At 53.0% G+C, this 55,659-nt stretch carries 62 protein-coding genes (1 of these 62 running past the window's edge); 31 read left to right on the top strand and 31 right to left on the bottom strand.

All coding sequences use genetic code 11. The annotated features are described in order from the left end of the window. The 9 genes from lepB to folK form a co-directional block, all read right to left on the bottom strand. A protein-coding gene (gene lepB / locus RJ38_RS10850) for a signal peptidase I (protein ID WP_039018811.1) crosses the window boundary here: on the bottom strand, window positions 1–370 show its 5' portion. Its footprint begins 413 nt before the window's first position; 370 of the gene's 783 nt are visible here — the first part of the coding sequence; its start codon is at window positions 368–370; its stop codon lies beyond the left edge, outside the window. Window positions 371–472: 102 nt separating this feature from the next. Next, a complete protein-coding gene (acpS, locus tag RJ38_RS10845) occupies window positions 473–877 on the bottom strand; it encodes a holo-ACP synthase (protein WP_039018810.1) in 405 nt (134 codons plus the stop codon). Then, complete coding sequence (locus RJ38_RS10840) at window positions 874–1,500, bottom strand: LysE family translocator (RefSeq protein ID WP_039018809.1); 627 nt, start codon at window positions 1,498–1,500, stop codon at window positions 874–876. The genes acpS and RJ38_RS10840 overlap by 4 nt, the downstream gene beginning before the upstream one ends. Next, entirely contained in the window at window positions 1,487–1,936 is a 450-nt protein-coding gene (locus RJ38_RS10835) for an ABZJ_00895 family protein (RefSeq protein WP_039018808.1), read from the bottom strand. Before RJ38_RS10835 ends, RJ38_RS10840 begins: the two co-directional genes overlap by 14 nt. Beyond that, window positions 1,933–2,688: a pyridoxine 5'-phosphate synthase gene (locus tag RJ38_RS10830; protein WP_039018807.1), complete on the bottom strand. Its 756-nt coding sequence runs from the start codon at window positions 2,686–2,688 to the stop codon at window positions 1,933–1,935. Before RJ38_RS10830 ends, RJ38_RS10835 begins: the two co-directional genes overlap by 4 nt. Window positions 2,689–2,749: 61 nt before the next feature. Next, window positions 2,750–3,538: a DUF2062 domain-containing protein gene (locus tag RJ38_RS10825; protein ID WP_082005707.1), complete on the bottom strand. Its 789-nt coding sequence runs from the start codon at window positions 3,536–3,538 to the stop codon at window positions 2,750–2,752. A 52-nt stretch (window positions 3,539–3,590) separates the two neighbouring features. Further along, window positions 3,591–5,720, bottom strand: a complete 2,130-nt coding sequence (locus RJ38_RS10820) for a RelA/SpoT family protein (RefSeq protein ID WP_039018806.1) — start codon at window positions 5,718–5,720, stop codon at window positions 3,591–3,593. Between the two features lie 42 nt (window positions 5,721–5,762). After that, complete coding sequence (gene rpoZ / locus RJ38_RS10815; RefSeq protein WP_039018805.1) at window positions 5,763–6,116, bottom strand: DNA-directed RNA polymerase subunit omega; 354 nt, start codon at window positions 6,114–6,116, stop codon at window positions 5,763–5,765. 185 nt (window positions 6,117–6,301) lie between these two features. Then, the gene (gene folK / locus RJ38_RS10810) at window positions 6,302–6,883 is read right to left on the bottom strand and encodes a 2-amino-4-hydroxy-6-hydroxymethyldihydropteridine diphosphokinase (protein ID WP_039018804.1); all 582 of its coding nucleotides are present in this window, start codon (window positions 6,881–6,883) and stop codon (window positions 6,302–6,304) included. Between the two features lie 113 nt (window positions 6,884–6,996). Here folK and RJ38_RS10805 point away from each other — a divergent pair, with 113 nt between their 5' ends. From RJ38_RS10805 to rnhA, 4 genes are all read left to right on the top strand, one after another. Next, entirely contained in the window at window positions 6,997–7,566 is a 570-nt protein-coding gene (locus RJ38_RS10805; protein WP_039018803.1) for a LabA-like NYN domain-containing protein, read from the top strand. A 144-nt stretch (window positions 7,567–7,710) separates the two neighbouring features. Further along, the gene (gene ispH, locus RJ38_RS10800) at window positions 7,711–8,664 is read left to right on the top strand and encodes a 4-hydroxy-3-methylbut-2-enyl diphosphate reductase (protein WP_039018802.1); all 954 of its coding nucleotides are present in this window, start codon (window positions 7,711–7,713) and stop codon (window positions 8,662–8,664) included. 72 nt (window positions 8,665–8,736) lie between these two features. Then, window positions 8,737–9,339 carry a class I SAM-dependent DNA methyltransferase gene (locus RJ38_RS10795; RefSeq protein WP_039018801.1) on the top strand — a complete coding sequence of 201 codons (603 nt, stop codon included), beginning with the start codon at window positions 8,737–8,739 and terminating at the stop codon, window positions 9,337–9,339. Next, entirely contained in the window at window positions 9,332–9,790 is a 459-nt protein-coding gene (gene rnhA, locus RJ38_RS10790; RefSeq protein ID WP_039018800.1) for a ribonuclease HI, read from the top strand. The genes RJ38_RS10795 and rnhA overlap by 8 nt, the downstream gene beginning before the upstream one ends. Window positions 9,791–9,834: 44 nt before the next feature. Here rnhA and RJ38_RS10785 read toward each other — a convergent pair whose 3' ends face one another. Genes RJ38_RS10785 through def (RJ38_RS10760) form a run of 6 tightly spaced genes read right to left on the bottom strand, consistent with a single transcriptional unit; the run spans window position 9,835 to window position 12,727 of the window. Continuing rightward, on the bottom strand, window positions 9,835–10,077 hold the full coding sequence (locus RJ38_RS10785) for a GlsB/YeaQ/YmgE family stress response membrane protein (protein WP_039018799.1): 243 nt from the start codon (window positions 10,075–10,077) through the stop codon (window positions 9,835–9,837). Beyond that, the gene (locus RJ38_RS10780; protein ID WP_039018798.1) at window positions 10,077–10,313 is read right to left on the bottom strand and encodes a hypothetical protein; all 237 of its coding nucleotides are present in this window, start codon (window positions 10,311–10,313) and stop codon (window positions 10,077–10,079) included. The genes RJ38_RS10785 and RJ38_RS10780 overlap by 1 nt, the downstream gene beginning before the upstream one ends. A 10-nt stretch (window positions 10,314–10,323) precedes the next feature. Continuing rightward, window positions 10,324–11,229: a methionyl-tRNA formyltransferase gene (gene fmt / locus RJ38_RS10775; protein ID WP_039018797.1), complete on the bottom strand. Its 906-nt coding sequence runs from the start codon at window positions 11,227–11,229 to the stop codon at window positions 10,324–10,326. Then, entirely contained in the window at window positions 11,229–11,744 is a 516-nt protein-coding gene (gene def / locus RJ38_RS10770) for a peptide deformylase (RefSeq protein WP_039018796.1), read from the bottom strand. Before def (RJ38_RS10770) ends, fmt begins: the two co-directional genes overlap by 1 nt. Further along, a complete protein-coding gene (def, locus tag RJ38_RS10765) occupies window positions 11,734–12,201 on the bottom strand; it encodes a peptide deformylase (protein WP_039018795.1) in 468 nt (155 codons plus the stop codon). The genes def (RJ38_RS10770) and def (RJ38_RS10765) overlap by 11 nt, the downstream gene beginning before the upstream one ends. 4 nt (window positions 12,202–12,205) lie before the next feature. Next, window positions 12,206–12,727 carry a peptide deformylase gene (def, locus tag RJ38_RS10760; protein ID WP_039018794.1) on the bottom strand — a complete coding sequence of 174 codons (522 nt, stop codon included), beginning with the start codon at window positions 12,725–12,727 and terminating at the stop codon, window positions 12,206–12,208. A 94-nt stretch (window positions 12,728–12,821) separates the two neighbouring features. Here def (RJ38_RS10760) and RJ38_RS10755 point away from each other — a divergent pair, with 94 nt between their 5' ends. Next, window positions 12,822–13,994: a MalY/PatB family protein gene (locus RJ38_RS10755; RefSeq protein ID WP_039018939.1), complete on the top strand. Its 1,173-nt coding sequence runs from the start codon at window positions 12,822–12,824 to the stop codon at window positions 13,992–13,994. Next, the gene (locus tag RJ38_RS10750; RefSeq protein WP_039018793.1) at window positions 13,991–14,551 is read left to right on the top strand and encodes a L,D-transpeptidase family protein; all 561 of its coding nucleotides are present in this window, start codon (window positions 13,991–13,993) and stop codon (window positions 14,549–14,551) included. Before RJ38_RS10755 ends, RJ38_RS10750 begins: the two co-directional genes overlap by 4 nt. Here RJ38_RS10750 and RJ38_RS10745 read toward each other — a convergent pair. Continuing rightward, window positions 14,548–14,898 carry a hypothetical protein gene (locus tag RJ38_RS10745; protein ID WP_039018792.1) on the bottom strand — a complete coding sequence of 117 codons (351 nt, stop codon included), beginning with the start codon at window positions 14,896–14,898 and terminating at the stop codon, window positions 14,548–14,550. The two genes, RJ38_RS10750 and RJ38_RS10745, sit on opposite strands and share 4 nt — an antisense overlap. Before the next feature lie 203 nt (window positions 14,899–15,101). On the opposite strand from RJ38_RS10745, the gene RJ38_RS10740 reads away from it, so the two are divergent. After that, entirely contained in the window at window positions 15,102–16,091 is a 990-nt protein-coding gene (locus tag RJ38_RS10740; RefSeq protein WP_039018791.1) for a glutathione S-transferase family protein, read from the top strand. Here the strand turns inward: RJ38_RS10740 and RJ38_RS10735 are convergent. After that, window positions 16,073–16,435, bottom strand: coding sequence for a response regulator (locus tag RJ38_RS10735; protein WP_039018790.1), 363 nt, complete (start codon window positions 16,433–16,435; stop codon window positions 16,073–16,075). The genes RJ38_RS10740 and RJ38_RS10735 overlap by 19 nt on opposite strands. A 496-nt stretch (window positions 16,436–16,931) precedes the next feature. Here RJ38_RS10735 and cbiB point away from each other — a divergent pair, with 496 nt between their 5' ends. After that, a complete protein-coding gene (cbiB, locus tag RJ38_RS10730; RefSeq protein WP_039018938.1) occupies window positions 16,932–17,858 on the top strand; it encodes an adenosylcobinamide-phosphate synthase CbiB in 927 nt (308 codons plus the stop codon). 80 nt (window positions 17,859–17,938) lie between these two features. After that, a complete protein-coding gene (locus RJ38_RS10725; protein WP_238321678.1) occupies window positions 17,939–19,126 on the top strand; it encodes a lytic murein transglycosylase in 1,188 nt (395 codons plus the stop codon). A 139-nt stretch (window positions 19,127–19,265) separates the two neighbouring features. Here RJ38_RS10725 and RJ38_RS10720 read toward each other — a convergent pair whose 3' ends face one another. Next, window positions 19,266–22,721, bottom strand: a complete 3,456-nt coding sequence (locus RJ38_RS10720; RefSeq protein ID WP_039018788.1) for a chromosome segregation SMC family protein — start codon at window positions 22,719–22,721, stop codon at window positions 19,266–19,268. Window positions 22,722–22,933: 212 nt separating this feature from the next. Between RJ38_RS10720 and RJ38_RS10715 the strand changes: the two genes are divergently transcribed. Both RJ38_RS10715 and RJ38_RS10705 read left to right on the top strand, forming a co-directional pair. Continuing rightward, window positions 22,934–23,386: a GNAT family N-acetyltransferase gene (locus tag RJ38_RS10715; protein ID WP_039018787.1), complete on the top strand. Its 453-nt coding sequence runs from the start codon at window positions 22,934–22,936 to the stop codon at window positions 23,384–23,386. Window positions 23,387–24,027: 641 nt separating this feature from the next. Then, entirely contained in the window at window positions 24,028–24,567 is a 540-nt protein-coding gene (locus tag RJ38_RS10705; protein WP_039018785.1) for an NADPH-dependent FMN reductase, read from the top strand. A 60-nt stretch (window positions 24,568–24,627) separates the two neighbouring features. Here RJ38_RS10705 and RJ38_RS10700 read toward each other — a convergent pair whose 3' ends face one another. Continuing rightward, window positions 24,628–25,677 (bottom strand): NAD(P)/FAD-dependent oxidoreductase, encoded by a 1,050-nt coding sequence (locus RJ38_RS10700; protein WP_039018784.1) that lies wholly within the window; start codon window positions 25,675–25,677, stop codon window positions 24,628–24,630. Between the two features lie 60 nt (window positions 25,678–25,737). On the opposite strand from RJ38_RS10700, the gene mnmC2 reads away from it, so the two are divergent. After that, a complete protein-coding gene (mnmC2, locus tag RJ38_RS10695; RefSeq protein WP_039018783.1) occupies window positions 25,738–26,421 on the top strand; it encodes a tRNA (5-methylaminomethyl-2-thiouridine)(34)-methyltransferase MnmC2 in 684 nt (227 codons plus the stop codon). Further along, a complete protein-coding gene (locus RJ38_RS10690; RefSeq protein WP_039018782.1) occupies window positions 26,418–27,296 on the top strand; it encodes a DMT family transporter in 879 nt (292 codons plus the stop codon). The genes mnmC2 and RJ38_RS10690 overlap by 4 nt, the downstream gene beginning before the upstream one ends. A 102-nt stretch (window positions 27,297–27,398) precedes the next feature. Here RJ38_RS10690 and RJ38_RS10685 read toward each other — a convergent pair whose 3' ends face one another. Further along, window positions 27,399–29,357, bottom strand: a complete 1,959-nt coding sequence (locus RJ38_RS10685; RefSeq protein WP_156121824.1) for a lytic transglycosylase domain-containing protein — start codon at window positions 29,355–29,357, stop codon at window positions 27,399–27,401. 167 nt (window positions 29,358–29,524) lie between these two features. Here RJ38_RS10685 and dapA point away from each other — a divergent pair, with 167 nt between their 5' ends. From dapA to RJ38_RS10655, 5 genes are all read left to right on the top strand, one after another. After that, complete coding sequence (gene dapA / locus RJ38_RS10680; protein WP_039018781.1) at window positions 29,525–30,400, top strand: 4-hydroxy-tetrahydrodipicolinate synthase; 876 nt, start codon at window positions 29,525–29,527, stop codon at window positions 30,398–30,400. Between the two features lie 163 nt (window positions 30,401–30,563). Then, on the top strand, window positions 30,564–31,046 hold the full coding sequence (gene smpB / locus RJ38_RS10675; RefSeq protein ID WP_039018780.1) for an SsrA-binding protein SmpB: 483 nt from the start codon (window positions 30,564–30,566) through the stop codon (window positions 31,044–31,046). Between the two features lie 574 nt (window positions 31,047–31,620). Then, window positions 31,621–31,911, top strand: coding sequence for a hypothetical protein (locus RJ38_RS10665; protein WP_039018778.1), 291 nt, complete (start codon window positions 31,621–31,623; stop codon window positions 31,909–31,911). A 198-nt stretch (window positions 31,912–32,109) separates the two neighbouring features. Further along, complete coding sequence (gene sseA, locus RJ38_RS10660; RefSeq protein ID WP_039018777.1) at window positions 32,110–32,964, top strand: 3-mercaptopyruvate sulfurtransferase; 855 nt, start codon at window positions 32,110–32,112, stop codon at window positions 32,962–32,964. Window position 32,965: 1 nt separating this feature from the next. Continuing rightward, window positions 32,966–34,150, top strand: a complete 1,185-nt coding sequence (locus RJ38_RS10655; RefSeq protein WP_039018776.1) for an amino acid aminotransferase — start codon at window positions 32,966–32,968, stop codon at window positions 34,148–34,150. Between the two features lie 150 nt (window positions 34,151–34,300). On the opposite strand, the gene RJ38_RS10650 is transcribed toward RJ38_RS10655, so the two are convergent. Further along, on the bottom strand, window positions 34,301–35,629 hold the full coding sequence (locus RJ38_RS10650) for an ammonium transporter (RefSeq protein WP_052245326.1): 1,329 nt from the start codon (window positions 35,627–35,629) through the stop codon (window positions 34,301–34,303). A 256-nt stretch (window positions 35,630–35,885) separates the two neighbouring features. Between RJ38_RS10650 and RJ38_RS10645 the strand changes: the two genes are divergently transcribed. Beyond that, window positions 35,886–38,123: a transglycosylase domain-containing protein gene (locus tag RJ38_RS10645; protein WP_039018775.1), complete on the top strand. Its 2,238-nt coding sequence runs from the start codon at window positions 35,886–35,888 to the stop codon at window positions 38,121–38,123. Window positions 38,124–38,181: 58 nt separating this feature from the next. Here the strand turns inward: RJ38_RS10645 and RJ38_RS10640 are convergent, their stop codons facing one another. From RJ38_RS10640 to RJ38_RS10630, 3 genes are read right to left on the bottom strand one after another with little or no spacing between them, the layout of a single operon-like run. Further along, the gene (locus tag RJ38_RS10640; protein WP_052245325.1) at window positions 38,182–38,631 is read right to left on the bottom strand and encodes a hypothetical protein; all 450 of its coding nucleotides are present in this window, start codon (window positions 38,629–38,631) and stop codon (window positions 38,182–38,184) included. Between the two features lie 3 nt (window positions 38,632–38,634). Beyond that, window positions 38,635–39,249: an MlaC/ttg2D family ABC transporter substrate-binding protein gene (locus RJ38_RS10635; protein ID WP_156121823.1), complete on the bottom strand. Its 615-nt coding sequence runs from the start codon at window positions 39,247–39,249 to the stop codon at window positions 38,635–38,637. Beyond that, window positions 39,239–40,000: an MlaA family lipoprotein gene (locus RJ38_RS10630; protein ID WP_082005706.1), complete on the bottom strand. Its 762-nt coding sequence runs from the start codon at window positions 39,998–40,000 to the stop codon at window positions 39,239–39,241. The genes RJ38_RS10635 and RJ38_RS10630 overlap by 11 nt, the downstream gene beginning before the upstream one ends. 216 nt (window positions 40,001–40,216) lie before the next feature. On the opposite strand from RJ38_RS10630, the gene RJ38_RS10625 reads away from it, so the two are divergent. The 7 genes from RJ38_RS10625 to RJ38_RS10595 all read left to right on the top strand — a co-directional run bounded on the left by RJ38_RS10625 (window position 40,217) and on the right by RJ38_RS10595 (window position 46,528). Beyond that, entirely contained in the window at window positions 40,217–41,968 is a 1,752-nt protein-coding gene (locus RJ38_RS10625) for a type I secretion system permease/ATPase (RefSeq protein WP_039018773.1), read from the top strand. Then, on the top strand, window positions 41,965–43,287 hold the full coding sequence (locus tag RJ38_RS10620; RefSeq protein ID WP_238321677.1) for an HlyD family type I secretion periplasmic adaptor subunit: 1,323 nt from the start codon (window positions 41,965–41,967) through the stop codon (window positions 43,285–43,287). The genes RJ38_RS10625 and RJ38_RS10620 overlap by 4 nt, the downstream gene beginning before the upstream one ends. A gap of 112 nt (window positions 43,288–43,399) precedes the next feature. Continuing rightward, window positions 43,400–43,867 (top strand): RidA family protein, encoded by a 468-nt coding sequence (locus tag RJ38_RS10615; RefSeq protein WP_039018772.1) that lies wholly within the window; start codon window positions 43,400–43,402, stop codon window positions 43,865–43,867. A 9-nt stretch (window positions 43,868–43,876) separates the two neighbouring features. Beyond that, window positions 43,877–44,659, top strand: coding sequence for a glycerophosphodiester phosphodiesterase family protein (locus RJ38_RS10610; RefSeq protein WP_039018771.1), 783 nt, complete (start codon window positions 43,877–43,879; stop codon window positions 44,657–44,659). After that, window positions 44,628–45,836 carry a GNAT family N-acetyltransferase gene (locus tag RJ38_RS10605; protein WP_039018770.1) on the top strand — a complete coding sequence of 403 codons (1,209 nt, stop codon included), beginning with the start codon at window positions 44,628–44,630 and terminating at the stop codon, window positions 45,834–45,836. Before RJ38_RS10610 ends, RJ38_RS10605 begins: the two co-directional genes overlap by 32 nt. Beyond that, the gene (locus RJ38_RS10600) at window positions 45,820–46,110 is read left to right on the top strand and encodes a 4a-hydroxytetrahydrobiopterin dehydratase (protein ID WP_238321676.1); all 291 of its coding nucleotides are present in this window, start codon (window positions 45,820–45,822) and stop codon (window positions 46,108–46,110) included. The genes RJ38_RS10605 and RJ38_RS10600 overlap by 17 nt, the downstream gene beginning before the upstream one ends. A gap of 187 nt (window positions 46,111–46,297) precedes the next feature. Then, on the top strand, window positions 46,298–46,528 hold the full coding sequence (locus RJ38_RS10595) for a hypothetical protein (protein WP_039018768.1): 231 nt from the start codon (window positions 46,298–46,300) through the stop codon (window positions 46,526–46,528). A 70-nt stretch (window positions 46,529–46,598) separates the two neighbouring features. Here RJ38_RS10595 and RJ38_RS10590 read toward each other — a convergent pair whose 3' ends face one another. Next, window positions 46,599–47,087, bottom strand: coding sequence for a peroxiredoxin (locus RJ38_RS10590; RefSeq protein WP_039018767.1), 489 nt, complete (start codon window positions 47,085–47,087; stop codon window positions 46,599–46,601). Window positions 47,088–47,192: 105 nt separating this feature from the next. Between RJ38_RS10590 and RJ38_RS10585 the strand changes: the two genes are divergently transcribed. The 3 genes from RJ38_RS10585 to RJ38_RS10575 are packed head-to-tail and all read left to right on the top strand — an operon-like array spanning window position 47,193 to window position 49,678. Beyond that, window positions 47,193–48,398, top strand: coding sequence for an NAD(P)/FAD-dependent oxidoreductase (locus RJ38_RS10585; RefSeq protein ID WP_039018766.1), 1,206 nt, complete (start codon window positions 47,193–47,195; stop codon window positions 48,396–48,398). Then, entirely contained in the window at window positions 48,395–48,976 is a 582-nt protein-coding gene (gene rsmD / locus RJ38_RS10580) for a 16S rRNA (guanine(966)-N(2))-methyltransferase RsmD (RefSeq protein ID WP_039018765.1), read from the top strand. The genes RJ38_RS10585 and rsmD overlap by 4 nt, the downstream gene beginning before the upstream one ends. Before the next feature lie 48 nt (window positions 48,977–49,024). Beyond that, window positions 49,025–49,678 (top strand): HAD family hydrolase, encoded by a 654-nt coding sequence (locus tag RJ38_RS10575; protein ID WP_039018764.1) that lies wholly within the window; start codon window positions 49,025–49,027, stop codon window positions 49,676–49,678. Between the two features lie 6 nt (window positions 49,679–49,684). Here the strand turns inward: RJ38_RS10575 and RJ38_RS10570 are convergent, their stop codons facing one another. From RJ38_RS10570 to fdhD, 4 genes are read right to left on the bottom strand one after another with little or no spacing between them, the layout of a single operon-like run. After that, the gene (locus RJ38_RS10570) at window positions 49,685–51,457 is read right to left on the bottom strand and encodes a bifunctional molybdopterin-guanine dinucleotide biosynthesis adaptor protein MobB/molybdopterin molybdotransferase MoeA (RefSeq protein ID WP_082005705.1); all 1,773 of its coding nucleotides are present in this window, start codon (window positions 51,455–51,457) and stop codon (window positions 49,685–49,687) included. Window positions 51,458–51,463: 6 nt separating this feature from the next. After that, entirely contained in the window at window positions 51,464–52,096 is a 633-nt protein-coding gene (gene mobA / locus RJ38_RS10565) for a molybdenum cofactor guanylyltransferase MobA (RefSeq protein WP_039018763.1), read from the bottom strand. Further along, a complete protein-coding gene (locus tag RJ38_RS10560; protein WP_039018762.1) occupies window positions 52,093–52,653 on the bottom strand; it encodes a hypothetical protein in 561 nt (186 codons plus the stop codon). The genes mobA and RJ38_RS10560 overlap by 4 nt, the downstream gene beginning before the upstream one ends. Beyond that, window positions 52,650–53,540 carry a formate dehydrogenase accessory sulfurtransferase FdhD gene (gene fdhD / locus RJ38_RS10555; RefSeq protein WP_082005704.1) on the bottom strand — a complete coding sequence of 297 codons (891 nt, stop codon included), beginning with the start codon at window positions 53,538–53,540 and terminating at the stop codon, window positions 52,650–52,652. Before fdhD ends, RJ38_RS10560 begins: the two co-directional genes overlap by 4 nt. A 50-nt stretch (window positions 53,541–53,590) precedes the next feature. Here fdhD and RJ38_RS10550 point away from each other — a divergent pair, with 50 nt between their 5' ends. Next, window positions 53,591–54,307 (top strand): AzlC family ABC transporter permease, encoded by a 717-nt coding sequence (locus RJ38_RS10550; RefSeq protein WP_039018760.1) that lies wholly within the window; start codon window positions 53,591–53,593, stop codon window positions 54,305–54,307. 4 nt (window positions 54,308–54,311) lie between these two features. Next, a complete protein-coding gene (locus tag RJ38_RS10545; RefSeq protein ID WP_039018759.1) occupies window positions 54,312–54,641 on the top strand; it encodes an AzlD domain-containing protein in 330 nt (109 codons plus the stop codon). A gap of 24 nt (window positions 54,642–54,665) precedes the next feature. On the opposite strand, the gene RJ38_RS10540 is transcribed toward RJ38_RS10545, so the two are convergent. Together RJ38_RS10540 and RJ38_RS10535 are read right to left on the bottom strand one after the other, a co-directional pair. After that, the gene (locus RJ38_RS10540) at window positions 54,666–54,992 is read right to left on the bottom strand and encodes a hypothetical protein (protein ID WP_156121822.1); all 327 of its coding nucleotides are present in this window, start codon (window positions 54,990–54,992) and stop codon (window positions 54,666–54,668) included. 28 nt (window positions 54,993–55,020) lie between these two features. Further along, entirely contained in the window at window positions 55,021–55,620 is a 600-nt protein-coding gene (locus RJ38_RS10535; protein ID WP_052245324.1) for a hypothetical protein, read from the bottom strand. Window positions 55,621–55,659 lie beyond the last annotated feature (39 nt).

The following is a 55,659-nucleotide window of genomic DNA, read 5'->3' as shown; positions in this document are numbered from 1 at the left end:
TGTAGATAATGCTGTCTTTGACCTGTACGCGATCGCCTGGAAGGCCGATCAAACGTTTGATGTAATCTTGTTCATTGGTTGGGTGGCGAAACACCACCACATCACCACGTTCCGGCATTGATCCAAAAATCCGGCCCGAGATCGGACATGCTGAAAATGGGCAGGAATATTGCGAATACCCATAGGCCATTTTATTCACAAACAGGAAATCACCGACCAAAAGCGTGTCTTTCATCGACCCGGATGGGATGAAAAACGGTTGGAAAAACAGGGTGCGAAACACGCCAGCGATCAGCAGCGCCCAAAAGACGGTTTTGAACGTTTCAACAATGCCGCCTTCGGCTTTTTCTTCCAGTTCTTCACTGCGCATCAGGTCTGTCCTGTTCTCAAACTGACATCACATCAGTGGGGCAAAAATCTATCTTGCCGGATATGAGGGTCACAGCCCTCGGAGTCAACCGGATCACGGGTATTACCCGATGGCAGGTCGCGCCTCGATCACCACAAAAGCTTGGGCCCAAGGATGATCATCCGTCAAGGTCACATGGATAATTGCTTCATGTCCCTCTGGGGTCATCTCATTAAGACGTTCAAGCGCCCAGCCTGTGACCTCCATCACGGGTTGGCCAGTTTTAAGATTGCTCACCGCCATATCTTTCCACGTAATGCCCATCGCAAGCCCCGTGCCAAGCGCTTTTGAACACGCTTCCTTCGCAGCCCAACGTTTGGCGTAAGTGCCCGCGATATCCTTACGCCGCTCCGCCTTCGCCTGTTCCGTCTCCGTGAAAACCCGGTTTTTGAATCGATCCCCAAACCGATCAAGTGTACCTGAAATGCGTTCAATATTCGCGAGATCCGTCCCAATACCCAATATCATCCGACCAACCTCGCTGTGAAAATCTTCAAGGCAGCCGCGCCAAACATAAACGCGAAGGCAAATTCAAATCCGCGACGCATTTTCATATATGCGCGCACCATGGCGGGGGATGAAAACAAGAACGCATAGCCAATAAAAACCAAAGCCGATCCCGTCAGCAAAAACCCCCAAAGCGCCAATGCCCCCATAATCCCGGCATCCCCAGGGATTACAACCGCATAGACCGCCCCCCAAGACAGGATCGCTTTGGGATTTGTCAGGTGCAACAACATGCCTTTGCCGTATATCTGTAAGGGCGTGCCGTGATGTGCGCTCCCTGCCCCGGCATGTGACGCATTCAGCGCCGAACGCAATGATTTGATCGCTAGGTACAGCAAATATGCCGCGCCCAAATATCGCAACACTTCAAAGACCCAAACATGGGCAAGCATCAATGCCCCCATGCCCAATGCCGCCATCAAGCCCCAAAACATGCTGCCCGAAAGAACGCCAACAGCGAAACATAACCCCGCCTTGCGCCCCACGTTCATTGAGGTCCCCGCAATCGCAAGGTTCGCGGGGCCAGGACTGCCCCCAGCAACGATCCACGCGACCCAGAGGAACGATAACTCAGCTAAAGTCATCTTCTAACTTCTTATCAATTGCCTTTCGATGACCGTTGTATCCCAGCGTCAAAAAGAACCGGTTGCACAACAAATACACGATGCCAAGCACAACAAGCACCACCATCCAAACAGAGACCGGAAGACCTTGGAACGTGTCGGCAAAGGCTGGGGCGACAGCGAGTGCGGCCAATGTTACAATCCCAATTGCCAGCGCAACAAGCGTCATCCATATCGCAGCGCTCCAAGCTTCGCTGTTGGAATAGGCGTTGGTGTTGATCTCGGCGCGCTTTCTTCCCTCATGCATGGCCGCAGCCATGGCGGGTAAAACTGTGGTACCGGTGCTGTTCAAATCAACCCCCGCCAGGCGCCATAACACTTCAATCCCAACCGTAATGCCGATCACCGTCGCCACATAGACAAGCGCGTAGCGTTTCAGGTTTACCAAAGATGTCATGCGCGTGCTTCATTCATCAATCGGCGCATTTCGTGAATGGCCGGGGTAAGGCCGCGGAAGATCGCTTCACCGATCAAGAAATGCCCGATGTTAAGTTCAAGCACTTCCGGGAAGGCCGCGACGGGCTGTACCGTTTCATAGGTGAAACCATGGCCCGCATGCACTTCAAGCCCAAGCGAATGTGCATAAGCAGACATTTCGCGCAGACGTTCCAGTTCCCCTTGGCTTTCGTCAAACTTACCCTCTGAAAACAAATCACAATACGGGCCCGCATGCAGTTCAACAATATTGGCACCAATACGCGCGGCCGCTTCAATTTGGCGCTGTTCAGACGCGACAAAAAGGGACACGCGACAGCCCGCATCACGAATGGGGGCGATGAAATGGGCCAAGCGATTTTCTTCGCGTGCCACTTCCAACCCGCCTTCGGTGGTTTTTTCTTCGCGCTTTTCAGGGACAATACACACGGCATGGGGTTTATGGCGCAACGCAATTGTTTGCATCTCTTCGGTCGCGGCCATTTCAAAGTTCAATGGTACATCCAACACGTCCATCAAGCGATCAATGTCAGGGTCGGTAATGTGGCGGCGATCTTCGCGCAGGTGCGCGGTGATGCCGTCTGCGCCAGCTTCTTCTGCCAGTTTCGCAGCACGCACGGGATCAGGATATTCACCACCGCGTGCGTTGCGCACCGTGGCGACATGGTCGATGTTTACACCAAGTCTGAGCTTTCCAGCAAAATTCACGCTCATGGCACACTCCTGTCCGTTCTGCGGGCCCCATCAAACAGGCCCACGTGATTCTCACAGAAGCCTACTCTCCTCTTTCAGGAAGGTCAGCCGCTTTTTGCGCCATTTCTTCTTGCACACGCGCCGATTCCTCTGCGGCCATTTCAGCAGCGTCCCGGGCATCTTCCCATTTAGCACGAGCTTTCTCAGCTTTTTGTGCCGCAGCGACGGCCGCGTCTTCGGCCGCTTTCGCAGCTTTCTTCGCGCGCAATTCTTCGAATTTCTGCATCAAACGCCCTTTGCGGCGCTTCTGATACAGATCAATCACCGGAACGGTCATGTAGTAACACACAACCCCTGAAATCAAGCCAGGGATCAACCCGCCCACCAAGTAAGGCAAGAAAACCGAGTTGTAAAAATCCCAAAGGAAGCTCCAATTTGCGTCCTGTTCAGTGAAAATCGCAAGGAAATTATGCCACAGCGTGACCCCAACCCCAACGTCATGCGCCTGCCCATCTGAAGATGCATCTCGCCCCAATAGACTAAGGATATATTGGCCAAGCTTAAGACTCGAGGCCGCGATAAACGGGAAAGTCAACGGGTTGCCAAAGAACGTCGCAAGCAAAGCGGCCAGGATATTTCCGCGCATCATTTTCGCGATGAACATCGCTACAAAAAAATGCAGTCCAAAAAACGGCGTGAAGCTTGTGAAGACCCCAGCAAAAACGCCGCGCGCAATGCGATGCGGCGGATCAGGCAAGCGGTGCAAACGAAGCTTCACATATTGATACGCACGTTTCCAGCCAGACCTAGGCCAGAGAAAATTTCGTACAACGACCAAATTTGGTCTTTTGTCTCGTCTTTTAAAGACCACCCTAAGCCCCTTGCCTAAGCTTTGTGCAGCACAACAGCGCGGCAATATTCATTCATGGTTTGCGTTCATAATCCCGGTGACGTTCGATTGAAGCAACATCGCTGTCAGCTTCAAGCCCCATCATTACCGTATGCAAATGTTCCGCATCCCGCAGATCCACATCTATCAACAGGCGGTAAAAGTCCGGTTTACGTTCCACAAATTTCAAATCCGAGATATTGGCCTTTTGTTCGCCAATCAATGTGCAAATACGACCCAACACACCAGAATCGTTACTAATCGCAACATTTAATGTGACCGTATGCACAGGACCATGACGACCAGAATGCCAATGCAAATCTACCCAGCGCTCTGGGTTATCCGCCAAATCCGATAGGACCGGGCAATCGATGCCATGTACAACCACGCCTTGACCACGATAGGTGATTCCAACGATTCTTTCGCCCGGCACAGGCTGACAACACAATCCACGCTTTGAATCTTGCCCTTGGGACAACCCCAAAACCGCGCGATCCGTCGCCACTTCGTCCCCAGCACCATCGGCCAGTTCAGGATACAGTGTTTCAACCACGTCACGCGCGGTCAGTTCCGCGCTACCGAGACGGGCCAACAGGGACTCACTGTCGCGCAAGCCAAGATGGCGCGCGGCCGTCGAGAGCGCTTTGTCACTGGCAACTTTGCCGATATGTTCAAAGGCTACGCGCGCCAGCTCGCGCCCGAGCTTCACAAATCGTTCGCGATCATCTTCGCGTAAACTGCGACGAATCGCGGCCTTCGCCTTGCCGGTTGCCACAATATCAAGCCAGGTTGCTTGCGGGCGCTGACCTTCCGCAGTCGTGATTTCGACCGATTGACCGTTACGAATGCGCGTCCACAGCGGCACGCGAATGCCATCAATGCGTGCACCGACACAACTGTCGCCAATGCGCGTGTGAATGGCATAAGCGAAATCAAGCGGCGTTGCACCACGAGGCAGCTTGATCACTTCGCCTTTGGGCGTGAAGCCAAAAACCTGATCGGTGTACATCTCAAGTTTGACATGTTCGAGAAACTCGTCGTGGTCATCAGCCGTGTCAAAACGCTCATTCAGGGTCGCAACCCATTTGGCGGGGTCAACAGCAAAAGGATTTTCACTTTGTACACCGTCTTTATAAGACCAATGCGCCGCAACACCGACCTCGGCCACGTCATGCATCTGGTTGGTGCGAATCTGCACTTCAACCCGCTTGCCGTCGCGCCCAGAAACCGTCGTGTGAATCGATCGATACCCGTTGGATTTTGGCTGTGAAATATAGTCTTTAAAGCGCCCTGGAACAGCGCGCCATCTTTCGTGGATTGCACCTAAGACTCGGTAACAATCAGCATTGCTGTCAACGATCACACGGAACCCATAAATATCAGATAGACGAGAGAAACCTTGATCTTTCTCTTCCATCTTTCGCCACACGGAATATGGACGCTTCGCCCGACCATAGACTTCGGCTGTGATCCCTGCTTTTTCAAGCTCACTTTCGATGTCATTGGTAATCTTTTCAATGACATCCCCGCTTTCGTCGCGCAGATGCACGAACCGACGCATGATCGATGTCCGCCCCTCTGGGTTCAACACACCAAAGGTTAGATCTTCAAGCTCTTCGCGCATCCACTGCATGCCCATACGCCCAGCCAGTGGCGCAAATATGTCGACAGTTTCGCGTGCTTTTTGGATCTGCTTTTCTGGGCGCATTGATTTGATCGTGCGCATATTGTGCAATCGATCGGCCAGCTTCACCAAAATCACGCGCATATCCTTGGCCATGGCCATGAACAGTTTACGGAAGTTTTCCGCTTGTTTCGTCTCTGAGGATGACAACTGCAGATTGGTCAACTTGGTCACACCATCGACAAGTTCAGCCACCTCCCGGCCAAACATCTCGGCAACTTCACCCCAAGTGGATCCAGTATCTTCAATTGTATCATGCAAAAGCGCGGTGATGATCGTTGCATCGTCCAGCTTTTGGTCTGCGACAATCATTGCCACCGCAACGGGATGGGTGAAATAGGGTTCACCTGAATGACGGAACTGCCCGTCGTGCATACGCGCGCCGTAATCAAACGCCGCGCGGATCAAGTTTTCGTTGCATTTAGGGTTATAGGCGCGGACGCGTCCGATAAGGTCGTCGACAGTTGTTTCTGCTGCCATCCTGGCCGTTCTCTTCCGGGCCCGCTGCTGGGCCCTACTAGGTTAACCCTGGCCTTGCGCTTCCATAAGTTGACGCAGAAGGCGCTCTTCGCTCATGTCATCATCCGCAGGCTTGTCCGCTTCAGCCCCCATCAAAAGCGCCATTGCGTCTTCTTCTGGCTCATCAACTTCAATCTGGGTTTGGTTGCTTTCGATGGCGCGCTCGCGCAGCTCGTCAGCAGTCTGTGTCTCTTCAGCGATTTCACGCAATGCAACAACAGGGTTTTTATCTTTATCACGATCAACTGTGATTTCCGCACCCGCAGAAATTTCACGAGCCCGATGAGAGGCAAGCATTACCAGTTCAAACCGGTTCTGTACTTTGTCGACGCAATCTTCAACCGTAACGCGGGCCATGGGAGCTCCAATTTATAGCGGATGTCTGAAACCGATGATTTACGCTGCGGCGCAACAGAATTCAAGCGCGAATTGAAAACCTTACTATGAAAGCTAGATTGATTTGTAGAGATCAAACGCCAATTCCCCCAGTATTACACCCCTGCCCTCGCCCTGACCCTTAGTTTCACGCCAAATCGCTGCCTTCAAAGGTCAATTGGCACCACACCATCAATCGCCTCAGGCGGAAGGGCACCAATAAGTTCATCCACGGTTTCACCGGACACCGGGTGTACCCAATCTGGGGCCACATCACGCAACGGCAGCAAAACGAATCCACGGTCAGTGATTCGCGGATGCGGCAAGATAATTTCATCCGGAGCGCGCTCCATTTGTGTCGATAAAGACAGGTTGCGCCAATGGTTATAGGTTTCGGCGTCGGGAATGATATTTTTTTCTATGGCCAGCAAGTCGAGATCCAGAGGACGCGTTCCCCATCGCAAAATGCGAATTCTCCCGGATTTATCCTCTACATTATGCAAGTGCTGCAGCAGGTCATTTGGTGTCATATTGACCTCAAGAAGGGCCACCGCATTCACAAAATCATTGCCTATCCCCGCAGGAAAACAAGGGGATTCATAAAAACGGCTCACCTCAATGACACGCAATTTCTCGCAGGCCATTTCCAGAAGTGCATTTTGCAATCGTTCCACCATAAGGGGTGATTCCAATGCATCGTTCGCCCCGAGAGCAATCAAGGCTTTGTGATAGGTATTGTGACTTTTCAAGCTCTTCCCCCATGCGTATAGCGATTAGATGTGTTAAGTTTCGAGAACGAGGTCGCCAGGCCTCATATAATTAGTAATTCGGGACGAAACGATAAAATACCGAAAGGGATTTCATGTTTTATAAAGACGAACGGCTGGCGCTGTTCATTGATGGCTCTAACCTATACGCTGCTGCAAAGTCACTGGGTTTTGACATCGACTACAAATTGTTGCGACATGAGTTCATGCGCCGCGGTCGAATGCTGCGGGCGTTTTACTATACTGCACTTTTGGAAAATGACGAATATTCCCCGATCCGACCTCTGGTCGACTGGTTGAACTATAATGGGTTCACAATGGTCACCAAGCCGGCACGAGAATATACAGATTCCATGGGTCGCCGTAAGGTAAAGGGCAATATGGACATTGAACTTGCCGTAGATGCCATGGAGCTCGCGCCCCATGTCGATCACATTGTGTTGTTCTCTGGGGATGGAGACTTCAGACCGCTGATCGAAAGCATTCAACGCAAGGGCGTTCGCGTATCTGTTGTTTCAACAATTCGCTCGCAACCTCCAATGATTTCAGATGAACTTCGTCGCCAGGCGGATAACTTCATTGAATTGCAGGATCTTAAAGATGTGATCGGGCGGCCTCCGCGCGAACATTTCGACCCTGCGGTTCCTGAAACTGCAGACGAGTAAGCACAGCTTTTAACAAGTGTGATCGCGGCAGACCACGGCGTCGCGATCACACACTTCCCATTTACGCGCCCCCTATCTGGGCGCTAGGTCTGGACCTTCACCACCTCTGCGCCTAAACCATGTGGGCAATTACAGGATGGCGACATGACCAATCTTTCCCCTCTGACAATTTATCTTGCAGCGCCTCGCGGCTTTTGCGCCGGCGTCGTTCGCGCCATTCGCGTCGTGGAAATGGCAATCGAGAAGTGGGGCGCGCCCGTCTATGTGCGTCACGAGATCGTGCATAATAAATTCGTGGTGGATGGGTTGAAGGCCAAAGGCGCGGTTTTCGTAGAAGAACTTACAGATTGCCCCGATGACCGTCCTGTTATTTTCTCCGCTCATGGTGTGCCCAAATCTGTACCCGAGGCCGCAACAGCGCGTCAAATGATCTGGGTGGATGCGACTTGCCCGCTCGTGTCAAAAGTTCACATCGAGGCTGAGCGCCATTCAGAAAACGGTTTGCAGATGGTGATGATCGGGCACGATGGGCACCCGGAAACCATTGGCACCATGGGCCAACTGCCGAAAGGCGAAGTTCTACTGGTTGAAACACCAGCCGATGTCGCAAAACTCGACGTGCGCGATCCAGAACAATTGGCCTACATCACCCAAACAACCCTGTCGATTGATGACACAGCCGACATTGTTGCCGCGCTCCAATCTCGCTTTCCGTTGATCAAGGGACCACACAAAGAAGACATCTGCTATGCAACAACCAACCGCCAGCACGCGGTCAAAGCCATGGCACCAAAGGTTGACGCAATCCTGGTGATTGGCGCGCCAAATTCTTCAAACTCGCGCCGCTTGGTAGAGGTCGGAGCCGCAGCTGGATGCAATTATTCCCAACTGGTGGAACGCGCGACAAACATCGACTGGCGTGCCCTTGACGGTATTAAATCTGTCGGCCTTACCGCCGGTGCCTCGGCCCCAGAGGTCTTGATGGACGAAGTGATCGAAGCGTTTAAAGCGCGTCATGATATCACCATTAAACTGATTGAAACTGCCGAAGAAAACATCGAATTTAAAGTGCCGCGCATCCTACGTCAAACTGCGTAGGAAGGGCCGTGTACCTATCCCATTTCTTCTGAACGCAGTCCCCTATGGCTTTAGTATTAGAGACCAAATAAGATGACCACAGATGCCGAAACGATCGCAGTCTACAACGCACGAAGCGAAGATTATGCCGAAACCAACAGCGGTGAAGCCAAGCTTCCCGAGTTGTTAAGCTTTATCGGTCAACTTGACCCGAAGGCCCATGTCTTGGATTTAGGTTGTGGTCCTGGGCATATGGCAAAAACCATGATGGACGCAGGCCATATCGTAGATGCGGTAGATGCGTCATCCGAAATGGTCGCGCTTGCCCAAAAATCCGGCATTCCTGCTCGTGTGGCGCGCTTTGAAGACATCGACACCCACCATGAATATGATGCGATCTGGGCCAGCTTCAGCCTGCTGCACGCCCCACGCGATCTCTTCCCCAGTCTGATTTTGCGTCTTGTCAGCGCTCTCAAACCTGGCGGTCTGTTTTACATCGGAATGAAGCTTGGTACGGGCGAACACCGTGACAAAATTGGCCGTCTCTATTCCTATTTCTCGGAAGTTGAGCTTCTGGCGCATCTTACCGATACCGGGCTTATACACCCTGAAGTCACCCGAGGCACCTCAAACGGTCTTAGCGGTGAAGAAGCCCAACACATTACAATCACTCTACGAAAGCCTGCAAATGCCTGATCTCAACGCTTGGACCGATGGTGCATGTTCTGGAAACCCCGGCCCCGGAGGGTGGGGCGTATTGCTGCGCGCAATGGACGGCGACGCCGTCATCAAGGAACGTACTTTGAAGGGGGGCGAACCCGAAACCACCAACAACCGCATGGAATTGATGGCCGCAATTTCTGCGCTTGAGATTTTGGAACGGCCATCAGAATTGACGATCACAACCGACAGTTCCTATGTGAAAGACGGTGTGACCAAATGGATTTTCGGATGGAAGAAAAACGGTTGGAAAACCGCGGCGAAAAAGCCCGTAAAGAATGAAGACCTTTGGAAGCGCCTAGACGCCGCGCAAGCCCGCCATCAAGTGATCTGGAAGTGGATCAAAGGTCACGCAGGTCATGCCGAGAACGAACGTGCGGATGAACTCGCCCGCGAAGGCATGGCCCCCTTTAAGAAGAAACGCTAGCAGTATTTAGTCAACGGGTTAAAGTGTTTGAAAAGCAATATATTTCAGCGCTTTGGCCCATATCTCTTCCAAACCCAGATCAATAGGACCGCTCCAAGAACTGCTCCGACGAAGCCTCCCAGCCAACCAGCTGCGACGGCCAAAAAGCGCAGCAAAACCCCACCAATGACGGCCCCTAACACGCCGATGGCAACTGTGGAAACAAGGTCCAACTCAAGATCCATCATGCGTGTTGCAATAAACCCTGCGGCCGTACCGACCACCAGTAAAAATATAATAAGACCCATCATTTCCTCCAATGGAAGGGGACGATTACCAACGCCCCAACTGACGACACAATTGCATTCGTACCGGGGGATGCGAAGCCAACACCAAACATGATGCGCACAAAATAGAACAAGAACGCCCCGCCGACACAAATGATGATCGACGAGAGATATCCATTCTCAGTAAATCCAGATTTTTCAGATGCATAGCCAATTATTCCGGCAATCACCACAGTTCCCATCAACACCAAAAGCATCAGATTTCCCTTACAAAATCGTCCCGATTTCAATCGGCTTACCCCGTTGAAACACATCCGCATCTTGCGCAGCTTTTCCCGCCCGTTGCAATCGGCTCAAACGAATTGCCCTCGATCCACATGCGACACGCAAGTGATCATCAAGCACCTCACCCGGCGTTCCAACACCATCTGCCAATTCACAGCCCAGCAACTTCAAGCGTTCCCCATTCAGCAAACACCAGGCCCCCGGAAAGGGTGAAAGACCGCGAATTTGACGCGAAACCTGTTCTGCAGGCTGTGACCAATCAATCTTGGATTCAGATTTATCAATTTTATGCGCATAACATACGCCATCTTCTGGCTGCGGCACTGGCGTTAGATCATCATATGTATCAACGGCTTGCACGATCAGATCTCCGCCCAATAGGGCCAATCGGTCATGCAGTTCTGCAGTTGTCTCGTCCGCGCCAATGTCCAACGCTTCACGTAAAAGCACGCCCCCTGTATCAAGCCCCGCATCCATCTGCATGATGCAAACGCCGCTTTGCGCGTCGCCAGCCATAATGGCGCGGTGAATTGGGGCAGCACCCCGCCAACGTGGCAAAAGCGATGCATGAATATTCAGACATCCCTTTGAAGGCGCGTCCAAAATATCCTGCGGCAAGATCAAACCATATGCGACAACGACCGCGATATCGGCATTCAAATCAGCGAAATCGGCAACGTCAGCGGGATCCTTAAAATTCACAGGATGACGCACAGGAAATCCCAGTTTTTCCGCGCGCGCTTGAACGGCTGTCGGGCGGTCCTTTTTTCCACGCCCAGCCGGTCGCGGCGGCTGACAATATACACAAACAATTTCATGCCCTGCGCCAACCAATGCATCCAAAGCCGAGACCGAAAAAACAGGCGAGCCCATAAAGATAACACGCATCACTTGCCCCCGGATTTCATGAATTTTTGGGCTTTCTTCACAAGCATCTGGCGCTTCACGGATTTCAAATGGTCAAAATACATTTTGCCCGCGAGATGATCGATTTGATGCTGTGCAGAGGTCGCCCAAATGCCCACAAAATCGCGATCTTCCATCTCACCATCGGCGTTCATGAAGCGTACAGTCACCGCACGAGGGCGGCTGATCACGGCAGACACGCCGGGCAAATTTGGGCTGGCTTCCTCATGTTCGCGCAACTGCGCTGAGGCATGCAAAATCTCAGGATTGGCCATCAGCACAGCTTTCCCGCGCTCGTCTGAGGCATCAACGACGGCCAAACGCTTCATGACACCAATTTGCACAGCCGCCAAACCAACACCTGGCATAGCGTCCATTGTCGCGACCATATCCGCCCAAATTTGGTGGGTTTCATCCGTGATTTCAGTCACATCTTGGGCAGTGCTGCGCAAGCGTTTGTCTGGCCAAGCCACGTAAGCAAGCGAATTACCCTGCATGGTCTTCCTTCCGATAATCGATACATAAAATCCCATTTAGGTGGTCAAGTTCATGCTGAACACAAGCCGCCGCGAACCCCGAGAAATCCCCGGTCTGCTCGGCACCCCGAAGATCCTGCCAAGCCATTTTCACAACAGACGGCCGTGTCACCCGCGTCAATTCATTGGGGATAGACAAGCACCCTTCATCCAAACTTGTTTGATCTTCAGATGTGCCCACCACCTTAGGATTCACAAACACCATCGGCGTGCGCGGCCCGTCTTTCCAAGTCGCATCCATCACAAAGATCCGCCGTGTGATGCCCACTTGTGGCGCCGCAAGGCCACGACCCGGCGCGTCATACATTGTCTGCAACATATCATAGGCCAGCGCGTCCAACATATCGTCAAACTGTGCGACCGGTTCACAGATTTGCCGTAAAACCGGGTCTGGATGTTTGACGATATTGCGGATCATACGCTCACCCTCGCGCCAGTTCGCGCTTTAACTTCTGCATCTTACGCGTGATCATCTGACGTTTCAGCGGCTTCAGATGGTCGATAAACAACACCCCGTTCAAATGGTCAATCTCATGCTGAACACATGTCGCCCAAAGACCGTCAAACTCTGCCTCACGAATTGCACCATCACGGTCCATCCAACGCACAGCAACTTCGGCAGGGCGCTCAACTTCGGCATATTGATCAGGAATCGACAGGCATCCTTCGTCATAGGTGCTGCGGCTGTCGCTTTCTTGAATAATCTCAGGGTTGAACATCACAATCGGATCGGGCTCAACGCCTTCGTCCTTGTCACAATCCAACACGATCAACCGTTGCAAAATACCAACCTGCGGCGCGGCAAGGCCAATGCCAGGCGCGTCATACATGGTTGACAGCATGTCATCGGCAAGCTTCTTCAGCTCGTCATCAATGGATGCGATGGGGGCACATGCCTTTTTCAGGCGCGGGTCGGGGTGGATCAAGATCGGGCGTATGGTCATGGGCCTGATTTAAGACATGCGCGCCCGCGTTGCAACGCCTCTTGCACCTGTGAATAAAGCCTGTACCTTGCCTTCCAACAAAAAGGAAACCACCATGAATTTCGACGAGATCATCGACCGCCGCAACACACATTCCGCCAAATGGGATGCAATGGAACCCGTCTATGGCGTGCCGCGCGATGAAGGCATCGCGATGTGGGTGGCAGACATGGATTTTCGCCCGCCACAATCTGTCCAGGATGCGCTGGAAACCATGAAGGATCAGGGCGTCTACGGCTATTATGCCGACGAGAAATCCTATAAAGATTCAATATGTTGGTGGATGAAGACCCGTCACAACTGGACGGTCGATCCAGCCGCGATCTTCACGACCCATGGCCTTGTCAACGGAACATCCATGTGTGTCGATAGCTTCACCAAGCCAGGCGATGGCGTGGTTCTATTCACCCCCGTGTATCACGCTTTTGCCCGCGTGATCGAGGCGTCTGACCGCCAAGTTGTTGAATGCCCATTGGTTGTCGAAGATGGCAAATATAAAATGGATTTCGCCGCTTATGACGCACAAATGACAGGCAATGAAACCATGTTGGTGTTCTGTTCGCCGCATAATCCGGGCGGGCGTGTTTGGTCACGGGAAGAATTGCAAGGCGTCATTGACTTCGCAAAGCGTCACGATCTGATCTTGGTTTCTGACGAAATCCACCACGATCTGGTGTTTCCGGGGGCCACCCATATTCCAATGGCGAATGTCGATGAAACCGTCGCGGAACGCCTTGTTATGATGACCGCGACGACAAAAACCTTCAACATTGCAGGCAGCCATTCTGGCAACGTCATTATCCATGATCTAGACCTGCGCGCACGTTTTCAAAAACGCATGAATGCAATGGGCATTTCCGCGAATTCTTTCGGCATCTACATGGCCGAGGCGGCATATTCCGAAGCTGGCGCTGCTTGGCTTGACGCGCTTGTTGCCTATCTCAATGAAAATCGCCGCATTCTGGATGAAGGTCTCAATGCCATCCCCGGCGTTAAATCCATGCACATGGAAGCGACCTATCTAAGCTGGGCGGATTTCTCTGGTACCGGCATGAGCAGCGACGAGTTTATCAAACGTGTTCAAGAGGATGCAAAGATTGCCGCGAACCATGGCATCACATTTGGCAAAGGTGGTGAACAGTATTTGCGCTTCAATTTCGCAACCCCACGCGCCAATATCGTCGAAGCCGTGAAGCGACTGCAGAAAGCATTTGAAGATCTTCAGTGAAGCGTTTTCTGAAAAACCTATTCTTGGCGATTATTGCAATCATCGCGATAATCGCCGGGGCTGTTTATTGGCAAATCCATTTTGCCCCGACGCCCGCCACAACACCGCCAGTTGTCGCGCCTCTTGCCCCTTTAACTGGGCAAATTGACCATATCTTGATCGAAAAATCGGCACGTCGCATGACCGTGTTTCGTGCGGGCGAGGCTTTACGCAGTTATGATATGTTTTTAGGTTTTGAACCCGTTGGTGATAAGTTCCAAGAAGGGGATGGAAAGACACCGGAAGGCATTTTCACCGTCAATCGACGCAACCCAAAAAGCGCGTTTCATCTATCGCTGGGCATTGATTACCCCCAAGCAAGCGACCGGGCGCAGGCCGCGCAAGCCGGTGTTTCGCCAGGCGGGGATATTTTCATTCACGGCCAACCGAATGATAGATTCGGCATGGCCACGATTCTTTGGGATTGGACAGCAGGTTGCATCGCCATTTCCAACGACGCCATCGAAGAACTGTGGCGCGTCACCCCAGTAGGCACCACGGTCGAGATCCGGCCTTAGGACGAACCAAGCAATGCGATTGGGGCGTTTTCATCACGCACAAAATCCAATGGTGCTTTGTCCAGCACAGCCGTGTTGCGTTTGAAATCGTATTTCATGCGACCGAATTCCGCTTCTGAAGCAACGATCAAACACTGATACAGGTGACGTCCGCCATCATATAAATCAACCAAACCACGTAAATTCGGCGCGTCCGCGGCATCTAGGGAAAACCCAGTATCCCATAATTTTAGCACTGGATAGAATTTCTCATCCACCTGTACACGCAAGCGACTGTTGCGTTTCTCGGCCTTCAGACGTGCTTGATCCAAGCCAGCCTGAACTTCATCTGAAATATACGTAGACATTTTGAACCTCTTCATCACCCGCCTTTATCATGCCCTAGACAAGGTGAAGGTCAAGTTAACCTTTTTGGCAGTTTCCGGAATTCGCAGGGATTCAGTCTTCACAGACTTCTCAAGGATGCACAGTTTCTGCGCGCCAATAGACAATGGCCTACCGCCAGAATCCGCATAAATTATGGGCTGTAAATTGGATTTAGGAACGCGAAATGGGACTTTTGGTCAACGGAAAATGGCAAGACAGCTGGTATGATACAAAATCAAATCAGGGCAGCTTCAAACGCCAAGACGCAGGATTTCGCAATTGGGTCACCAAAGACGGACGCCCCGGACCAAGTGGGCGTGGTGGTTATAAAGCGCAAAGTGGGCGATACCATCTGTATGTCTCTTATGCCTGCCCATGGGCCCACCGCGCATTGATCTTTCGCACGCTCAAAGGTCTGCAAGATCATATCGACATTTCTGTCGTTCACCCTGATATGCTGGGCGACGGTTGGACCTTTCAAAACAATTTTCCAGGGGCCACGGGCGATATTTTGCAAGGGCATGACTTCATGCGCGAGGTATACCTAGCCGACACGCCCAACGTCACAACCCGTGTCACAGTGCCTGTGTTGTGGGACAAAGAAACCAACACAATCGTGTCCAACGAAAGCTCAGAGATCATTCGTATGTTCAACAGCGCGTTTGATCACATCACAGACAACAGCTTAGATTTTTGGCCTCTCGGCAAGCGTGATCAAATCGAAGCATTCAACGACCGAATTTATGCGCAAATCAACAATGGTGTTTATCGTGCAGGATTTGCGACCACCCAAACCGCGTATGATGATGCTGTCATGACGTTGTTCGACGCGCTGGATTGGCTAGAAGAGCATCTATCCGACCATCGATACCTTCTTGGGCAAATTCAAACCGAGGCCGACTGGCGACTGTTTACAACTTTAGTGCGCTTTGACCCAGTTTATCATTTGCACTTCAAATGTAACAAAAAACGCCTCATCGATTATCCAAATCTTTGGGCATTCACCCGAGAGTTATATCAAATTCCGGGCGTCGCCGATACCGTCGCAATGGACCATATCGTGCGTCATTACCATTACAGCCACGACACGATTAACCCAACTAGGATCATTCCAATTAACCCGGATCAAGATTTCCTTGCACCCCACACGCGAGATCAGCTGTCGTTGGCGTAATAACGGACCATCTCGGTCAAATCAGACGGAGGGGTTTCACGCTGCACCACAGCCCGCACATTTGGGATATGTTGGAAGATCGATCCGTCTGAGAAAAATGATGTGTTGGTGACGAAAACCACCTGTGCATCAGGCAGACGAAAACTTGCATAATCCGCCACAGCCAACGCGCTGCCGCCCTCAAGCGCCAAATCTAAAATGATGACGGCGAAGTTTGCTGTGGTTAAGATATCAGTTGCGCTTTCTTGATCGTGAACCAAGGTAACTTCGCAATCCGCACGTTCAAGATATCTTTGCCATATTTGACCAAGCTCTTTTGATGATTCAACGATCAAAACGCGCACATTTTTCTCCAAGTTAAGCTTTGCAATCGCTAGGTGTTAACTGTTCAAGGACAGCTTTTCTACCTAGACAAAAGTTCAAAAGCGCTTCAAAAACCCATCCGTTTTTCCTCGCCTCTTATTTTTGGTGATTTTTCATTTTTTGGGTAGGGGAAAAGAAATCTTGTCAGCTCATTTTCGCCTGGTTTGCAATTTGAAACGGTATTTATATGCAAATCTGCGAATCCCGCCTCCAAATTCACAACATGCTATGTTTTGTTGCTGAGACATTCGCCTCGATACTGGGACAGGCTGATTCAATTTGTCACATCTGACAATCCGCGTGGCGCAATATAAAATTTCGAAGCGAATCATCTAATCGGCACAAAACCGCAGCCAAGGTCATCAAATGATTATGCGGTTTCGTTTTATTGCAGACCGCCTTAGAAATGCGTTGCGAAACAGGATCGACATAACCTTCCACCTGATCGCCCAAATTCAATATGATGGAACCACCCGTATGATACCTGTCTTTGCTTTGCTACTCGATGCCCTCATCGGTGATCCAAAATCCCTTTGGTCCAAAATTCCGCATCCCGCCGTGATGATGGGAAAGCTGATCGATTGGGCAGACCAACGGTTCAATGACGACGATGACGATGAGGCAACACGCAAGGTGAATGGCATTCTCGTCTGTCTAGGTCTGGTCGCAAGCATGTTCGCCCTTGCGCTGATCATATGCAGCCTCCCTCTCGGTTGGTATATTTCGGTTTTTGTCGGCGCGTTTCTTTTGGCGCAGCGCAGCCTTATTCAACATGTCCAGGCGGTCGCTGATGCTTTACGCATGTCCACCGCAGACGCGCGCATCATGGTCGGGCGCATCGTCGGGCGTGATACAAATGGCATGTCCCGTGAAGGTGTTGCACGCAGCGCAATTGAAAGCGCCGCTGAAAACTTTTCGGACGGCTTGGTCGCGCCGCTTTTCTGGTTTGTCGTTGCAGGTCTGCCTGGGCTTTTGATCTATAAGATCGTCAATACGGCGGATTCCATGATCGGCTATCGCACCCCACGCCACAACAGTTTTGGTTGGGCCTGTGCACGTCTCGATGATGTTTTGAACTGGATCCCTGCGCGTTTGACTGCACTGATCATCCTATTGGCCGCACGTGTCACCGCGAAATTCACCGACATTCGTACAGATGCTATAAAACACCGATCCCCCAATGCAGGCTGGCCGGAAGCCGCAATGGCCCGTGCACTTGGTGTCGCATTGGCAGGCCCACGGTCTTATGAGGGCGAGATGCGTGACTTCCCTTGGGTGAATGAACAAGGCCGACAAAACGCGAATGAGGCAGACATCGAAGCGGCCTGCCTTGTCTTGTGGAAAAGCTGGGCAATCGTCCTTGCCGGCGCGCTGGTTGTGGCGATGATCCGCGCAATTTGCTAGGCAATCCCATCTGATCCTGCGCACGCGTTGCCACAAGGCAGCGCGCGATCTATCTTGGCCAAAATATTCAGGAGCACATGATGCGAGTTTCTTCTTTTTTTGCAGGCGCCGCCCTGCTAATTTCCACCGCCTTTGTTCAGCCTGTTTTGGCACAAAGCTGCGGCGGTGGGTTTAATAATTTTGTCAGCGGTCTCAAACGCGAAGCGCGTAACAGCGGTCACGATCGAGTCACCGTTGATCGTTTTTTTGCCAACGTCCGCCAAGATCCGGCCACACTACGCGCTGACCGCTCACAAGGGGTCTTTCAAAAAGACTTCCTAGATTTTTCTCAACGGCTGATTTCGCAAGGGCGCATCGACAACGGCCGCCGCAACGCCCAGCGTTATGATGCAGTCTTCGACCGGATGGAACGCGAATACGGCGTATCGCGTGGCGTTCTTCTTGCTTTCTGGGCGTTTGAAACCGATTTCGGCGCAGTCCAAGGTGACTTCAACACATTAAATTCTTTGGTGACTTTGGCTCATGATTGCCGCCGCCCTGAATTGTTCCGCCCTCAGGTTTTCGCAGCACTTGAACTTTATGAAACCGGAAATTTTGATCCACAACGCACCAAGGGTGCCTGGGCCGGTGAAATCGGCATGGTTCAGATGCTGCCTGAAGACATCATTCGCAATGGTATTGATGGTGACGGCGACGGCCAAGTCAGCCTGAAAACATCTGCCCCGGATGCCTTGCTGTCCGGCGCAAACATGCTGCGCAGCCTTGGCTGGCGCGCGGGCGAACCATGGTTGCAAGAAATCATAGTTCCATCCGATTTGGATTGGGCCAAAACTGGCCTGAACCACACATTTTCCGTGCGCGATTGGGCGCGCATGGGGGTACAGCCCCGCGAAGGCAATCTGGGCGCGACTAACTTGCAAGCCTCTGTTTTGCTACCCATGGGACGCAACGGCCCTGCCTTCCTCGCCTACCCAAATTTTCACGTTTATTTTGAGTGGAACAAAAGCTTTGTTTACGTGACCACCGCGGCCTATTTCGCCAACCGCCTGGAAGGTGCCACCCGTTACAATGCAGGCAATCCAACACGCGCCCTATCAGGAAATCAGATGGAAAACCTACAACGCGCGTTGCAAAACCGAGGCCATGATGTGGGCGGTGTCGACGGTATTTTGGGTGCCAAGACCCGCGCGGCCGTCCAAGCGGAACAGATCCGCCTTGGCTTACCAGCAGACGCTTGGCCGACTGTGGATCTGTTAAACCGTCTGTAAGTTTCGATGAAATCAAGAAGGGGGGCGAACTGGAAAACGTTCGCCCTTTTGCGTTATAAGAACCAAACGACCACCATTTTGCACCATCAGATCGCAGCGCTCAAAGCATGCAATCGGCCAGTCACATTCAAGTGAAGCGCTAAGCCACCAGTGTCGTCGCCTTTTTTAGATCAACAGAAACCAGTTGGCTGACCCCTTGTTCCGCCATGGTCACCCCAAATAAGCGATCCATCCGGGCCATGGTGACCGCGTGGTGAGTGATGATCAGAAAACGTGTCTTCGTGCGTCGACACATCTCATCCAAGAGATCACAAAAGCGCGTCACATTGGCGTCATCCAAAGGTGCGTCGACCTCGTCCAAGACGCAAATGGGCGCGGGGTTCACCAGAAACACCGCAAATATCAATGCCATAGCGGTTAGGGTTTGTTCGCCCCCCGACAGCAACGAAAGGGTCGACAGTTTCTTCCCAGGAGGCTGACACATGATCTCAAGTCCAGCTTCAAGCGGATCGTCGCTTTCCACCAATACAAGCTTCGCTTCGCCGCCGCCAAACAGATGGGTGAATAAAACCGAGAAATTCGAATTCACTTGATCAAACGCCTTCAAAAGGCGTTCGCGCCCTTCTTTGTTCAAGCTCGCAATACCAGACCGCAGGGCCTTAATCGCATCTTCAAGGTCGGTCTTTTCCGCCACCAGCGTAACGTGTTCCTCGCGCACTTCTTTACTGTCTTCTTCCGCACGCAAATTGACAGCACCCAATGCCTCTCGTTGACGCTTCAAACGGGCAACATCAGCCTCAATTGTCTCCATGACAGGCATTCTATCTGGATCAATATCCAATGTTTCCAGCAATTCTGCCGCGGTGCATTCCTGTTCTTCATCAATGCGCTCTTCCGCATGTGCAACGGCCTCGCGTGCAGCTTCAGAACGCGCTTCACCTCTGGCACGCACTTCTCGTGCTTCCGATAATGTGCGTTCTGCTGCGCGCTCTGCTGCACTGGCATCGCGCAAAGTCGTTTCCCCTTGGGACAATTTATCAGCCGCCAAACGTCGGCGTTCTTCAGCTTCGGCAATGGCATCGGAAAGTTCATCTCGTTTGGCAGCCAATTCAGCGGGTGCTGTTGAAGCTTCCTTCAATTCGGCTTCGGATTGCAAGCGACGTTCGTCAATTTCTGATAGCTGCTGTTCTGCGGTTTGCAATCGCAACCGCCATCCCGAAATTTCCTTGGTGATTTCCTGGCGACGCCTTAAACGCGCCTCGCCTTCTCGGCGCAATTCATCATAGCTAGACCGCTTAGACATCATCGTCATCCGCGCGGCTTCAACCGTCAATTTGATATCGTCAACAGAGGCACGTGCGGCATCCAGATCCTCCAGACCCGCAACCTGTGCTTCGACTTCTTCAACCGTTCTGCGTGCGCCCAGCGCCTCTTCCTCAAAACGTTCAACGGCCAGGCCTAAGCTTTCCATTTTGCCAGCAGCGATGGACAGTTCGGCTTCGGATGAGGACATCGCGCGCGTGGCATCTGCCAAAGATCGATCCGCCAATTTGCGCGCTTCACGTGCGGCACGATCGGCTTCGGTGCGTTGTACAAGTTGACGCGTTAAGTCTTCATGCGTTTGCACGGCTGTGGCTGCGCGCTTGGTTGCGGCATTCAGTGATCGGGTCAATTCGGCAAGTCGGTTCAACTGTTGCAAGCGCATCGCGGCCGCAGAAGGCGCATCCCCCGCCGCCAAACGGAACCCGTCCCAGCGCCACAGATCCCCTTCACGACTGACCAAACGTTGTCCAGGCTTCAAGGCAGATTGCAACTTGGGGCCTGCCTCACGCGGCACAAGCCCGACTTGCCCCATACGGCGAGACAGAACGCCCGGAACCGAAACATGTAACGCCAAAGGCATTGCCCCATCGGGAAGACCCTGGTCGTCTTCATAGTCAGGCAACGCTGCCCACCCCGAGGCCACATCCGGTGCAACTTCAGGGGCTTTCAGATCATCTGCCAAAGCAGCACCTAGGGCTTGTTCATAGCCGTCAACCACTTTCACTTCGTCCAAAAGTTGCCCATGTTCACCGGTATCGCGTTCCACCAATCGCGTCAAAGCCGCGGTCTCGGCCCGCAAGGCGTTCGCCTCTCCTTCGGCTTCGGATCGCTCAGCACGCGCGTCTGATTCCAGTTCCTGCGCGGCTTCACGGGCCAAATCTGCGGTATTCAATGCAATGTCTGTTTCTTCCGCTTTGGTTTGCGCGACATCCCGTGCAACGGTGGAAACGTTTAGACAATCCTGCGCTTGTGCGCGTGCCTCCCGAGATCGAAGCACTTCCTGACGGGCCCGGTCAGCGTCACTTTCGTTCTTTAACAAAATCTTGCGTGTGTCATCCAGCAAGCGATGCGCTGATTGATGGCGGGCTGCAAGACGCGCTACATCTTCCGTTAACTGAGACAAGGCATCTTCGCGTTCCTGCAAGATCGACGCACCACCCCGGCTTTCGGCTTCGGCAATAGACAGCTTTTCCTCATAACCATCTGCGGCTTTTGACAGCTGCTCTTGCTCCCATTCCAAACGTCCGATTGTTTCCTGCGCGTCATGATTCAACCCGTTCTCGCGGGTCTTATCGCGTGTCAGTTGCTCAATGCGACTTTCCAGACGCGCAATCATTTGACGTGCATTTTTTTCCTGATCAGTCAGCGTATCACGTTGCACCTGCAAGCGTTGCAGCACTGCGGCACCAATGGCCTCTTCTTCACGTAAAGCAGGCAATTTACCTTCTTCAAGTTCGCGTTGCTTCGTTTTTTCACGCACCTGGCTGTCAGCCTTTGACGCCAAAACCGTTGCTTCACGCAATTGATTGTCCGCCAAAAGGCGCCCTTCTTCTGCCTCTTTCCAGCGGCGGAACAATAGAATTCCTTCCGCCTTCCGCAGATCAGCTCCAATCGTGCGATAACGTTCGGCTTGACGGGCCTGACGGGCCAATTGCGCAAGCTGTGCAGCCAATTGTTCAATCACATCATCGACACGCGTCAGATTGTTTTCGGCACCCTTCAACTTCAACTCGGCCTCGTGACGGCGTTGATACAAACCAGAAATGCCCGCAGCCTCTTCCAAGATCCGGCGTCGGGCCTTGGGTTTGGAATTGATCAGCTCAGAGATCTGACCTTGGCGTACCAATGCGGGCGAATGTGAACCGGTCGATGCGTCCGCAAACAACATCTGAATATCGCGCGCGCGCACATCCTTGGTGTTGGCCTTATAGGCACTGCCCGCGTCGCGCGTGATGCGGCGCGTGACCTCAAGTGTGTCTTCATCATTAAAACCCGCTGGGGCCAACCGTTCAGAGTTATCAATTTGCAAAACAACTTCGGCAAAATTGCGGGCCGGGCGTGTGGATGCGCCAGCAAAGATTACATCTTCCATACCCCCGCCACGCATCGCCGATGGTCGGTTTTCCCCCATCACCCAACGCAAAGCTTCCAACAGGTTCGACTTCCCACAGCCATTAGGCCCCACGACACCGGACAGCCCCTCTTGAATGACCAAGTCGGTCGGATCAACGAAGCTTTTAAAGCCGTTCAACTTAAGCCGTGAAAATTGCAAAATTTGCCTGTTTTGATTCTAATGGTACGCTAGCTTGTGAGACTGGTCGCATTGTGTCAACGGGGATCCCACATCCCATCTATTTCGGCGACGATACAGTGTCTTTCATTCCACAAAAGGCTGTGCAAGAATTTTAAGCACCTCAAATATTCGCGCTTGCGTCAAAGCCCCGCCAAACGCCAACCTATCGTAGTCAAGAAAAGGGAAATCAGATGTCAGTTGTCATAGAAAAAGGTGATCCTCGGGACCCCGCTGCGACCAGTCTCTTGCAGCAGAGCCATGCCCTGATGCAGGAAAAATTTCCCGCAGAGAGCAACCACTACTTGTCGATCGACGATCTATGCACGCCCGACATTCATTTTTTCGTAGCACGCGTTGACGGCGAAATCTTAGGCTGCGCGGCTTTGGCGATTAAAGCAGGCTACGCCGAGCTAAAGTCAATGTTTGTCGATCCAGCAGCCCGGGGAAACAATCTTGGAAAAAGATTGTTGGATCACATTGATGATGTCGCATGCAGCCTAGATCAAACCGTGATCCGTTTGGAAACCGGCGACACCCTGAAGGCCGCCCATAGGCTGTATGAAAATCATGGGTATGTCTATCGCGGTGCGTTTGGGAGTTACCCTGAAGACCCGATCAGCCTGTTCATGGAAAAAACTCTGTAGATCTAATCACTATCTAATCTCTGGCACAGTTCAGTTTGGCTGTGATCAGGGCGGCATCGCCGGACATGGCATTCTCACGGATAGGACAACCCGATGCCTGTTCGATAGCGATGCGCGCCCTGGGGAAAATTGTGCCGGTCCGTGCAGGGAACTCAAAATTCGTTCGCACAGCTTGTGCCACATTACCTTTCACATACACTTCGAACACTGAACCCTCTACGGTTACGCGCGTACTTGAAACGCCCATCATGCGAACACCAGGTCCGCCACATGACGCGACCAACATGACCAAAGTCAAAACCCTGCCAAACTGACCCCATCTAAGCATGCTTTTTCCGAACGTTACCTGTACATATTTAGGATAATCCATCGTGGGTTAACAATTCGTCAATTTCAACAAGAACACGATAAACAGTAAGTTCATAGAAACTTTGTGAATGACAAAACACCCAGCGCCTTATTTCCAAATCACAAACAGATCGTAATATTTATCGACATATGACACACATGGAACGCGCAACTTTCTTCCTATTTCTCGCCCTTCCTTCCATTACATTCGCTCAAGCTTATAATGAAATGGTTTACCTAGGTGCGACGACCCGCCATGTTCAGGCATGTAATACAAATCGGGGTAAATCATCATGACTGACTTTTCACTTCTTGGCATTTCCGGAGCACTGCGCGCCGAATCTCTCAATCGCAAACTGATCCGGGAAGCGGGCCGCCTGTCAGGGGCTGTTTTCACCGAAGCCAATCTGAACGTACCGCTCTACGATGGCGACGATGAGGAAAACGAAGGCATTCCAACCAGTGTGCAAACCCTGTCTGATCAAATTGCTGCGGCAGATGCTGTTGTCATCTCGACCCCTGAATATAATCAAGCGCTTTCGGGAGTACTGAAAAACGCACTGGATTGGGTCAGCCGCACCGAAGGCAATCCCTGGCAAGACAAACCCGTTGCCATCCTGTGCGCAGCGGCAGGTCGAACGGGTGGCGCACGCGCAACTTACAGCCTTCGCCTCGCCATGACGCCATTTCAACCCCATCTACTGACCGGACCCGAGGTTGGGATCGCCAGTGCATTTTCAGAATTTGACGAGCAAGGTCAATTGACCAACCCACGTTATGTCAAAGCGCTGTCTGGGCTGATGGATGGATTGAAGGCAAGTGCCGCGCGCTAAATCCATCCGTATGGCCGGGGCTATCCCGGCCGCCAAGCAACAAATTACTGGCTGGCTCCGCTACAGGCTAGCCTCGACCCGAAAATCATCTGGAATTGTATCAATACCATCCAAGATCAAGTCCGCCATAATCGTTGCAACTTTTGGCGCCATGCCAAAGCCGATCTTGAAGCCACCGTTGCTGATGAATACGTCTTTTGTATCTGGCACGGGGCCAATCATCGGCGCCCGTGTTTTCGCACGCGGGCGCACACCGGCCCAACGATCCACCACTTCTGCGCCTTGCAAAACGGGCACCACTTGCATGGCTTTTTCAATCACAGCATCTAGTTGTTCATCCACGACGTCCGGTGTGTCGTAATAACGTTCACTGGTTGATCCAACAGCAACGGTCCCATTGGAATGCGGCACCACATGCACGCCTTCGGCAAACAGTTGTGGCGCGTTGCCTGCGTCATACTTCAGCAAGGCACCCTGCCCTTTCACGCCATTTCCGACTTCTCGGCCCATGGCTTCGGAAAACTCTAACAGGCCTTCATACCCCGTGGCGTAAACGATTTTGCCTTCCAAATCTGGTGGTGTATTTCCGGTCAGGATCTGTCCGCCTTCAGATTCAATGGCTGCCACCAAAGCAGCGCATGCCAGACGGGGGTTCAATCGCGCAGTCAGCGTGTCGTGCACAAGCCAGCCGCTTTCGCTGCGCGGTGCCCATGACCCGACTTGAGCAGCCTGAACCACATCCCAACGCGCCTTCCCTTCCCAAAGAACTTTCGCGTTTTCATGCCGCGACCGCGCCAGCAACAACCCCGCGCCATCCGCGATCGCCTGCAAACGGCCAGATCGGCTGTATCCTGGATCTTTCCCAGCAGCCCCGCCAATTTCAGTCCAGAAAGGTTCCGCCATCAAAAGGCTTTCCAATTGAAACGCTTTCTTCGGAATCCACTGTTCCGGCACATGCGGCGCAAGCGCCCCCACCAATCCACCGCTGGCCCCGGCCCCGGGGGCGCGTTTGTCCCAGATCTGCACCTTGGCACCACGTTGCAAACACGTCCAAGCCAAGGTCATCCCTGCAATGCCCGCGCCAAAGATCGTCACATCTGCCATTGCCATTTCTGCGTGCTTTCGTAATGGTGAATTCTGCACCTTCCCTGTGCACCTTTAGGAAAGCTTATGCAAGACACTCACGACCCACTTCTGGTCTGGCGCGATGATGGCGTGCCCGTTTCAGATCGCTTTGATGATCCATATTTTTCCGTGGTGAACGGGCTGGAAGAAACCCGCCACGTGTTTTTGGCAGGCAATGATCTGCCCGCCCGGTTTTGCGATGGGTTTCATGTGGCCGAACTTGGCTTTGGCACCGGGTTAAACATGTTGGCCAGCCTTCTGGCTTGGCGCGAGAATGGGCAAGTTGGCACGTTATATTTCACATCCTTTGAGGCCTTTCCCATGCAGGCCAGCGAAATGGATCAAGCCCTTGCCCATTTTCCAGAAGCCCACGCAATTGCCGCGCCTTTCCTAGAGCAATGGGCAGCAGGTGCGCGTCGGATCGAGATGCCCGGCCTCGTCGCAAACATCCATATTGGCGACGCACGCGAAACCTTACCCACATTAGATTTGCGCGCAAACGCTTGGTTTCTTGATGGTTTTTCACCCGCAAAGAACCCAGAGCTTTGGTCCGAAAATATTTTACATGAGGTCGCAAACCACACAGCCAAAGACGGCAGTTTTGCGACATACACAGCAGCAGGATTTGTGCGCCGCACATTGGACGAAGCCGGCTTTGACGTGACCCGCGCGCCCGGTTTTGGTCGCAAGCGCCACATGAGCATCGGAACATTAAGGACCGCGACATGAGTGAGAATAACACCCGTCTGGGCATCTGGCTGATGTTCGCCACGACCTTGGTTTTCGCGGTACAAGACGGGCTATCACGGCATTTGGCGGAAGAATACAACGTGTTGATGGTGGTGATGATCCGCTATTGGTTTTTCGCGGCATTCGTGATCTTTCTGGCAAAACAACAAGGCATTCTAAGCCAAGCATTGAAGACAGAACAGCTGGGCCTACAAGTGTTTCGTGGCGTGCTTCTGGCCGCAGAAATTTGCGTCACAGTGATTGCTTTTGTCTGGTTGGGCCTAATTGAATCCCACGCTGTATTTGCCTGTTACCCGCTTATTGTCGCCCTGCTTTCCGGCCCTGTCCTAGGGGAACAGGTGGGTTGGAAACGGATGGCAGCGATTGTCATTGGATTTTTTGGTATTTTGATCATTTTACAACCAAGTGGCGGCGTGTTCTCTGTTGCGGCGTTGGTCCCATTATTGGGGGCTGCAATGTTCGCGCTATACGGACTATTGACGCGTTATGCTTCGCGCAAAGACAGTGCAATGGTTAGCTTTTTCTGGACCGGGATTGCGGGATCCGCAGCCATGACATTGGTTGGCATTTGGTTCTGGAAGCCAATGGCACCCAACGATTGGGTCTGGATGATCACCCTGTGTTTCTCAGGGGTTCTGGGGCATTGGTTGTTGATCAAATGCTACGCCGTGGCCGAAGCCAGCGCCGTACAGCCCTTCGCGTATTTGCAGCTGGTCTGGGTCAGCATCATCGGCGTGACCCTGCTTGGGGAAACTCTGCGCACTAACGTGATGATCGGTGCGGTTGTGGTAGTCGGCGCAGGCGTCTTTGCCCTTTGGCGCGAAAGGGTCGCCACAAAACAGGCGACACGTTAAATAGCAAGAAAAACGGGGGCCAGCCCCCGCACCCCCGGGATATTTCTGCTGAAAAGAAAGCAAACACCCGAAGGGCAATCTGTTGCGGTGAGTGATCGAACACTAGCGAGTCCGACGGAGTTCCTCTGAAAGACGAATGGGGCTGGTCTGACCCGATAAGCGCGCCCGATAAACCACCATACTTTCCATCACACGCATCACATAGTTGCGAGTTTCACGGAAGGGGATGTGTTCGATCCAATCTATGGGATCCGTGCGTTCGCGCCTTGGATCACCATAGCGTTCCATCCAACGAATAGGCCGGGACGGTCCAGCGTTATACCCAGCGGCAACCAGTGGGTAGGCCGTACCAAATTCTTCAACCAAGCCCGCGAGATAGGTAGAGCCAAGGCGTGCGTTATATTCGGGATCTGCGGTCAGACCCTGAAGGTTATAACGAATGCCCAATTCCCCCGCGACCTGTTGCGCTGTGCGCGGCATAAGTTGCATCAAGCCGCGTGCACCCGCCCCCGAGATCACCACCGGATCGAATTCACTTTCGCGTCGGGCAATCGACAGCGCAAGTTCTGGCACCACTGGCAGACTGCCTTCCGCCAGACGGTGCAACGGGTAGTAGGCTGCATGTAGGGTCAAACCCCGTGAGGCTGCGCGCTTACCAATCATCACCGCCAAATGAGGTTCTTCCAACGCGATGGCAAGGTTTCCAAGTTGCCCAATTTCTGCGCGAGGTAGGCCTTCGGTGAGATGGGTCAGGAAACGTTCGGACAGGGACAAATCCCCCGCTTGTTGCAAAAGAAATCCAGCTTGAAACACGGTGCTTTTGAGAAAGGGTGCATTGCGCCAATTGGCGAAATCTTCGCCGCCTGTCATGCGTGCATCCATCGCAACACCCACGCGTTCCGCCGCAAGTTGGCCATAAAAACTTGTTTGATACCGCGCACCTTCCCGGTAGAATTCGGCGGCGCGAACGTCATTGCCCAATTTTTCCTGCGCACGGCCCTGCCAATATCCCGCACGACCAAGGCTGATGGGGCTGAAAACTGCACCCTTAAAACGCGCAAAATGGCTGGCGGCAGTTTCGGCGTCATTGAGTTTACGCAGCGCAATATATCCCGCAAGCCATTCCAGATCTGCAAAATTGCTGCCTGATGTCATCCCATGATTTGCCGCCAAACGATAAGCGGCGCGGTTTTTGCCGTCGCGCATCAACTGGCGGGCAATGGCGCGCTGCCAATGGCCCCAGCGGTTGGCATCCCCAGTGCCTGCATCGCTGCGTGCCTGTGAAATCGCAAGGTCAGCCGCGCTGTCATACCGGCCCTTGCGCGCGCGCCAGGTGAAGCGTTCCCAAGCAAGGCCGGGGTCATTCTGCAGGCGGGCGGGCACAGCTTCAATTAAGCCATCGACACCGTCTTCATCGCGGCGCAATCCCATGCGGGCGCGGGCCAACGCTTGCCAACCCTCAGACACCAACGGCATCATTTTCGCAATTTCCGCACGATCCGCACGCCACAGGAAATGATCCATCCGGGCATTGTGGTGATCGGCCAGAAGATTGGCATAGCGGCCAAGATAGATCTCTCGGTCTTCGTCTTTCTTCACGGCAAGTGTTTGCCACGCCAGCACAATCTGGGCACGTGAGGCATTGGGGTTGCCGGTTTCGCGCAGCGCACGGGCGTAATACAGCGCGCCATGGCCGGTCTGTGGTTTCTGATCCGCGAAATAGGCCACGACCTGACGCAGCGGGGTATTTTCATCAATGCTTGCTTCGCCCCGACGACGCATAAGTTTCAATCCAGGCCAGTCGGCATTTCGCGAAAGAAAATCGCGATACTCAGAGAAATCTCCTTCTGGAGAACGCAGGCGAAGCCACTGAACCACATCTCTACCAACCGCACCTGACCCGCGAGCAGCAGATAGCGCAGCAGACCAGTTTTTCGCAGTGGCGGCTTCCAAAGCGCGAGACAAAGCGGCAGCTTCCTGACGCGACTGAGCCTGGACCGCAGACAGCGACAGAATCGCCGCACAACACAGCGTAAAGATGAATTGAAAACCTGTTCGCACCACTATATTCCTCGTTTTGCGCAGAATCACGCTGTTTTGGGCGCAAATCTAACCGATCTCCCCCTTCCAACAAGTCACAATCCCGGATAGAGAGGCGCGGTGGCGCTGATCCGCCGCGAAATATTTCCCCTGGCGACAAATCGCCCGCAACACGAAGGAAGCGTATCATGTTTACTGGCTCATTGCCCGCATTGGTTACGCCGTTGAAAGACGGCCAGGTGGATTTTGTCGCGCTGAAGAAGCTTGTTGAGTGGCATATTGCACAGGGATCTGATGGTCTGGTGCCAGTGGGCACAACTGGCGAAAGCCCAACCCTGTCTCATGAAGAACATGAAGCGGTGATCGAAGCTGTGGTGGAAGTTGTTGCTGGGCGTATCCCGGTGATTGCTGGAGCTGGATCCAACAACACCGTTGAAACCATTCGCTTTCTTCAGCATGCGGAGCGTGTTGGTGCGACGGCAGGTTTGGTTGTAACGCCTTATTATAACAAACCAACCCAACGCGGACTTTACGCACATTTCAAAGCTGCACATGATGCTTGTGAACTTCCGATTGTGATTTACAACATTCCGGGCCGCTCCGTTGTGGATATGACACCGGAGACCATGGGTGAGTTGGCAAAACTACCGCGCATAGTGGCTGTGAAAGATGCGACCGGCGATATCGCACGCGTCAGCCAACAGCGTGCAAGCTGCGGTGCTGATTTTGTGCAGCTGTCTGGCGAAGATGCCTCTGCCCTTGGGTTTAATGCCCATGGCGGTGTTGGCTGCATTTCGGTGACTGCAAACGTAGCGCCGCGTCTTTGTGCAGAATTCCAAGCGGCGACGCTTGCAGGTGATTACGCCAAAGCTCTGGAATACCAAGACAAATTGATGCCCCTGCATGAGGCAATTTTTATTGAACCCGGCCTGACTGGCGCGAAATATGGTTTGTCGAAACTGGGCCTGTGTTCGGAAGAGGTGCGTTCACCTTTGACAGGTCTGTTGGATGAGACGAAAGCGCAGATTGATGCCGCTATGCGTCACGCTGGCCTGATCAACTGATCCCGACCAAGAACACAGCGTGGGGGCTGGCCCCCACACACAACATTCAGTGGGGGCCAGCCCCCACACCCCCGGGATATTTCCGCTAATAAGAAAGACGAGGGGTGCCCATCTCTGACGGGTGCCACTTTACACCTGTGGCCTGAGCGCATAGATCACCTTTATGGCTAAGAAACCCAAATCCGCAGAAGACCGTAATTACAAAGTGATCGCTGAGAACCGGCGCGCGCGCTATGACTATGCCATCGAAGATGACATAGAATGTGGTGTCGTGCTTGAAGGGTCCGAAGTGAAATCAATGCGGGTGGGTCAGACCAATATCGCCGAAAGTTATGCAGCGGTTGAGGAGGGCGAACTTTGGCTCGTGAACAGTTATGTTGCGCCTTATAAGCAGGCGGTGATGTTTGGTCACGAAGAGAAGCGACGTCGCAAATTGATGGTGTCACGCAAAGAACTGTCGCGGCTTTGGCAGGCGACGTCACGCAAGGGCATGACCCTTGTGCCGCTGGTGATGTATTTCAACCATGTTGGCCGGGTTAAGATTAAGCTTGGCATCGCCAAAGGCAAACAGAACCACGACAAACGCGCGACAGAAGCCAAACGCGATTGGGGCCGTCAGAAACAGCGGCTGCTGAAAGAAGGCTGATCTCCGACTATTGGCAATTGGTTCTGATCTCTTGCTGCAGAGAGCGAAACTGCCGCCTAACACGTCCCTGGCGCGGTAACTCAGCTACGCGCTGCATATTGTCGGTCCCGTGGTACCATGAGTCAAACAAAAGCGCTTTGATGTCATTGTCCAGAACAGCGTCTGCAGTGCGATAATAGCACAGGCAGTCTTCCTGACTCTGACCATTACCGCGACCCTCGGATATCATCTGATTGCACACCTGCCCCGGACTCGGTGCCGCGTTTGCCAGATTCGACAGGGAAATTGACGCAATACAAAACATGATGTTAGAAAATTTTCGCATAAGATACGCTCCGTATCATTGATAGAACTACCTGATAGAATGCGTACTCCGCAGTAACTACACAAGCCGCAATAAAACAAAAGATTCGTTTGCTTTGTTTCTTGCGGGAAAACCGCTCCCCTTTTCCCCTGAAATTTATGCCCGTCGTAACCTAACTATATTCCACAACCGGTAAAACACCGGGGTGCAGATGGGCAGTCAGGGAATGGGCTTACATCTGTTTTTATAAAAAGCGGTAAGGGGTACAACATGTTGGGAACTATTATCAGTCTGGTTGCAGGTGCTGTCGGTGGTAACGTCGCAGGTGGCGCACTGAAAGATCTGAACCAAGGTACGTTGATCAACTCTATCGCGGGCATTGTCGGTGGTGGGCTTGGCGGTACAATCCCAAGCATGGTCGGTGCAGGTGGACTTGCCGATGCAGCCGCAGGTGGTGGCATGGACATTGGTGCAATTGTTGGTCAACTCGCCTCTGGTGGTGTTGGCGGTGGTGTTGTTTTGGCCATTGTTGCGGTCGTACGGAAAGCCTTGGCCAAGTAATCGGTGACAGGTTCAAGTTCTTAATGAGTGCTTTGTTAACCTAAGGTGCATGAAAGACGCAGGGGTCACGTTGATCTCTGCGTCTTTTTCTGTCTGAAACTCTTTAAAATTCGTGTTTTTCTTGCGCCTCGGTTTTCATAAGGGTAGGCAGGGAAAAGAGCGCCCAAATTGGGTGACGCATGCTGAACGGGGGCGAATATGGCTGTAGATGATCCTAAAACACTGGTTTCCACCGAATGGTTGGCACAGCACATAAAAGATCCGGATCTGCGCATTCTTGATGCAAGTTGGTATATGCCCGCTGAGGAACGTAGCGGGCTTGAGGAATATCAAGATTGCCATATTCCCGGCGCGCGTTTCTTTGACATCGACGCGATTTCTGATCCGCGTTCTGACTTGCCCCATATGGCGCCGCCGGTTGAATTGTTCATGTCTCGTATGCGCAAAATGGGTGTGGGCGATGGCCATCAGATTGTGGTTTATGACGGATCCGGCCTGTTTTCTGCGGCGCGCGTTTGGTGGTTGTTCCGCCTGATGGGCAAGATGGATATTGCCGTGCTTGATGGTGGATTGCCAAAATGGGTTGCCGAAGGGCGCCCCACCGAAGACCTGCCCCCTATTGTGCGTGATCGCCACATGACCGTGCAGCGCCAGGCCCATATGATCAAAGACGTGACCCAGGTTGCGGCGGCATCAAAGCTTCAGGATTACACGATTATTGATGCGCGCGGCGCAGGTCGTTTTTCTGGCCTTGAGGCCGAGCCACGCGAAGGTTTGCGCGCAGGCCGCATCCCGAATTCCAAGAATGTTCCGTTCGCGACTGTGCTGAACGATGACAAAACAATGAAATCCCCTGCTGAATTGAAAGCGGTGTTTGACGCGTCGGGTGCCGACTTAAGCAAACCTGTGATCACCAGCTGTGGTTCAGGTGTGACGGCAGCTGTGCTGTGCCTTGCGCTGGAACGGATGGGGAAACGTGATCATGCGCTCTATGACGGGTCTTGGACCGAATGGGGCATGTATTCTGACCTGAAAGTGGAAAGCGACGCATAAGATGCTGACGAACCTAAAAGACCAGCCCGCCGATAAAATCCTCGCCCTGATTGCGATGTATCGTGAAGACCCGCGCACGGATAAAATTGATCTGGGCGTCGGCGTTTATAAAGACGCAAGCGGCAATACACCTGTAATGCGTGCGGTAAAAGCTGCGGAAAAGAAGATCTGGGAAACCCAGGACAGCAAAGCTTACACGGGCCTTGCCGGCGACCCAGCTTACGGCGACGCGATGGTTGAACTGGTTCTGGGGTCCGCCGTTGCGCGCGATAATGTTGCAGCTGTGGCGACGCCTGGTGGCACTGGCGCGATCCGCCAAGGTCTTGAGCTGATCAAAATGGCCGCCCCTGAGGCAACCGTTTGGCTGTCCGCGCCAACTTGGCCAAACCACCCCTCCATCGTGAAATACCTTGGCATGCCTGTCGCTGAATATCGTTACCTGAACGATGATGCGCCAACCGTGAATTTCGATGGCATGATGGAAGACCTGCAAAGCGCAAAAGCGGGCGATGTGATCTTGCTGCATGGCTGCTGTCACAACCCAACCGGCGCAAACCTGACCTTGGCACAATGGGCCGAAGTCATTTCCCTGATGCAGGACAAAGACCTGACGCCTTTCGTTGACATCGCCTACCAGGGCTTTGGTGACGGTCTGGAAGATGACGCGGCTGCTGTGCGCATGGTGGCCTCTGAAATGCCCGAAACCATCATCGCGGCAAGCTGTTCCAAGAACTTCGGGATTTATCGCGAACGCACGGGTCTTTTGATGGCCGTAGCACAAGATGCGGGCCTGAAAGCACGCAGCCAAGCGAACCTCGCATTCTTGAACCGTCAGAACTATTCCTTCCCACCGGATCATGGTGCACGCATTGTCAGCACAATTTTGACAGATGACGCCTTGAAAGCCGATTGGAAGGCCGAGCTGGAAGAAACCCGTCTCGGCATGCTGGAGCTGCGCAAACAGCTGGCAGCGGAACTGAAACGTCTGTCCAACTCAGATCGCTTCGCGTTTCTTGCGGAACACCGTGGCATGTTCTCACGCCTGGGTGCGACTCCTGAACAAGTCGAGAAACTGCGCGTAGATTATGGCATCTATATGGTTGGTGACAGTCGCCTGAATATTGCTGGCTTGAATGAAAAAACCATTCCCATCCTTGCAAAAGCTATCATTGATTGCGGGGTCTGATCCCAAAGGGATCAGATTGCGACTGACCTTTGGTTAGTCGCCCCGGGCGGTGGCGCGGACGGGCTTAAGCCCATCCGCGCCACCGCCACCCCCGTTGGGGCAAAACACCCGTCGTTTCCCGGCGGGTGTTTTTCATTGCAAACCTCAAGTTCAACCTTTTGCGAATTCCGGCCAGCTTTCCATACCCAGCTCACTGATATCCAGACCGTTGATTTCGGCCTCTTCATCCACACGCAGGCCCACAGTTGCCTTGAGCAGAAACCACAGCCCTGTGGATGTTACCGTCACAAACAAGCCAATAACAATAATCCCAGTCAGCTGAGCCACCAGCGTTGCCCCCGGATTGGTAAACACAACTGCCAGCGTTCCCCAAATGCCTGCGAACAAATGTACAGGCACCGCACCAACCACATCATCGATCTGCATCCGATCCAACAAGGGCACCGTGAAAACAACAATCACACCGCCAACCGCGCCGATCAAAGTCGCCTGCCCCAAACCTGGCATCAAGGGTTCAGCCGTAATCGACACAAGCCCCGCCAAAGCACCATTCAAGATCATCGTCAGGTCCGGTTTTTTATACATCAATTGTGTCAACAACAGCACTGCCACCGCACCACCAGCAGCCGCAGCATTGGTGTTGGCGAAAATGCGACCGATGTCCGATACATTCGCAGCTGTATCCATCGCAAGCTGAGATCCACCATTAAAGCCAAACCACCCCATCCACAGAATGAACGTCCCAAGTGCGGCCAACGCAAGGGCAGACCCAGGCATCGGGTTCACCCGGCCTGCTTTATATTTCCCAATGCGCGGACCAAGAATGATCACACCCGTCAAAGCCGCCCAGCCCCCCGCAGAATGCACCAATGTCGAACCCGCAAAATCTTGAAAGCCCCAGCCTTCCAAGAAACCTCCGCCCCATTTCCAACTGGCCTCAATCGGGTAGATCAGCGCCACGAGAACCACGACAAACCCCAGAAAAGGCCAAAGCTTTACACGCTCAGCCATCGCACCCGAAACAATGGATGCCGTCGTCGCGCAGAACATCAATTGAAAGAAAAAGTCAGACCCAACAGACGCATACCCCAAATCAGGTGTTACACCTTCAAGTCCAACAGGTTCCAATACAGCGGGCTTAAAGCCCCCCAGAACGCTGTCAATCAACCAGCCATCCCCCGGGTACATGACGCCATACCCCACAAGATAATAAGCAATGGCCGCGATTGAAAATAACGAGATGTTTTTGGTCAACTGCATCGTCACGTTTTTGGAACGCACGAGGCCCGCCTCTAGCATCGCGAAACCGGCGGCCATCCAAAACACCAACATCCCAGAGACTAGGAACATGAATGTTGTGAAGATAAACCCAGTGTCTAAAACCTGATCTGGCATAGAGTTGCTGGTTTGGGCACTTAGGGCGGTCGGGCCGATGATCGCAAGCAGGGTGAAAAACTGGGCGGGGCGTATTCTGTACATTGATCTTCCTCTGATAACGATTGTGCAGGTGCAGCATGGCCATCAAGGCCCTGCCAAAAACAGGATTTACTGTGCTTTGTGGGTCTCGTTTCACCCGTTTGCGCGCAAATTATTCGGCTGTGCCTGAAAATAGGGCGACACGCGGAAATACCGTGCAAACGCAAAATCGCCTGTGGACTGACGGATTCGTGATATGACGTGCACTCTGCTGCGTTGGACGTTAAACTGGCAAAAACGCATAAGCGGGCAGAGTATTATGAGCGGTAAAAACACAGGAAACAGCGGCAAGCGGATCGTGGCAGAGCGACGTTATCCTGCAGCAGGCACAACGAAACCAACCGCTAAAAAGCGTGCCGTAAAAAAGCCCAAACCAGCGGCCCGTAAAACCGCGCGCAGGAAATCTAACACACCACGCGGCCCCATTCGTCGGCTGCTCGGATGGGTGATGATGCCGTTCATTTGGCTGTTTCGTCTGATCTGGAAAATCACATGGCGGGCGTCTCTGGTGGGGGCATTGATCCTCGCCGCGGCGGTGTTTTATGTATCCTCCACCTTGCCGGAAGATTACCGCGTGTTGGTGGATCAGCGGGCGCGTGGGTCTGTCACTCTTCTTGACCGTGAGGGGCAAGTGTTTGCTTGGCGTGGTGATCAATTCGGCGGGATGATCACAGCCGGCACAGTTTCACAACATCTGCACAATGCCGTTGTCGCGACCGAGGATAAGCGCTTTTATCGCCATTTCGGCGTTTCACCGCGTGGGATTGCATCTGCGATCAAAATCAATCTGCGGTCTGGGCGCAGCGCCTTATCGGGCAACGGTGGCTCAACCATCACGCAGCAAACCGCAAAACTGCTGTGTTTGGGCGTACCCTTTGATCCGTCTGCGTGGGAAAGCGAACGCGCCTATGAGGCAGACTGCCGTCGCGGTTCCCTGTGGCGAAAGGCAAAGGAAGCAATTTTCGCTTTGGCCCTGGAAGCCAAATACAGCAAGGAAGAAGTCCTTACCATTTATATGAACCGCGCCTTTTTGGGTGCGGGTTCACGTGGGTTTGAAGCTGCGTCTCAAAGGTATTTTGGAAAATCTGCCAATGAAGTTAACCCCGCAGAAGGCGCGATGTTGGCGGGGCTTCTTAAGGCGCCGTCACGTTATGCACCGACGAACAACCTGCAACGGGCGCGTGATCGTGGCGAAACGGTTCTAAAGTTGATGAACGACCAAGGCTATTTAACCGACAATCAACATGCTTCGGCTGTTGCCAATCCTGCGACGCTATCAAGCGCCGCTGCCGCCGAAGCAGGTGGGGCTTTTGCCGATTGGGTCATGCGGTCTGGGCCTGAAATCTTCACGCGCAACACCACCGAAGATGTGATCATTCGCACAAGCTTTGATCAACGCATTCAACGCGCCACCGAAGAGGCGATGCAGTTGGTGTTTCATGAACGCGTGAGCGCGGGATCAACCGCCCAAGCCGCGATTGTCGTCATGAGTGCCGATGGCGCTGTGCGCGCCATGGTTGGCGGACGTGACGTGCGCGCCAGTGGTGCATTCAACCGTGCTGTTCAAGCCCAACGCCAAACCGGGTCGGCATTCAAACCTTTCGTTTATGCCGCCGCAATGGAATTGGGCTATACGCCGAATGACTATGTTGTAGATGCGGAATTGTGTTTGGACGTGCCAGGATCTGGCCGCTATTGCCCGCGCAATTATACCAACCGGTTTTATGGCAATGTAACCATCACAGAAGCTTTGGCAAAATCTCTGAACACCGCCGCCGTGCGCATATCAGAGGCAATGGGCCGTGAAAATGTGCGCCAGATTGCAAATGATTTCGGGCTGGAAAGTGACCTGGCCCTTGGTCCAGCATTGGCGCTTGGCGCATCCGAAAGCACATTGCTTGAAATGACAGGCGCCTATGCGGGCATCTTGAACGGTGGATCGGCCGTGATCCCCTATGGCCTGGTCGAGCTAAGCCTACAAGGCGACAGCGAACCTGTGATCACCCAAGACGGCGGCATCGGGGAACGTGTGATTTCGCGCCGCGCGGCCCAACACCTAACCTATATGATGAGCCGCGTTGTCGCCGAAGGCACCGGCGCGCGCGCGCAACTGGATGGCTGGCAGGTGGCGGGCAAAACAGGCACGACACAGGGCGCCAAAGATGCGTGGTTCATCGGCTTCACCGCCGACTATGTTGTCGGGGTCTGGATGGGCAATGATGACAACAAACCACTGCGAGGCGTCACCGGTGGCGGCCTGCCAGCAACCATTTGGCATGAGGTCATGCTGCGCGTGACAGCGGGCATGACGCCAACCCCCCTGCCCATGCTTAACCCCGGCCCGGCACGTCCGCTTGTGAGCGAAGCTGATCGTCAACGCCAAGCTGAAGAAGAAGCACGTCGCCAGCAACGTGAAGAACGACAGCAACAAAGGCACAACAACACCGATGGTGTAATTGAAAACCTGCTAAATGGGCTGTTTGGTGGGGGAAACTGATAATTCTATGGTGTGCGTAACATGTGCACCATAGATATTTCGGGCAGATTGGCTTAAATTAATCTGTCCCCGCCGTGTCGACTTCTTCAATCGATACGGGATCTTCGGGCTGCTCACCAATCAAAGCTTCCACGGCCTCTTCGGCGGTGCAACGTTGGAATTGGAACGCATAACCGTCCCACACCATATAAAGCCCACCATCGACACCGCGCATCATCAGCATGCGCGCTTCCCACGGAGCTGGGGGTTGGCCATTTTCCCCGAGATAACCTTCGCAATACATATCATAAAGCGTGGCATTCATGTTGCGCACTTCAACAGGCTGGCGCATCTGGCAAACGGCTTCGTTGCCAAAGAACGTACTGTCATGAATACGCACAGCCCCGCCTTCGACCCCAACACGCGCGCAATCTGCATCTGACCCTTGACGATAGACGCCATCCCAAGGGCCAGCGAATGCGAGGCCCGGAGAGAGGATCAGAAGCAAAGCTGCGCGCGCAAAAGACATGACTTACCCTGCGGAACGCAGATCAGAGATCAAACGATCCAAATCGCCGCCGCGGCTGTCAAGCATCGCGCCAATTTCTTCGCGTTCCACACGTGTCAGGCTGATGCCTTCGATCAACATGTCGAAAAACAGGTTACGCCCGCCACCTTCTTTCACAAGGAAATCCACGCTGAAGGGCGCGCTGCCTTGCAGTTGGGTGCGTGCGTTCACCTCAAACCAGCTTTTAACTTGGCGCACGTTTTGCACGTCAATACGGCCGCCAATAAATTCACGGAAACGACGCCCATATTTGCGCGCAATGTAACCTTCAAAGGCTTGCACGAAAGCACGTTTCTGGGAATTTGACGCACGACGTGCATCTGCCCCCAAACAACGGAAGGCAATCACTGTGGTGTTCGCATAACGTTTAAAAACACGCTCAAAACGGTTCAACATCCGGCTTTCGGATTGCCCCGAATTAATGATGGAAGTGATTTCAGCAACCACTTCAGCAACCAAGCTGGACGCCTGTTGGGCCGTTAAAGCCATTGCACCGGTTGGTGCCAATGCAACGACAGATGTAGTGGCCAAAAGACCTGTGGTAAAACCACGGCGGGAAATGCTTGAACTATTCACCATAGAGCTCCTCAAACAATGCATCAATTTCATCAGTTTCTTCTACAGAGACATCAACACCAAGCTCATATCGGCGTTGTTGCAGATATAGGTTGCGTGCCTGCGCATAACTGTCTTCGCTTTCATACAGTAACGCATCGATCGTTGCTGCATATTCATAGCGGCTGCCAACTTTGGCAAGAACTTGCGAGGTTGGGCTCAGCAGATTTTCAGGCGCATCCAACGCATAGCCCAACGGGTTGGTAAACAAGTCAACAACGCGCCCAACCGTGTGGCGTTCGGTGGATGGACCAACAAATGGCAGCTCTACGTAACGGCCTTCGCCAAAGCCCCATTTATACAGCGTTTCGCCAAAATCTGTGGTTTCTTCTTCCAACCCAAAATCATTGCCCGCCGGATCACCAAGACCACCAAACCCGAGGGTTGAGTTGATCAAAAAGCGGAAAGAATTGCGTGCTGCACCTTCAAGATCAAGTTGCAGAAGATTGTTCACAACGCGGCCAGGCAACGCGAAATTGGACGCAGCACGCCCGATCCCGCGACGGGTATTGCGTGATAGGCCCTTGCCATAAGCATTAGACGCAGGCGCATACAGATTGCGATCGACAGCAACATTAAACGCATGCGTACGACGGTTCACATCTTCATTCGGATCGCGATGTCCAGAACCGTCCCCCTGTTGGCTACAGGCAGAAAGAAAGCCCACGGCCATAAGCGTCGCAAAGAACTTCATTACGCGAGGGGAATTTGTCATGCCGGGCACCGTTTTACATTTGTGTCTGAAAGCCTCTAGGCCGCCAGTTTGTTAACATGTGAGTATTAGAGGCCCGATAAACAAGTATTTGCCCCAAATGTCGATAGATCCCTGCTTGCATCACCCCAAGAATGTAGCAAGAATACGCCAGTGGATTAACTCGCCATTCAAGTAATTCGTTTAATCATTTAAAAACAAAGAAGGTTACCGCCCACAATGGCCGATATTCAAAAAAGACTGACCGCAAATGGGTCAGCAGAATTACGCTCAACTCTTGGACAAAGTTACCCGATTCTTGGGTTTATCGCATTGCTCAGTGTCTTCGTGAACCTTCTGATGCTGACAGGTCCAATCTTTATGCTTCAAATCTATGGGAACGTGCTGACCAGCCGATCTGAAGCAACCCTATTCGCGTTGATCACCCTTGTTGCGTTTCTTTACTTGATGATGGGCATATTGGATCACACCCGAGGACGGCTCCTTAGCCGCGTCGGGGCACGCTTTCAGTCCCGCTTAGACAGTCGTGCATTTTCCGCCACCCTTCAAGCGAACATGCGCCCCGCAACAGCCTTGAATTCAAGTAAGGCAACCGGCGTGCAAGATTTGGAAAGTGTGCAACGTTTGCTGGCGTCCCCCATACTTTCAAGTTGTTTCGACGTCCCATTCACCCCGATTTTCCTTGCCGGCCTCTGGCTTTTTCACCCCTACCTTGGCATCTTGGCGATGGCTGGTGGTGGCTTTCTAATTGTGCTTACGCTCATCAGTGGTAAGCTAACGCGACGCCCGGCAATTGAAGCCCAAAGCGCAACTTACGGCGCAAATAAGTTATCGCACCAACTGCAAGACAACCCAGAAATGGTGCAAAGCTTGGGCATGCAAGGGGCCGCGTTTGAACGTTGGAATATCCTACGCCGCGATTCTCTTTATAAGGCTCTAACCTCAGGGGATCTGGTCGCAAAGTTCACATCCTCAACAAAGGCAATACGGTTGTTCCTTCAGTCTGCCATGCTGGCAATGGGGGCTTGGCTGGTTCTACGGGGTGAACTTTCACCTGGTGCAATGATCGCCGGTTCGATCCTGATGGGGCGTGCCCTTGCGCCGATTGAGCAAACCATTGGCAATTGGACGGTTGTACAACACGGCCGCAAAGGCTGGGATAACCTTGCCCTCCTTTTAAGCCAGGTTCCTGAAGAAAAAGACAAAATGCCACTTCCAAAGCCTGCGGCCCACATACATGTGAAACAACTGACAGCGCTTCCTCCGGGGCAAAGCCAAGCGACCCTAAAGCAGATCAACTTTGAACTCAAACCGGGACAAGCTATGGGTGTGATCGGGCCAAGTGGCGCGGGTAAATCATCACTTGCCAGAGTGTTATCTGGGGTGTGGCTTCCAGCTGCGGGCCAAGTGCGCCTAGGTGGCGCCACTTTGGATCAGTATGAGGCGGATGTATTGGGGCAACACGTTGGATATCTGCCACAACGTGTTGAATTATTTGAAGGAACCATTGGCGAAAACATTGCTGGCTTAATCCAGAACCCCGATGCAAACAATATAGTCGCCGCCGCCAAAAAAGCAGGGGCCCACAATATGATCCTGAATCTGGCGAATGGCTATGACACAAAAGTAAGCGCCAGCAGCGACCATCTTTCCGGTGGTCAGGTGCAGCGTATTGGTCTGGCGCGTGCCCTATTTGGTGATCCGGTCCTCGTGATTCTGGACGAACCCAATTCCAACCTAGACAACGAAGGATCACAGGCTGTGAACCAGGCGATAAAAACCCTTAAAGCTGAAGGAAAGGCGATCATGATCATGGCGCATCGCCCCGCAGCGATTGAGGAATGTGATGTTCTTCTCATGTTGGAAAACGGTCAGGTTCGTGCGTTTGGACCAAAGAAAGAAGTCTTAGAATCCGTGCTGCAAAACCATAAAACACTTTCCAAACAATCGGGCCCTGGAGGTGTATCATGAACATGCTCAAACAGACGCAAACGACCGATGAATTTCCCGTCCGAACGAAAATGATTACAGGGTTTGTCGCGCTCGCCCTGCTGGTTATAGGCGGTGGTTGGTGGTCGGTCACCACGCAAATCGCGGGTGCGGTTGTCGGGCAAGGACGTGTCCGCGTTGAACAACAACGCCAGCCGATCCAACATCCAGATGGTGGGGTGGTTCAGGATGTGATTGTGCAAGAAGGCGATCAAGTGGAACGCAACGCACTGCTCATTCGTCTTGATCCCACCTTCTTAAACGCCGAGCTGGACGGATTAACTGAACAGCGCCATGAGCTTGTCGCAAGACAAGCCCGTCTTGAAGCTGAACGTGATGGCAATGAAGTCGTTCAATTCCCCGAAGACTTTATAAGCCTGTCAGAAACTGACAAAACCGTAGGAAGCTTGATTATCAGTCAAACGCGCCTATTCGAGACGCGCAAGATCACCCTCGCCAACACCATTGCGCAAATGCAAAACCGTAAACTACAGGTGGAAATTCAGCTCAACGGGCTAGACGCACAACAGACGTCTATCGAACGTCAGCTTGAACTTCTTGGACAAGAGCTTGAAACACAACAGGGCTTGTTGGATCGGGGACTTGCCCAGGCTGGCACAGTACTTGCGTTGCAACGCGAAGAAGCGCGTTTGTGGGGCTCAGTTGGGGAATTGAATGCAACCGCTTCAAAATCACGCGAACAAATCGCCGAACTTGATCTCGAAGTGTTGCGCTTGACCAACCAGCATCGTGAAGATGCCATTTCAGAGCGAAGCCAGGTGCGTTACGACTTGATCTTACTTAATTCACAGATCCTGAATGTCACTGAACGGCTGCAACGCCTGAACCTGCATGCGCCTGTGTCAGGCATCGTGCATGGTTTGACTGTATTCGCCCCACGTACGGTCATTCGCCCCGCAGACGAGGTCATGGCGTTGATTCCACAAGACCGCCCCTTGGTGTTCGAAGTCGACATCGAACCGATCCACATCGATCAGGTCTATTTTGGCCAAGAAGCAACACTGCGCTTCCCAGCATTCAATGCCAACGACAGCCCAGAACTATTCGGAACGGTTTCTAAAATCTCTGCCGACTCATTTACGCATGAATCCACTGGAGCAAGTTTTTACCGTGCTGAAGTTGCCCTAAATCCAGGCGAAGCCAGCCGTTTGCCAGAAGGTATCGTGTTGTTACCAGGCATGCCGGTCGAAACCTATATTCGAACCAGTGATCGCACCCCTTTTGTCTATTTGACCAAACCACTTGCGGATTATTTCAACCGCGCCTTCCGCGAGGATTAGGACCTTCCCGTTTGCCGGGTGCGGCACCGGATCGAATTAACGTGAAATTCTCTTTTCTTTCGCGGAAATCCGGTCCAGTGTCGCGCCTGAAAACGTAACTGATAGGTGCATCATGACAAATCCAATCGAATCCCGCCTCGCCGACATGGGCATCACTTTGGCAGCGGGCCCGGCCCCAGCCGCGAACTATGTTCCCTTCGTTCAAGTGGGTGACATGCTGTATGTATCAGGTCAGATCTCTCAGAATGCGGATGGGTCGTTCCTGACGGGCAAGTTGGGCGAAAACATGGAAGCCGAAGCAGGCGCAAAGGCGGCACAATCCTGTGCGAAAAGCTTGTTGTCACAGGTAAAAACTGCTCTCGATGGTGACCTCACACGCTTGGTGAAGGTTGTGAAGCTGACAGGCTTTGTGAATTCCACAGCGGATTTTGGCGATCAACCGAAGGTGATCAACGGCGCATCTGACTTCTTCGTCGAAGTTTTGGGCGACATGGGCCGTCATTCCCGTTCTGCGGTTTCTGCGGCGTCTTTGCCATTTGGCGTTGCTGTTGAAATCGAAGGTATTTTCCAGGTTAAATAAGGCCCTGACATGACACGTCCTGTTCTGCCTGACACATTTCTAAAGGCACCTTTCACCCACCGAGGTTATCACGATATCTCGGCAGGTATCCCAGAAAATTCAATCGCAGCATTTAAAGCGGCGATTGATGCGGGCTATGGAATTGAGCTGGACGTGCAGGCCACCAAGGATGCCGACGCGATGGTGTTTCATGACTATGATATGAAGCGCCTGACTGGCACGCAAGGCCCCATCCAGCTGTGTAATTTGGATGAGGTCTGCGCACGCCCTTTGCTGGGAAATAACGAACAAATCCCAACGCTGTCCAACGTCTTGGATTTGGTTGCTGGGCGTGTTCCCCTTCTCATCGAAATCAAGGATCAGCACGGTGCAATGGGTCCGGTAGATGGGCGTTTGGAACATGCTGTTGCCCGTGCCTTACACGGATATGTTGGGCCCGTTGCCCTGATGTCTTTCAACCCACATTCGGTTGCCGTTTTGGCCGAGGCGATGCCGGATATTCCGCGCGGGATCACCACTGAAAATTGGCTGGGCGAAGAGGAACAATTGATCCCAGCCGCCCGGCGTGCTGAGCTTGTTGAGATCCAAGATTACGACCGTGTCCAAGCTTGTTTTATTTCCCACCAGGCCAGTGATTTACATTCCCCACAGGTCGCACGGCTCAAGGCCTTAGGGGCGAATGTTCTGTGCTGGACGATCCGCAACAAAGCCGAGGAAACTCAAGCCCGAAAAGTCGCGCAAAACGTAACCTTTGAAGGCTATGCAGCCGCGTTATGCCCCGTTGAACGGTAATATCGAAATCCGGATACTGCACAGCCTTGCGGACGTTTCTCCACAAGATTGGGATGCTTGCGCCAACCCCGAAGGGCTGTATCCCGCCATTGATCCCTTTGTGACTTGGCGATTTTTACATGCACTTGAAGTGTCGGGATCTGTGGGGGATGGCACCGGCTGGCACCCGCATTATTTGCTGCTTCTTGAGAATGATGCCTTGATCGCAGCTGCGCCCATGTATTTGAAAACGCACAGCCAAGGCGAATATATTTTTGATTTCAATTGGGCCCAAGCCTACGAACAAGCCGGTGGCAATTACTATCCAAAGCTTCAGATTGCGGTGCCTTTCACACCAGCAACGGGCCGCCGTTTTTTGTGCCGGTCGGGATATGAAGCCATGGGGCAAAGCGCTTTGCGCGAAGCAATGATAAAAATCGCAGCCGACAATGGAATTTCATCAGGACATGTGACCTTTTGCACAGAGGCCGAGGCCATTGCCGGGGCGAAAGCCGGTTTTCTTCACCGCAAATCGTCACAGTTCCACTGGCTGAATGATGAGTACAAAACATTCTCTGATTTCCTAGGTGCATTATCCGCACGCAAACGCAAAAACATTCGGCGGGAACGTCGCCAAGCTTTGGAAGCCGACATTGAAATCCAACATGTGACGGGCAAGGATATCCGACCGGAACATTGGGATGCGTTCTGGATGTTTTACCAAGACACCGGGGCGCGCAAATGGGGAACACCTTACCTCACACGCGCATTTTTTGAGGAAGCTCAATCCCACCTGCGAGATGACATATTGCTCATCTTGGCGACCCGCGATGGGAAATATATTGCAGGTGCGATGAATGTCATTGGTCGGGAAACCCTGTTTGGGCGATATTGGGGATGTGTCGAAGATCACCCATCTCTGCATTTTGAACTGTGTTACTATCAAGCTATTGAATGGGCGATAGCGCATGGATTGCAACGGGTTGAAGCTGGCGCACAGGGGGATCACAAGCTTGCCAGGGGGTATTTACCCGTGGAATGTCATTCGCTTCATTGGATCGCTGATCCAGGATTCTCACAAGCGGTCGAACGATTTATCACCGCCGAAGCGAAAGCCGTGGGGCAAGATATTTCTGTTTTAAGCAGCTATGGTCCGTATAAGATCCGTGAAGGGGAAAATGATGAAACTGACGAATGAAGAACGTGCAAATGACTTGACACCATTGTTGCAAAACGGCTGGGCACATGACCCTGACCGTGATGCGATTTCAAAAACCTACGAATTCAAAAACTTCATTGAAGCCTTTGGTTTCATGACACGTACGGCGATCTGGGCTGAGAAATACAAACACCACCCTGAATGGTCTAACGTATGGAACAAGGTGGATGTGACCCTGACAACGCATGACCATGACGGGTTGACCGAATTGGACATAAAGATGGGGCGTAAGATGGATAGCTTGGCTGGGTAGACCTGGCAATTCAGGCATCAGATCCGCAAGCCAGCCCCCGCATCAACGCTTTTCCGGGCCATCCAAGGGGAGTGCCACTTTACAATTCCCCCCACCCCACAAGAGATTGCGTCTTTCAATTGCATCAGTTTGCTGGCAGGTTCGCCGCGTAATAAAACACACTGTATGATTGATGAGGACGTACAATATGGGACTGAGTGACCTACTTGGACAAGCGATTAACGCATTTGGTGGCACCGATGAAATCGTGTCAAAAATTTCTGAAAGCGGCGTCGACCTATCCGCGCTTGTGGACATCGATATCGCTGAAGTTCCAGCGATGCTGTCTGAATATGGGATCGATATGTCTCTGCTCGAGAACCTAGGGATCTCTACTGAAGATGTAATCGAGAAAGTTAAAGAACATCTAATCGGGTGATCTAACAAAAACGAAGGGTGCCCGCTTTGACGGCTTGGGCACCCTTCGATCTGTCAAGAAACGTGCGAAATCAAATCGCTTCTAGGATCGCTTCTCCACCAGAAACGCCACAAACGCCGGGGTTCTCTTCGGCCTGAAGCACAGTAATTTTCCCGTCATCCACCACCATAGCATAACGCAAAGACCGGCCCATGAGGCCGAAATCCGGGGCGTCAAAGTCAAATCCGATGGCTTTGGTAAAAGCAGACAGTGGATCGCCCAGCATTTTCAAGCCCGCTTTGTCAGCGCCGGTGTCTTTTGCCCAAGCTTGCATCACGAATGCATCATTCACCGACACGCAAATGATATCCTCAATGCCCTTCACGGCGAGGGCATCGAAATTGCGCATGAAACTTGGCACATGTTCTGTGCTGCAGGTTCCGGTAAACGCGCCGGGCAGGCCAAAGATCACAACTTTGCGCCCCTTCGTTAAGCTAGAAAGCGAAATGCTTTCGGGACCTGCTTCACCCATTTGCATGAGGCTCGCCTCAGGTAATTTGTCATTTGATTTCACTTTCATGTCGCATTTCCTCTGGATCAATTTTGGCAATTGCCGTTATCTGTGAGCAACTATAGAGCCACAACGCAAAACCGCAAAGCCGGGAACCATCGGAGACATCAGAACATGAGCCACATTATTGTGATCGGGGCCGGCCAAGCCGGAAGTTCTTTGACAGCGAAGCTACGCAATCTTGGGTTTGACGGCAACATCACGTTGATTGGCGAAGAAACTGCCCCACCCTATCAACGCCCCCCATTGTCCAAAGCATATTTATTGGGTGACATGGCGCGGGAACGTCTGTTTTTACGGCCTGAAAGCTTCTACGCGGACCAAAATATTACGCTGCGATTGGGCACAAAAGTGGATGCGATCGACACGGCTGCAAAGACCGTAACGATCGGCAATGAGACGCTGAAATTTGACCAGCTTGCCTTAACCACAGGATCTGTCCCCCGCTTTCTGCCTACGGCGGTTGGTGGTGATCTGGACGGCGTTTACACAGTCCGCGGCCTCTCTGATGTGGATGCGATGGCACCGGAATTCATTGAAGGGCGCCATGTATTGATCATTGGCGGCGGCTATATTGGGTTAGAGGCCGCAGCAGTGGCCGCGAAATCTGGGCTAAAAGTGACTCTGGTCGAGATGAGCGAGCGTATTTTACAGCGTGTTGCTTCTACAGAAACTTCTGATTTTTTCCGTGCGCTGCATGGCGAACGTGGCGTGGACATTCGCGAAGGATGCGGGTTGAAACGCTTGATCGGAGATGGCCGTGTTAACAGCGCGGAACTGACCGATGGCAGCACCATCGACGTCGACTTCGTCATTTCAGGGATTGGAATTATGCCTGCGACGGCCCTTGCGGAGATGGCCGAGCTCACCCTTGAAAATGGCATCAAGACCAACGCTTTTGGCCAGACATCCAATGATGCGGTCTGGGCGGCTGGGGATTGCGCATCCTTCCCACGCAACGGCGAACAGATGCGTTTGGAAAGCGTGCCAAATGCGATCGACCAAGCAGAATTGGTCGCGGCAAACATGTTGGGCGCAGAAAAATCCTATGCGCCTCAAATTTGGTTTTGGTCTGATCAATATGACGTGAAGCTGCAAATTGCAGGCTTGAACACCGGTTTTGATCAAGTCGTGGTACGTGATGGCGGTGCCGCGCGGTCCCATTGGTATTACCGCGCAGGGCAGTTGATTGCCGTGGACGCCATGAATGACCCTCGGGGTTATATGGTTGGGAAACGTTTGATCGACGCGGGTAAAAATGCAGATCCGGCTGTTGTTGCCGATGCCTCAGCTGACTTGAAACCCCTGCTAAAAGCATGAGAATCATCGCCGGAGAATACCGCGGACGAACCTTAAGCGCGCTTGGCAAAGGTGATGCGGGGGCACATTTGCGCCCCACCACGGATCGCGTGCGCGAAAGTTTGTTTAACGTGCTGTCCGGTGGGCGTTTTGATGTGGATATCGAAGGCGCACAGGTGTTGGACATTTTTGCCGGCACAGGTGCACTTGGCTTTGAAGCTCTGTCCCGAGGTGCCGCCCATGTCACCTTCATCGAAAATGGCCGCAAAGGCCAGCAACTGATTCAGGACAACGCAAAGCTATTGAACGCACAGACAAACACATCCCTTTTGCGCGTGGATGCAACCCGCTTGCCTGCCTGCCCAGATGTACCCGCCGATTTGGTGTTTCTCGACCCGCCCTATGGCAAATCCCTGGGCGAAAAGGCCATAGCCGCAGCCCTTGCACAAGGTTGGATCGCAGAGGGCGCATTGGTCGTTTGGGAAGAAAGCGCTGTAATCACCGTGCCTGACGCCTTGCAATTTCTAGATCAACGCAAATATGGCGACAGCCGCATTACTTTTCTAGAAAACCGGAATTCTAGTATTCTAGAAAACTAATATTCCAGTTACTTAACCTTTCTAAACGCAATCAAAGGGCCCAACACAATGCAAAACACCCCACCAAAGCTTGTGATTTTTGATTGTGACGGCGTGTTGGTCGACACCGAAGGCCCCGTGAACGAGGTCATCGCAGCCAGCCTAACGCGCTATGGTTTGCCCGTATCCGCGCATGAATGTCAGGCCTTGTTCATTGGGGGCACGATCTTTGGCGTGCATGACGAAGCAAAAAGACGTGGCGCGGATCTTCCTGACAATTGGGTGGATGAAACCTTGGCTGCAATCTTCGCCCGGATCGAAGCTGGCGTTGAGGTCATCGACGGCGTCACAACTTTGCTGGATCAATTGGACAAAAAGGGCATTGCCACAGCGATTGCATCAAACGGCCCGATGGGTAAAATGGAACGATCCCTAGGGCCATCGGGATTATGGTCACGGTTCGAAGGCCGTATTTATTCGCGCGAAGGATTCACCCCCAAACCCGCGCCAGACATGGTGTTACAAGCTCTGAAAGATGCAGGCGTGGATGCATCCGAAGCCGTCATGATCGATGACAGCGCGAGTGGTTGCATGGCTGCGGTCAATGCACATGTACGCGCGATTGGCTTCGCCGCTGAGGGGCAAGATGACAGTCTGCGCGCGGTTGGGGCTGAGGTCGTGAACCATATCGACGCGATAGCCGAATTGATCCACCTGCCCTAACCGAGATCATGCCCCAAAGCTGCCCCAAGGGATAAAACGTACCATATCGCCGGGCGTAATTTCTGTGGTGTCTTCTGCAATATCCACCAGACCATCCGCCCAAGTGAGACCAGATATGCGCCCAGAACCCTCATTGGCAAACAGCTCAACTTGTCCAGCCTCCGTCATCCGTGCGCGTTGAAATTCGCGCCGCCCCGGTTTCTTTTTCTTTGTGAACCCGGCTGGCAGTTGATAGCTTTGCGGGGTTTTCCACGGACCACCGGCAAGCTGGGCACATGCGGGATGCGCAAACATCACCGCTGTTACAAAAGCTGCAACAGGATTTCCAGGCAACCCAAAGACCGGGGTGTTGTTCCATAGGCCCAGTGCAAGCGGACGACCAGGTTTCATCGCAATCCGCCAAAGTTGCATGGCACCGCTGTCACTCAGCAAAGCAGACATGTGATCTTCATCCCCTTGAGATGCCCCGCCAGACGTCAGGATCACATCCGTTGCTTTTGCGGATTGATCAAGGATCTCACGCAATCTGTCACGGTCGTCCGGCGCATGCCCAAGGTCAACAGGCACATGTCCCCATGACCGGATAAGATCCAACAACATTGGACGATTTGCATCATATGTCCGCGCGGGATCGATGGTTTCGCCGGGTTTCGCCAGCTCGTCCCCAGTCGAGAGAACCCCAACACGCAATGGGATACGCACGGTTACATCAGAAACACCCAGAGACGTCAAAAGCGCAAGGGCGCGTGCGTCAAGACGTGTGCCTTCTGGCAGGGCATCGGCACCCTCTTGGATGTCTTCCCCCTTAAGCCGCACATTTGCACCTGGCTTAATCTTACCCTGGAAACGAATATCCGCACCCGTGACTTGGACGTCTTCTTCCATGATCACAGTATCAACGCCAGGCGGGGTCAACGCCCCGGTGAGAATACGAATAGCATATCCATGGGGCACAGGGTCTATGTGTGGGCCACCCGCAGCGGCGCGACCATCCACCAGAGGCAAAACCGCAACGCCCACGTCAGGCAGACAAGACCCCGCGAAACCATATCCATCCACGGCGGAGTTATTGGCGGGTGGGCTTGCACGATTGGCGCTGATCGCATTGGTTAAGATACGCCCTGCGGCCTGCCATAAGGGCAATTTTTCACTGTCACAGACCGGCGTTAGGTTGTCGCGCAAATGCTGCAACGCGGTATCCACCGGCGTCCAGGTCACACCTACCGGCAATGCGAAGCAATCATTTTTCAGAGGCGCTGGCAGTGTTTCTGTAACAGTCGCCGCTGCAAATCCCACCTGTTTCGCGATAAAATCCGCAAGGGCTTCGGTGTCATCAAGATCAATCACCGGCACGCGGGCGTCCGCTATGGCGTGATCACTGGCCAAGGCTTTGATCGTCGCGTCGCCAGCGGCAATCAGGGGATGGTTGTTCTCGGCACGCACACATTCGATCTTTGGGTGGGGTTCACGCTTAAACCCCTCGATCAACACCAAATCACACGGGCTGAGACGCGCGAGAAGTTCTGGCAATGAGGGCTCATCCGCATCGCGCAATTCCCCCATCAAGGCCCAGCGATGTTTGGATGACAAAAAGACCTCGCGCGCGCCCGCTTCACGGTGGCGATAACTGTCGCGACCGGGCTGATCAACATCCGTACTGTGGTGGGCGTGTTTTATGGTCGAGACCTTCAATCCACGCGCCGTGAACTCAGCCACCAACCGTTCCATCAGGCCCGTCTTGCCCGCGTTCTTCCAACCGGTAACGCCAAAAATCTTCATCGTTGTTCAACCTTTTAGAATGTCATGCGCCTGTGTCAGATCTTGCGGGGTATTCACATTGAAGAACGGGTTAACATCGCCTGTCAGCGCAAACTCTGCATAGGCGTTTCCACGGGGTTGGGTAAAGGCGACGATTTTGCGCAGGCCGTCGTTTAGTGCCGCCCTCAAATCATCTCGCAGCGTGACGGACCAAAGGCCAAACGTCGGCTGCCGTTGTTGTTTACGCTCCGGGCATGGCGTTGCCGACAGCACCACCGGCGCGGCCGTGATCTCAGATTGCAGCTGCAATTGCGGCACAAGGTCCGCAGGTAAGAACGGCGTGTCTGCGGCGGCCGTGACGATATGATCAAAGCCACGCTCAGCCGCGTAATCCAGCCCAGCCAATATCCCGGCAAGTGGGCCAGCAAGTTCACCCGACGCATCCGGGATCACAGGCACATGGAAGGCGCTAAACCTGTTAGCATCCCCATTTGCGTTTAAGATCAATCCACCAACTTGCGGGTCAAACCGATCAATCACATGGGACAGGATCGGCTTCGTTCCAAGCTGCAACAACCCCTTATCAACCAGATTGTCATCACTACCCCCCATCCGGGTCGCCTGCCCACCAGCGAGGATCACACCTAGAGGCGCCCTCATGAGAATACCTCGCATTTTGCATCTTTCCATTCCTGAAGCTGCGTCCGGAAAGCATCAGGGGTAAGACCTTCGGGAAGGGCGGAATTTGGGATGAGCCTTTGGGTCAATCCAATGCGAAGAGCTGTAAACTCTTCCACCGAACGGACATCCACCACCAGTTTCCAAGTATAGCGGCATTCACTCTGCTCTGAGCGGAATAAGACCGTACTCTCAGACAATATCGCAGACCATTGCCCGTTCTCTTTAACATCTGTTGCAACCGCCTTTTTCATTTCCCTTTGTAATCGGTCTTGAAAATAGCCATCCAGTAACTTGGCAAAAATCAAACCCATCAGGCCAGTCAGATAATGGCTCAAATCCAGCCCATCGGGCGAAGAGTTCTCGGCAAATATCCAGATCGCAACGAATGCCAACAAGGCAAATAATCTCGACATCAGATACTTGAGAACCCGTGTGAAACCGTCAACCCCTCTGACCGCGAAACTATCGCCCCACGCCAATGCCGCCACCGACTTATCTGCGGCGCTGATCGTGTAATTCAACTCGATCCCCTTCATTCCCCAGCCCCTTTCCTGCGGCTCTTTTTGCCCTCTTCCGGCACACGTTCGGGATCGGCATCGCGTATAAGCCGGGCATCGCCAGACAAACACGTAAACCGCCGCCCGCGCATACGGCCAATGATCGTCAAGCCAAGATCACGCGCAATCGTCACACCCGAAGCCGTGAAACCGGACCGTGACACCAAGACAGGTATTCCCATAGAGGCACATTTGATCACCATTTCAGACGTCAAACGCCCGGTGGTATACATGATTTTGTCACCACCATCCGTGCCCGTCGTGCGCATCCAACCTGCGATTTTATCAACAGCATTATGACGCCCCACATCTTCCATATAAACAAGCGGCTGATCCTGATGGCATAGCACCGTGCCGTGGATCGCACCGGCAGACAAATACAGCGAAGGCGTTGTGTTAATCGTCGCAGCAAGCGCATAAAGCCAACTTGTGCGGACCTCTGTTTGTGGCAACTCCAGCCCCTCAAGCCCTTCCATCATATCGCCAAACACCGTGCCAACCGCGCAACCTGAGGTGCGCGTTTTTTTGGCCAATTTTGCCTCGTAATTCGTCACTTTATCCGTGCGAATGACAATCGTCTCAAGTTCTTCGTCGAAATCTGTGGCGGTCACATTTTCATCCACCGCCAACATCCCTTGATTGGCCAAAAACCCCACAGCCAAATATTCTGGATAGTCACCAATTGTCATCGCTGTCACAATTTCTTGGCCATTCAAGAAGATCGTTAATGGGCGTTCTTCTACCACGTCAATCTCAACCAAATTGCCATGCTGATCTTGGCCTGTCACGGCACAGGTCAACATACCCGCACCGGGATCAGGGGCGATCAAATATTTATGGGCAGCATCACGGGTTGTCATTTGCATCTCTCACAGAAATCAGGCATCGGAGTCTGAGCTAAGATTAGGAGCAGCGCGTGACCTCCACCAGTTCTAAATCACATTTCCTGCGCGGATTGCGCATCGGCTTGCCGTTTATTTTGGTGGCCGGCCCATTTTCACTGCTTTTTGGCGTCGTCGCAACAGAGGCAGGCCTGAACCTATTGGAAGTCATGGGCTTTACCTCCATCGTCATCGCAGGTGCCGCGCAATTTGCCGCCTTGCAACAGATGACAGAGAACGCCCCAGTGATCGTGATCCTCGCCACGGCTTTGGCCGTGAACCTGCGGATGGCCATGTATTCTGCGGCCCTTGCTCCGCATATTGGCGGTGCCCCACTGTGGCAGCGCGCGCTTGCCAGCTTCTTTCTATTCGACCAAAACTATGCGGTTTCAGTTTTGGAATTTGAAAAACGCCCCGAAATGACCCCCGAGCAAAAGATCGCTTTTTACGGCGGTATCAGCTGCGCAATTGTTCCGGCTTGGATCACTGGCACCTATGTCGGTGCGGTCGTCGGCACAGCCATCCCGCCCGAATACGCGCTTGATTTCGCCCTTCCCATTACCTTTCTATCGATGATCGGCCCCGCCATGCGCACCCCCGCCCATATGGGGGCCGCCTTTGTGTCGGTTTTGGCGGCGCTGACTTTTGCATTCCTACCCTTCAACTTGGGCCTAATGATCGCTGCAATTTTGGCGATGATGACGGGCGCACAGATTGAACTGTGGTTGATTGCGCGCGGAAAATGGAGCTAGCACCATGGAAATGACAAGCAGTGAAATCTGGCTGACAATTTTTCTGGTCGGCATTGCGACCTTCGCAGTACGTTTCTCATTCATCGGGATCATCGGTGACCGCGAACTGCCCGAATGGATACTGCGCCATCTGCGGTATACACCGGTTGCGGTTCTGCCCGGTCTCGTCGCGCCACTGGTCCTGTGGCCCGCCGCAACCCAAGGTCAAACCGATCCCGCGCGTTTGGCGGCGGCTTGCATGGCTTTTGTCGTGGGCTACTTCAGCAAAAGCTTCATCTGGTCGGCAGCAGCAGGCATCGGTACGCTGTTTCTCATGCTGTGGCTTCTCGGGTAAACACGCCAAAGGGAACGTTTAAGCCTATCGAATACCGATTAAGATAAGCACCCAATCCCCGATCTGATCCAGCTGTTCACCGCCCTCAGAAACCCTATCTGAGATCTCGCCCGTTTCATGAAACGGGCAGCCAATCAAAATGGCAGAATCGTCTAGATACTTCCCAGTTAACGCATTTTCGCCGATCACCTGACAGACATCGCTTGGCCCGGGATAAGGGCGAACAGCCCGCAGACCAGAAGCTTCTGGTGGCGTGTACTCAACTTGGGAACCGTTGTCCCCTGTGCCGGCTGTCGGATTGCAACCCGCGATCGCAAGCGGCAAAATCATCGAGAAAATAAAACGTGACATCATTTAAAACCCTTTCAGCGGAAACCAATTATCCTGTTTGACCAGCCAAAACGGATGAATTGTCGTCAGCATCGTCATCATGGTGTTCAACCCTGGTAACACCGGGCAACTTGGCAAAGGCGCGCATGGTGGCATTGGGGAACCATGATGTTCGAATGCTTTCAAAGCCAGGTAAGCGCATCAGAATCGATGAGATCGAGTTTGAACACATCGCCTTCGGCACAGCACCGTTTTCTTGCACCAAGCGCATTGCGTATTCAGCGACCTCAGGGGCGACCTCAATCGTTTGTACAACGGTGTAATAGGTCGCACGCGTGTGGTAGTCGACATAGAAACCCAGCGCACGGTCGCTCATGCCATAATGGACGTCATTGCGTTCAGGCAGGCTGGGGTTCCACCAGGTCCCTGCCGGGTCAAACATCACACGTTGCGACGCATTAACCAGCAATCCAGAATGCGCACCGGATCCGGAACGCACATTGATAACCGTATAAAGAGAAAGGGATTTCGGGCCCTCGTGGCGATAGACTGCTCTGGACACCTCATCATCTGAAGCCCATTTAGATTCAGCAGTAATGCCACAACCAACAAGAAAAAATGGCAGTAAAAGCCAAGCAAATCTACGCACGGAAATACCCTTTTAAAAGACCCAAAGACCGCTTTGGGT

Origin of the sequence: Halocynthiibacter namhaensis (genome assembly GCF_000812685.1) — a bacterium.
Classification (GTDB): Bacteria; Pseudomonadota; Alphaproteobacteria; order Rhodobacterales; family Rhodobacteraceae; genus Halocynthiibacter; species Halocynthiibacter namhaensis.
This window is presented reverse-complemented; position numbering and strand designations above follow the sequence as displayed.

Excerpts from the sequence above, each read along its gene's own strand:
- acpS (WP_039018810.1), bottom strand. The coding sequence starts at position 877 with ATGATATTGGGTATTGGGACGGATCTCGCGAATATTGAACGCATTTCA.
- RJ38_RS10840 (WP_039018809.1), bottom strand. The coding sequence starts at position 1,500 with ATGACTTTAGCTGAGTTATCGTTCCTCTGGGTCGCGTGGATCGTTGCT.
- RJ38_RS10835 (WP_039018808.1), bottom strand. The coding sequence starts at position 1,936 with ATGACATCTTTGGTAAACCTGAAACGCTACGCGCTTGTCTATGTGGCG.
- RJ38_RS10830 (WP_039018807.1), bottom strand. The coding sequence starts at position 2,688 with ATGAGCGTGAATTTTGCTGGAAAGCTCAGACTTGGTGTAAACATCGAC.
- RJ38_RS10820 (WP_039018806.1), bottom strand. The coding sequence starts at position 5,720 with ATGGCAGCAGAAACAACTGTCGACGACCTTATCGGACGCGTCCGCGCC.
- rpoZ (WP_039018805.1), bottom strand. The coding sequence starts at position 6,116 with ATGGCCCGCGTTACGGTTGAAGATTGCGTCGACAAAGTACAGAACCGG.
- RJ38_RS10805 (WP_039018803.1), top strand. The coding sequence starts at position 6,997 with ATGTTTTATAAAGACGAACGGCTGGCGCTGTTCATTGATGGCTCTAAC.
- ispH (WP_039018802.1), top strand. The coding sequence starts at position 7,711 with ATGACCAATCTTTCCCCTCTGACAATTTATCTTGCAGCGCCTCGCGGC.
- RJ38_RS10795 (WP_039018801.1), top strand. The coding sequence starts at position 8,737 with ATGACCACAGATGCCGAAACGATCGCAGTCTACAACGCACGAAGCGAA.
- rnhA (WP_039018800.1), top strand. The coding sequence starts at position 9,332 with ATGCCTGATCTCAACGCTTGGACCGATGGTGCATGTTCTGGAAACCCC.
- RJ38_RS10785 (WP_039018799.1), bottom strand. The coding sequence starts at position 10,077 with ATGGGTCTTATTATATTTTTACTGGTGGTCGGTACGGCCGCAGGGTTT.
- RJ38_RS10780 (WP_039018798.1), bottom strand. The coding sequence starts at position 10,313 with ATGCTTTTGGTGTTGATGGGAACTGTGGTGATTGCCGGAATAATTGGC.
- fmt (WP_039018797.1), bottom strand. The coding sequence starts at position 11,229 with ATGCGTGTTATCTTTATGGGCTCGCCTGTTTTTTCGGTCTCGGCTTTG.
- def (WP_039018796.1), bottom strand. The coding sequence starts at position 11,744 with ATGCAGGGTAATTCGCTTGCTTACGTGGCTTGGCCAGACAAACGCTTG.
- def (WP_039018795.1), bottom strand. The coding sequence starts at position 12,201 with ATGATCCGCAATATCGTCAAACATCCAGACCCGGTTTTACGGCAAATC.
- def (WP_039018794.1), bottom strand. The coding sequence starts at position 12,727 with ATGACCATACGCCCGATCTTGATCCACCCCGACCCGCGCCTGAAAAAG.
- RJ38_RS10755 (WP_039018939.1), top strand. The coding sequence starts at position 12,822 with ATGAATTTCGACGAGATCATCGACCGCCGCAACACACATTCCGCCAAA.
- RJ38_RS10745 (WP_039018792.1), bottom strand. The coding sequence starts at position 14,898 with ATGTCTACGTATATTTCAGATGAAGTTCAGGCTGGCTTGGATCAAGCA.
- RJ38_RS10740 (WP_039018791.1), top strand. The coding sequence starts at position 15,102 with ATGGGACTTTTGGTCAACGGAAAATGGCAAGACAGCTGGTATGATACA.
- cbiB (WP_039018938.1), top strand. The coding sequence starts at position 16,932 with ATGATACCTGTCTTTGCTTTGCTACTCGATGCCCTCATCGGTGATCCA.
- RJ38_RS10725 (WP_238321678.1), top strand. The coding sequence starts at position 17,939 with ATGCGAGTTTCTTCTTTTTTTGCAGGCGCCGCCCTGCTAATTTCCACC.
- RJ38_RS10715 (WP_039018787.1), top strand. The coding sequence starts at position 22,934 with ATGTCAGTTGTCATAGAAAAAGGTGATCCTCGGGACCCCGCTGCGACC.
- RJ38_RS10705 (WP_039018785.1), top strand. The coding sequence starts at position 24,028 with ATGACTGACTTTTCACTTCTTGGCATTTCCGGAGCACTGCGCGCCGAA.
- RJ38_RS10700 (WP_039018784.1), bottom strand. The coding sequence starts at position 25,677 with ATGGCAATGGCAGATGTGACGATCTTTGGCGCGGGCATTGCAGGGATG.
- mnmC2 (WP_039018783.1), top strand. The coding sequence starts at position 25,738 with ATGCAAGACACTCACGACCCACTTCTGGTCTGGCGCGATGATGGCGTG.
- RJ38_RS10690 (WP_039018782.1), top strand. The coding sequence starts at position 26,418 with ATGAGTGAGAATAACACCCGTCTGGGCATCTGGCTGATGTTCGCCACG.
- dapA (WP_039018781.1), top strand. The coding sequence starts at position 29,525 with ATGTTTACTGGCTCATTGCCCGCATTGGTTACGCCGTTGAAAGACGGC.
- smpB (WP_039018780.1), top strand. The coding sequence starts at position 30,564 with ATGGCTAAGAAACCCAAATCCGCAGAAGACCGTAATTACAAAGTGATC.
- RJ38_RS10665 (WP_039018778.1), top strand. The coding sequence starts at position 31,621 with ATGTTGGGAACTATTATCAGTCTGGTTGCAGGTGCTGTCGGTGGTAAC.
- sseA (WP_039018777.1), top strand. The coding sequence starts at position 32,110 with ATGGCTGTAGATGATCCTAAAACACTGGTTTCCACCGAATGGTTGGCA.
- RJ38_RS10655 (WP_039018776.1), top strand. The coding sequence starts at position 32,966 with ATGCTGACGAACCTAAAAGACCAGCCCGCCGATAAAATCCTCGCCCTG.
- RJ38_RS10650 (WP_052245326.1), bottom strand. The coding sequence starts at position 35,629 with ATGTACAGAATACGCCCCGCCCAGTTTTTCACCCTGCTTGCGATCATC.
- RJ38_RS10645 (WP_039018775.1), top strand. The coding sequence starts at position 35,886 with ATGAGCGGTAAAAACACAGGAAACAGCGGCAAGCGGATCGTGGCAGAG.
- RJ38_RS10640 (WP_052245325.1), bottom strand. The coding sequence starts at position 38,631 with ATGTCTTTTGCGCGCGCAGCTTTGCTTCTGATCCTCTCTCCGGGCCTC.
- RJ38_RS10635 (WP_156121823.1), bottom strand. The coding sequence starts at position 39,249 with ATGGTGAATAGTTCAAGCATTTCCCGCCGTGGTTTTACCACAGGTCTT.
- RJ38_RS10630 (WP_082005706.1), bottom strand. The coding sequence starts at position 40,000 with ATGACAAATTCCCCTCGCGTAATGAAGTTCTTTGCGACGCTTATGGCC.
- RJ38_RS10625 (WP_039018773.1), top strand. The coding sequence starts at position 40,217 with ATGGCCGATATTCAAAAAAGACTGACCGCAAATGGGTCAGCAGAATTA.
- RJ38_RS10620 (WP_238321677.1), top strand. The coding sequence starts at position 41,965 with ATGAACATGCTCAAACAGACGCAAACGACCGATGAATTTCCCGTCCGA.
- RJ38_RS10615 (WP_039018772.1), top strand. The coding sequence starts at position 43,400 with ATGACAAATCCAATCGAATCCCGCCTCGCCGACATGGGCATCACTTTG.
- RJ38_RS10610 (WP_039018771.1), top strand. The coding sequence starts at position 43,877 with ATGACACGTCCTGTTCTGCCTGACACATTTCTAAAGGCACCTTTCACC.
- RJ38_RS10605 (WP_039018770.1), top strand. The coding sequence starts at position 44,628 with ATGCAGCCGCGTTATGCCCCGTTGAACGGTAATATCGAAATCCGGATA.
- RJ38_RS10600 (WP_238321676.1), top strand. The coding sequence starts at position 45,820 with ATGAAACTGACGAATGAAGAACGTGCAAATGACTTGACACCATTGTTG.
- RJ38_RS10595 (WP_039018768.1), top strand. The coding sequence starts at position 46,298 with ATGGGACTGAGTGACCTACTTGGACAAGCGATTAACGCATTTGGTGGC.
- RJ38_RS10590 (WP_039018767.1), bottom strand. The coding sequence starts at position 47,087 with ATGAAAGTGAAATCAAATGACAAATTACCTGAGGCGAGCCTCATGCAA.
- RJ38_RS10585 (WP_039018766.1), top strand. The coding sequence starts at position 47,193 with ATGAGCCACATTATTGTGATCGGGGCCGGCCAAGCCGGAAGTTCTTTG.
- rsmD (WP_039018765.1), top strand. The coding sequence starts at position 48,395 with ATGAGAATCATCGCCGGAGAATACCGCGGACGAACCTTAAGCGCGCTT.
- RJ38_RS10575 (WP_039018764.1), top strand. The coding sequence starts at position 49,025 with ATGCAAAACACCCCACCAAAGCTTGTGATTTTTGATTGTGACGGCGTG.
- RJ38_RS10570 (WP_082005705.1), bottom strand. The coding sequence starts at position 51,457 with ATGAAGATTTTTGGCGTTACCGGTTGGAAGAACGCGGGCAAGACGGGC.
- mobA (WP_039018763.1), bottom strand. The coding sequence starts at position 52,096 with ATGAGGGCGCCTCTAGGTGTGATCCTCGCTGGTGGGCAGGCGACCCGG.
- RJ38_RS10560 (WP_039018762.1), bottom strand. The coding sequence starts at position 52,653 with ATGAAGGGGATCGAGTTGAATTACACGATCAGCGCCGCAGATAAGTCG.
- fdhD (WP_082005704.1), bottom strand. The coding sequence starts at position 53,540 with ATGCAAATGACAACCCGTGATGCTGCCCATAAATATTTGATCGCCCCT.
- RJ38_RS10545 (WP_039018759.1), top strand. The coding sequence starts at position 54,312 with ATGGAAATGACAAGCAGTGAAATCTGGCTGACAATTTTTCTGGTCGGC.
- RJ38_RS10540 (WP_156121822.1), bottom strand. The coding sequence starts at position 54,992 with ATGTCACGTTTTATTTTCTCGATGATTTTGCCGCTTGCGATCGCGGGT.